The 57,671-nt window shown below is 42.1% G+C and carries 50 protein-coding genes (1 of these 50 only partly in view); 20 read left to right on the forward strand and 30 right to left on the reverse strand.

The annotated features are described in order from the left end of the window. Positions 1-64: 64 nt before the first annotated feature. A complete protein-coding gene (rluF, locus tag H9649_RS05720) occupies positions 65-769 on the forward strand; it encodes a 23S rRNA pseudouridine(2604) synthase RluF (protein ID WP_191693761.1) in 705 nt (234 codons plus the stop codon). Between the two features lie 115 nt (positions 770-884). After that, a complete protein-coding gene (locus H9649_RS17815; RefSeq protein ID WP_225229699.1) occupies positions 885-974 on the forward strand; it encodes a putative holin-like toxin in 90 nt (29 codons plus the stop codon). A 214-nt stretch (positions 975-1,188) separates the two neighbouring features. On the opposite strand, the gene H9649_RS05725 is transcribed toward H9649_RS17815, so the two are convergent. The 17 genes from H9649_RS05725 to H9649_RS05800 all read right to left on the reverse strand — a co-directional run bounded on the left by H9649_RS05725 (position 1,189) and on the right by H9649_RS05800 (position 21,318). Continuing rightward, entirely contained in the window at positions 1,189-1,740 is a 552-nt protein-coding gene (locus H9649_RS05725; RefSeq protein WP_191693762.1) for a hypothetical protein, read from the reverse strand. A gap of 16 nt (positions 1,741-1,756) precedes the next feature. Beyond that, positions 1,757-4,312, reverse strand: coding sequence for an ABC transporter permease (locus H9649_RS05730; protein WP_191693763.1), 2,556 nt, complete (start codon positions 4,310-4,312; stop codon positions 1,757-1,759). Next, positions 4,293-5,192 carry an ABC transporter ATP-binding protein gene (locus H9649_RS05735; RefSeq protein WP_191693764.1) on the reverse strand — a complete coding sequence of 300 codons (900 nt, stop codon included), beginning with the start codon at positions 5,190-5,192 and terminating at the stop codon, positions 4,293-4,295. Before H9649_RS05735 ends, H9649_RS05730 begins: the two co-directional genes overlap by 20 nt. Before the next feature lie 140 nt (positions 5,193-5,332). Beyond that, positions 5,333-5,767, reverse strand: coding sequence for a YugN family protein (locus tag H9649_RS05740; RefSeq protein WP_191693765.1), 435 nt, complete (start codon positions 5,765-5,767; stop codon positions 5,333-5,335). Positions 5,768-5,861: 94 nt separating this feature from the next. Then, positions 5,862-7,157 carry an ABC transporter permease gene (locus H9649_RS05745; RefSeq protein WP_191693766.1) on the reverse strand — a complete coding sequence of 432 codons (1,296 nt, stop codon included), beginning with the start codon at positions 7,155-7,157 and terminating at the stop codon, positions 5,862-5,864. Next, positions 7,158-8,201 (reverse strand): ABC transporter permease, encoded by a 1,044-nt coding sequence (locus tag H9649_RS05750; protein ID WP_191693767.1) that lies wholly within the window; start codon positions 8,199-8,201, stop codon positions 7,158-7,160. A 52-nt stretch (positions 8,202-8,253) separates the two neighbouring features. Then, a complete protein-coding gene (locus H9649_RS05755) occupies positions 8,254-9,135 on the reverse strand; it encodes an ABC transporter ATP-binding protein (protein ID WP_191693768.1) in 882 nt (293 codons plus the stop codon). A gap of 340 nt (positions 9,136-9,475) precedes the next feature. Next, positions 9,476-12,031, reverse strand: coding sequence for an ABC transporter permease family protein (locus H9649_RS05760; protein WP_191693769.1), 2,556 nt, complete (start codon positions 12,029-12,031; stop codon positions 9,476-9,478). Between the two features lie 217 nt (positions 12,032-12,248). Continuing rightward, positions 12,249-12,581 carry a hypothetical protein gene (locus tag H9649_RS05765; protein WP_191693770.1) on the reverse strand — a complete coding sequence of 111 codons (333 nt, stop codon included), beginning with the start codon at positions 12,579-12,581 and terminating at the stop codon, positions 12,249-12,251. 341 nt (positions 12,582-12,922) lie between these two features. Continuing rightward, on the reverse strand, positions 12,923-13,051 hold the full coding sequence (locus tag H9649_RS17935) for a hypothetical protein (RefSeq protein ID WP_263613747.1): 129 nt from the start codon (positions 13,049-13,051) through the stop codon (positions 12,923-12,925). 14 nt (positions 13,052-13,065) lie between these two features. Next, the gene (locus H9649_RS05770) at positions 13,066-14,307 is read right to left on the reverse strand and encodes a helix-turn-helix domain-containing protein (RefSeq protein WP_191693771.1); all 1,242 of its coding nucleotides are present in this window, start codon (positions 14,305-14,307) and stop codon (positions 13,066-13,068) included. 235 nt (positions 14,308-14,542) lie between these two features. Then, complete coding sequence (locus tag H9649_RS05775; RefSeq protein ID WP_191693772.1) at positions 14,543-15,427, reverse strand: ABC transporter ATP-binding protein; 885 nt, start codon at positions 15,425-15,427, stop codon at positions 14,543-14,545. A 1-nt stretch (position 15,428) separates the two neighbouring features. Continuing rightward, positions 15,429-17,969, reverse strand: a complete 2,541-nt coding sequence (locus tag H9649_RS05780) for a hypothetical protein (protein ID WP_191693773.1) — start codon at positions 17,967-17,969, stop codon at positions 15,429-15,431. A gap of 219 nt (positions 17,970-18,188) precedes the next feature. Further along, positions 18,189-18,503: a hypothetical protein gene (locus H9649_RS05785; RefSeq protein WP_191693774.1), complete on the reverse strand. Its 315-nt coding sequence runs from the start codon at positions 18,501-18,503 to the stop codon at positions 18,189-18,191. A gap of 552 nt (positions 18,504-19,055) precedes the next feature. Continuing rightward, positions 19,056-19,781 carry an amino acid ABC transporter ATP-binding protein gene (locus tag H9649_RS05790; RefSeq protein ID WP_191693775.1) on the reverse strand — a complete coding sequence of 242 codons (726 nt, stop codon included), beginning with the start codon at positions 19,779-19,781 and terminating at the stop codon, positions 19,056-19,058. Positions 19,782-19,796: 15 nt separating this feature from the next. Beyond that, complete coding sequence (locus H9649_RS05795; RefSeq protein ID WP_191693904.1) at positions 19,797-20,429, reverse strand: amino acid ABC transporter permease; 633 nt, start codon at positions 20,427-20,429, stop codon at positions 19,797-19,799. A gap of 70 nt (positions 20,430-20,499) precedes the next feature. Beyond that, positions 20,500-21,318 (reverse strand): transporter substrate-binding domain-containing protein, encoded by an 819-nt coding sequence (locus tag H9649_RS05800; protein ID WP_191693776.1) that lies wholly within the window; start codon positions 21,316-21,318, stop codon positions 20,500-20,502. Positions 21,319-21,528: 210 nt separating this feature from the next. Here H9649_RS05800 and mgtE point away from each other — a divergent pair, with 210 nt between their 5' ends. Continuing rightward, entirely contained in the window at positions 21,529-22,884 is a 1,356-nt protein-coding gene (gene mgtE, locus H9649_RS05805) for a magnesium transporter (protein ID WP_191693777.1), read from the forward strand. A 78-nt stretch (positions 22,885-22,962) separates the two neighbouring features. Here the strand turns inward: mgtE and H9649_RS05810 are convergent, their stop codons facing one another. After that, a complete protein-coding gene (locus H9649_RS05810) occupies positions 22,963-24,480 on the reverse strand; it encodes a succinate CoA transferase (RefSeq protein WP_191693778.1) in 1,518 nt (505 codons plus the stop codon). A gap of 425 nt (positions 24,481-24,905) precedes the next feature. On the opposite strand from H9649_RS05810, the gene H9649_RS05815 reads away from it, so the two are divergent. Beyond that, on the forward strand, positions 24,906-25,535 hold the full coding sequence (locus H9649_RS05815) for a CBS domain-containing protein (RefSeq protein WP_191693779.1): 630 nt from the start codon (positions 24,906-24,908) through the stop codon (positions 25,533-25,535). A 46-nt stretch (positions 25,536-25,581) separates the two neighbouring features. On the opposite strand, the gene H9649_RS05820 is transcribed toward H9649_RS05815, so the two are convergent. Further along, a complete protein-coding gene (locus H9649_RS05820; RefSeq protein ID WP_191693780.1) occupies positions 25,582-26,844 on the reverse strand; it encodes an MFS transporter in 1,263 nt (420 codons plus the stop codon). Positions 26,845-27,041: 197 nt separating this feature from the next. On the opposite strand from H9649_RS05820, the gene H9649_RS05825 reads away from it, so the two are divergent. The 4 genes from H9649_RS05825 (at position 27,042) to H9649_RS05835 (ending at position 33,204) form a co-directional block, all read left to right on the forward strand. Further along, entirely contained in the window at positions 27,042-29,450 is a 2,409-nt protein-coding gene (locus tag H9649_RS05825; RefSeq protein ID WP_191693781.1) for a sensor domain-containing protein, read from the forward strand. Positions 29,451-29,932: 482 nt separating this feature from the next. Further along, on the forward strand, positions 29,933-30,679 hold the full coding sequence (locus H9649_RS17940) for a purine/pyrimidine permease (protein WP_263613753.1): 747 nt from the start codon (positions 29,933-29,935) through the stop codon (positions 30,677-30,679). A gap of 8 nt (positions 30,680-30,687) precedes the next feature. Then, on the forward strand, positions 30,688-31,257 hold the full coding sequence (locus tag H9649_RS17945; RefSeq protein WP_263613755.1) for a purine/pyrimidine permease: 570 nt from the start codon (positions 30,688-30,690) through the stop codon (positions 31,255-31,257). Between the two features lie 9 nt (positions 31,258-31,266). Continuing rightward, complete coding sequence (locus tag H9649_RS05835; RefSeq protein ID WP_191693782.1) at positions 31,267-33,204, forward strand: GTP-binding protein; 1,938 nt, start codon at positions 31,267-31,269, stop codon at positions 33,202-33,204. A gap of 57 nt (positions 33,205-33,261) precedes the next feature. Here the strand turns inward: H9649_RS05835 and H9649_RS05840 are convergent, their stop codons facing one another. The 3 genes from H9649_RS05840 to H9649_RS05850 form a co-directional block, all read right to left on the reverse strand. Next, the gene (locus H9649_RS05840; protein ID WP_191693783.1) at positions 33,262-33,873 is read right to left on the reverse strand and encodes an SAM-dependent methyltransferase; all 612 of its coding nucleotides are present in this window, start codon (positions 33,871-33,873) and stop codon (positions 33,262-33,264) included. A gap of 111 nt (positions 33,874-33,984) precedes the next feature. After that, entirely contained in the window at positions 33,985-34,326 is a 342-nt protein-coding gene (locus tag H9649_RS05845; RefSeq protein ID WP_191693784.1) for a thioredoxin family protein, read from the reverse strand. Positions 34,327-34,450: 124 nt separating this feature from the next. Then, complete coding sequence (locus tag H9649_RS05850) at positions 34,451-37,510, reverse strand: efflux RND transporter permease subunit (RefSeq protein WP_191693785.1); 3,060 nt, start codon at positions 37,508-37,510, stop codon at positions 34,451-34,453. Between the two features lie 163 nt (positions 37,511-37,673). Here H9649_RS05850 and H9649_RS05855 point away from each other — a divergent pair, with 163 nt between their 5' ends. From H9649_RS05855 to H9649_RS05895, 9 genes are all read left to right on the forward strand, one after another. Continuing rightward, the gene (locus H9649_RS05855) at positions 37,674-38,540 is read left to right on the forward strand and encodes a helix-turn-helix domain-containing protein (RefSeq protein ID WP_191693786.1); all 867 of its coding nucleotides are present in this window, start codon (positions 37,674-37,676) and stop codon (positions 38,538-38,540) included. A 48-nt stretch (positions 38,541-38,588) separates the two neighbouring features. Beyond that, positions 38,589-38,963 (forward strand): VOC family protein, encoded by a 375-nt coding sequence (locus H9649_RS05860; protein ID WP_191693787.1) that lies wholly within the window; start codon positions 38,589-38,591, stop codon positions 38,961-38,963. Between the two features lie 24 nt (positions 38,964-38,987). Next, positions 38,988-39,215: a group-specific protein gene (locus tag H9649_RS05865; protein ID WP_191693788.1), complete on the forward strand. Its 228-nt coding sequence runs from the start codon at positions 38,988-38,990 to the stop codon at positions 39,213-39,215. 67 nt (positions 39,216-39,282) lie between these two features. After that, positions 39,283-39,855 (forward strand): 2-phosphoglycerate kinase, encoded by a 573-nt coding sequence (locus H9649_RS05870; RefSeq protein ID WP_191693789.1) that lies wholly within the window; start codon positions 39,283-39,285, stop codon positions 39,853-39,855. Positions 39,856-39,978: 123 nt separating this feature from the next. Then, entirely contained in the window at positions 39,979-40,695 is a 717-nt protein-coding gene (locus tag H9649_RS05875) for a sulfite exporter TauE/SafE family protein (RefSeq protein WP_191693790.1), read from the forward strand. A gap of 625 nt (positions 40,696-41,320) precedes the next feature. Further along, entirely contained in the window at positions 41,321-41,767 is a 447-nt protein-coding gene (locus H9649_RS05880; RefSeq protein WP_191693791.1) for a hypothetical protein, read from the forward strand. 189 nt (positions 41,768-41,956) lie between these two features. After that, entirely contained in the window at positions 41,957-42,427 is a 471-nt protein-coding gene (locus tag H9649_RS05885) for a hypothetical protein (RefSeq protein WP_191693792.1), read from the forward strand. A 541-nt stretch (positions 42,428-42,968) separates the two neighbouring features. Then, the gene (locus H9649_RS05890; protein ID WP_191693793.1) at positions 42,969-43,517 is read left to right on the forward strand and encodes a GNAT family N-acetyltransferase; all 549 of its coding nucleotides are present in this window, start codon (positions 42,969-42,971) and stop codon (positions 43,515-43,517) included. 68 nt (positions 43,518-43,585) lie between these two features. Further along, entirely contained in the window at positions 43,586-44,029 is a 444-nt protein-coding gene (locus H9649_RS05895; protein ID WP_318241655.1) for a GNAT family N-acetyltransferase, read from the forward strand. Between the two features lie 322 nt (positions 44,030-44,351). Here the strand turns inward: H9649_RS05895 and H9649_RS05900 are convergent, their stop codons facing one another. Beyond that, a complete protein-coding gene (locus tag H9649_RS05900) occupies positions 44,352-45,545 on the reverse strand; it encodes an MFS transporter (protein WP_191693795.1) in 1,194 nt (397 codons plus the stop codon). Between the two features lie 11 nt (positions 45,546-45,556). Further along, positions 45,557-45,979 carry a MarR family winged helix-turn-helix transcriptional regulator gene (locus H9649_RS05905; RefSeq protein WP_191693796.1) on the reverse strand — a complete coding sequence of 141 codons (423 nt, stop codon included), beginning with the start codon at positions 45,977-45,979 and terminating at the stop codon, positions 45,557-45,559. A 188-nt stretch (positions 45,980-46,167) separates the two neighbouring features. Between H9649_RS05905 and H9649_RS05910 the strand changes: the two genes are divergently transcribed. After that, positions 46,168-47,388 (forward strand): hypothetical protein, encoded by a 1,221-nt coding sequence (locus tag H9649_RS05910; RefSeq protein ID WP_191693797.1) that lies wholly within the window; start codon positions 46,168-46,170, stop codon positions 47,386-47,388. 185 nt (positions 47,389-47,573) lie between these two features. Here the strand turns inward: H9649_RS05910 and H9649_RS05915 are convergent, their stop codons facing one another. From H9649_RS05915 to H9649_RS05930, 4 genes are all read right to left on the reverse strand, one after another. Beyond that, on the reverse strand, positions 47,574-47,999 hold the full coding sequence (locus tag H9649_RS05915) for a hypothetical protein (RefSeq protein ID WP_191693798.1): 426 nt from the start codon (positions 47,997-47,999) through the stop codon (positions 47,574-47,576). A 63-nt stretch (positions 48,000-48,062) separates the two neighbouring features. After that, the gene (locus H9649_RS05920) at positions 48,063-51,191 is read right to left on the reverse strand and encodes a DEAD/DEAH box helicase (protein WP_191693799.1); all 3,129 of its coding nucleotides are present in this window, start codon (positions 51,189-51,191) and stop codon (positions 48,063-48,065) included. Positions 51,192-51,302: 111 nt separating this feature from the next. Next, positions 51,303-52,937 carry a hypothetical protein gene (locus H9649_RS05925; RefSeq protein ID WP_191693800.1) on the reverse strand — a complete coding sequence of 545 codons (1,635 nt, stop codon included), beginning with the start codon at positions 52,935-52,937 and terminating at the stop codon, positions 51,303-51,305. After that, a complete protein-coding gene (locus tag H9649_RS05930; RefSeq protein ID WP_191693801.1) occupies positions 52,930-53,727 on the reverse strand; it encodes an ABC transporter ATP-binding protein in 798 nt (265 codons plus the stop codon). The genes H9649_RS05925 and H9649_RS05930 overlap by 8 nt, the downstream gene beginning before the upstream one ends. A 707-nt stretch (positions 53,728-54,434) precedes the next feature. On the opposite strand from H9649_RS05930, the gene H9649_RS05935 reads away from it, so the two are divergent. Next, a complete protein-coding gene (locus tag H9649_RS05935) occupies positions 54,435-55,100 on the forward strand; it encodes a hypothetical protein (protein WP_191693802.1) in 666 nt (221 codons plus the stop codon). A 50-nt stretch (positions 55,101-55,150) separates the two neighbouring features. Here H9649_RS05935 and H9649_RS05940 read toward each other — a convergent pair whose 3' ends face one another. Together H9649_RS05940 and H9649_RS05945 are read right to left on the reverse strand one after the other, a co-directional pair. Continuing rightward, a complete protein-coding gene (locus tag H9649_RS05940) occupies positions 55,151-55,720 on the reverse strand; it encodes a GNAT family N-acetyltransferase (RefSeq protein ID WP_191693803.1) in 570 nt (189 codons plus the stop codon). A gap of 26 nt (positions 55,721-55,746) precedes the next feature. Then, positions 55,747-56,592, reverse strand: a complete 846-nt coding sequence (locus H9649_RS05945) for a class I SAM-dependent methyltransferase (protein WP_191693804.1) — start codon at positions 56,590-56,592, stop codon at positions 55,747-55,749. A gap of 216 nt (positions 56,593-56,808) precedes the next feature. On the opposite strand from H9649_RS05945, the gene H9649_RS05950 reads away from it, so the two are divergent. Next, positions 56,809-57,671 carry the 5' portion of a hypothetical protein gene (locus H9649_RS05950; protein ID WP_191693805.1) on the forward strand. The gene runs 109 nt beyond the window's last position, so only the first 863 of its 972 coding nucleotides appear in the window; its start codon is at positions 56,809-56,811; the stop codon falls past the right edge of the window.

A 57,671-nucleotide genomic window follows, 5' to 3' on the forward strand; every position in this document is an offset into this window, starting at 1 on the left:
TTTGTATAACCCCTCCCTTAGCGGTACAATAAGGGGAAATAAAACCCGAAAAAGGTGACATTCTATGCGAATCAATAAATATCTAAGCGAAGCCGGCATCGTCTCCAGACGCGGCGCAGATAAATGGATCGAAGACGGACGCGTGACAATCAACGGTCAACTAGCTGAACTAGGAAGCAGAGTTGAACCGGAAGATGAAGTCCATGTCGACGGCAAACCCGTTAAAACCGAAGATCAGCTCGTCTACCTCGTACTCAACAAACCCGTCGGCATCACAAGCACAACCGAACGTCATATCGAAGGCAACGTCGTTGATTTTGTCAACTATCCTCTCCGTATCTTCCATATCGGGCGGCTCGACAAAGACTCCGTCGGCTTGTTGCTTCTCACAAATGACGGCGACATCGTCAATGAAATCCTGCGCGAAGAACATGGCCATGAAAAAGAATACATCGTCACCGTCGACCGCCCTATCACAAAAGAATTCATCCGTGATATGGAATCAGGCGTCGAAATCCTTGATACAAAAACTAAGCCTTGCAAAGTAAAACAACTAGGCCCGCGCAAATTCAATATCACATTGACACAAGGTTTGAATCGTCAAATCCGCCGCATGTGCTCAGCACTCGGCTACACGGTCAGAAGCCTGCAGCGCACACGAATCATGAACATTCACCTCGGCAAACTACCGATTGGGCAATGGCGCGATTTGACGGATAAAGAACTGCAGGAAATGTTTAAGCTGCTTGATTATGAGCCGAAAAGGTAGGTTTGTAAAGAATATTGAAAATACTAACCAACACAAACATACGTATGGTATAATCGAAGGGTAATAGAATAGGTGAACTCAAGGATTGGTCGGCTCACTCCCACGAAAGGGGGTGATGCCTGTGTCAGTATTCGAAGCATTAATGCTTGCAGTAGCATTCGGAGCATTGATTGTAGCGATATTGTCTAATAACCATAAAAAATAACCCATCCTTGAGTTAGCAGGCTCAGATGGGTTACTCTTCCCTATTACGCCGACCCCTGAAAGGGACCTGACTATTACAATTGATCGTTCAATGTTAGCGCATTGGACGATCTTTTTTAGTTTATTTAAGTTCTACTCACATTATACATTATCTTTAGAGCTTCTACAATCGATTGCTTTTTAATATCTCCAATCCTACCTAGCACTCCTTCCTATTAATACTTCACATCAATATCTATCCCTTCCATCTTTAATCTATGTTTCACACTATCTCTCATCGCAGATAACTGTCGATTTTCAATTAGATTCAACGAATGGCCATCTGTAAAATGAAACACATAATTAGGGAACTCATTTTCCGCAGGATATTTATTGTATTGGACACTTTCAACGTCACTCCACTGATAGGAATAACCCTTAGAAAACATGTCACGATACTTGATTGAGTCATCAGCCAAGGCGATGTACTGTCGACCTGCCACATAAAAAGACGAGCCAGCAAGAACCACGCAAAGGATCGCAATATAAATGGCCTTACGGCTGCAATCCAACATAGCCAAAATGGCAGATCCTATAACAAGCAACAAAAACCCCACTCCGTACATTCCATAAGTGGCACCTTTGACAAAAACGTACCAATTATTAGGTGTATGATACACATTATTCGCATTCCAGTTCGGTAAAAGTAACACTAAAAATGGTGTTGTAACAAGCATAAGTATCGAAATCAGCATAAATACATGCCTTTTCCCAAACCGATTTGACATCATTGCACCTCTCTTTTCAAATTGGCAACGTAACCGAGTTGCGTTTTTTCAAAAACACCAGTTTAAAGCTCAGTCCAACGTATGTTACGACTAATAGGAATGCCGTCACTCCAAGCAACACTGCACAGCCCATATACACAGTAATCGCCGGATTGTCCATCAGCGTCAAAATCTCCCCATTGACGATTTTCGGTATGTTCAAATAAAAAAATGGTGAGTATTGCGCAAAATCATCCAATTTCCAACTCACCAAATAACCCGCACCACTAATCAGTCCAGCAAGTGCATACACAACTAACGGCTGTCGGATAAAAATCCCCAATACATTCGTCAACACAACAAGGAACAATGCGGCACAAATATACAGCAGCAGCGCCTTCACTAAATACTCGCCAAGCGGCATGAAATGATAGCCGCCCTCGAATGCCCGCAGTCCCGTGAAATCAAATGATTGAAACTCTTTCTTGCTATGATAATAGAGCACTGGATACATCCAGTCACCAAGCCGGTTCAACACCGTCCCGATTACGACTGCAATCAGGAAAACACCAATTGCACTACCAATCGCAACCAATGAACTGAATAGCACCTTCCCCAGGAAAAGGGATCGCTTCGTAAGTGGAAATGTCCTTAATAGATGCAATGTCGGTCTCTTCCCGCGCTCACCCGAAAACCCGGCGCCTACAAGAATCAGGAATAAAAGCAACGGAATGAAATAGAGATAGTCACGGAAATACATATACAATGAAAACAATCCGCTGTTATCCACTTTCCGGTTATGCAGGTCAGTCGCTTTCTTTTCTTTGCGATGCTCCTCCTTCCACTGATCATGAATGCTCGGAATGAAGGTGCCCGCAAAGACCGGTTGGATACGATGCTCTTTCATCCACTCTTTTTGCGCAATCGCTGTTTCATAGCCAAAAATGGATTGTGGGCTATAATTTTGCTCTTTAACCTCCTTGGCACTTTCAAGGCTTCGACGGTCAATGGACAGCTGGTATTCGTATAACGGAATCCAATCTTGATTTTCATAAGCCTTCAATGCGCGGCCAGCAAGCGCGGCTTCTTCACGGGTAACGTCTATAATCTCTTGAGTGTACTCAATACTATGTCCATAGATGGAATCCCCGTCTTCCCCTCTTGCATTCGCGTCTGCAATCAGCTTCTTCATTTCCTCGATCGATTCGTTAAGGTATCCGATGAATCCCGTCCCATTCTCCGAATCTTCTACAAGCGTTGCCAATCCTTCGAGAGTCTCGGCCTCTTTCTCCTTCACTTGCTCCGCGAAATAGAAATAACCGACAAGAGCAGCGATGGATAGAACAATCATGGACTGCTTGACAATTCCCCTCCGCTTCGACTTCCGCCATTCAAACAGACTAGTATTCCAAACGGAGCGGAGATGTGTCATCTTCCCTTTATGGTATGGCTTCAGTTCCTCTGCAGCTTTGGATGAACCCCGTTCGCCTTCACGCAAGAAAATGGCTACAGCCATCAATATCACATTCCATATAATTGCAGAAACTGCATATACCCACATCGGATGTGTCGGTATTTCGGACAAAAACCGATGTGCTCGGAAAAACTGGAAAGGGTTCCAAGGTGTCTGTGTGATCGGCAGCGCCTCCGTCAGGACAACACCAATCATTGTAAGGAAGCCTGTCAGCATAATCGTTGTAAATGAGCTTCTTAATTGTGTACCGAAAAGGAGCGTCAAGGAAAAAAGGAATGTCCCCGCTGCCAGAAATAGAATGGCTGCATTCAATAAATGTTGCCAAATGGGAATGAGTGCGAACGACTCACCTGTTTCCAGAAACGTTGGATACAACAAGTCGTTGAACGTTTCTCCGAAAACAACCGGAATCACCCACCCGCCAATCGCGACGAACACTAAGTACAAAAGCATTACGGTCAGCAACCCCGCGTACTTCGCAAGCAGCAACTCCCGTCTACGAATTGGCTGCGTCCTTAACATCAATAACGTCTGTTGCTCCTTCTCTGAAGTGTAAGCATTCCCGAATAGGAGTAATAACAGTAAGAGTCCGGCCGGGCCCAGCAAAATGGGCGTAATTTCACTCATGTGCAGGGCCGGGGACACTGGATCGGTTTCATTGGCATACGGCAAATCATTCTTTACCAAATAAGCATTCTTATCGATCGCCTTTTCCCTTTCCACACCTTCTAAGGCAGTAAATACGCCACCAGTGTTCTCATACTCTTCCAGTAATGAGTAAAATTCATTCTCGACGAGCGGAACTTCATCCCAGCGCTTTCCGTAAATGGCACTTTTCCATTTAAACGTAGTCGTCGCCATCGTGTTCAAAATATCGAATTGCTTGGCCTGCACCTCCGTCAGCCGATCCTCCCGTTTCAAAGGTGAAAGTTGGGTAAATAATTGATCAACCTTCAAAGCGATGGGACGAATCTTTTCCTCCGCCTCTTTCGACATTAAATCCTGTTCACTATTATTTTGATAAAAAAACCATCCGACGGTGAGCAGCACCATAACCAACAGCCAGACAAACTTCTTTTGACGGAGAATCTTCTTCAGCTCAAACTTGAACAAGCTCATCCGTTTTTGCCTCTTCCGTAAAGATTTTACGATAGCGCTCTTCTGAACCAAACACTTTCTTCTCAATATCGTCGATGACTACATTCTCGCGCTCCAATATGTGCAAAACTCTATCCAACGCGACATCTCGACGATAAACATGCAATCGCTCGTCTACCAATTCCACAGGTATACCGACTGCAGTAAGCGCTTTCTCGGCCTTCGCCGTCTGATCGACTTTAATCTGGTAGCGGACTTGTTCGAATTCAGCCATATTTTCTTGAATCAGATTCCCCTTTTTCAAGAACAAAATTGAAGATGTCACTCTATCAATCTCCGCCAAGTTATGAGAGGACAATAGAATTGTCGTCCCTTCATCGCGCAACGCAAGCAACAGTTCACGCACTCGTATGGCGCTCGTCGGGTCAAGTCCGTTCAGCGGCTCATCCAAAATCGCCAGTTTTGGCTTGTTCAGAACAGCCATCGCTAGCAACAGATGCTGCTTCATCCCAAGCGAATAATTCTTTACTTTTTTATTCAAATAACTCGTAATTCCAATCCGTTCCGCTGTTGCGAGCAGCTGCTTTTTTGGCAACCCCTGGACATCACAGATGAATTGCAAATGATCGTATCCAGTTAGATAATCGTACAGCACCGTATTGTCCTGCATGAACGAAATTTCCCGGAAAATATTCGGATCACGGTTGTTTTTTCCTAAAACAGTCACTTCGCCTTTATCCGCAGGCAGCAAGTTCGTAATAATATTGAGCAATGTCGACTTCCCCGATCCATTCGGTCCAACGAGTGCAATGATCTGCGGTTCCTCAATCTCAAACGTAATCCCCTTCAACACCTGTTCCTTACCATATGATTTGTACACGTCTTTCACTGATAAAATCATGACTTCAATTCCCCCTTTTTTTTGGATAACCAATTATATCCACTATACTATAAGTTATAGAAAATTAACAGAAAAATATAGTTAATTCAGATAAAAATCCACCTTAGTCACTTGCTCTAAGGTGGATTGCTTACTATGTGTCAACTCGTCTTCAACAAATCCTGTGCATGCATACAATCCATCAGACTTTTTACAGCCTCTTCACCCGCATGCATCCACCTGTTTTTGTCTTCAATCTTACCGTCTTTGTCAATCGGCGGCTGAAATTGATTGAATCCGCCGAGATTCAACAATGACGTTTCATCATTATCCAGACCGACATGAACAACATGCTTGATAATATAAGGCGTTTTGAATTTAATGTACGCTTCGTAATCGTCGAGCTCCCCTTGTGTTACGGAAAAGGGAATTCGGATGTAGATCGTTTCGCCGCCTTCCTGGCACAAAATATGATCGAAACATCCTTGATGATAGTCCCAATTTCCGCCCATATGATAACCGAGCTCCCGGATACAATCGCTCACCAGACCGAAAGACGCTGTCTGCCCTTCAAGCCCTGTCTGTAATTTCAACATACGTTCTCCTCCTTCTGCATGATTCGCTATATAGCATTCACAAAAGAAGAGAGGGACATACGTATGAATGGAAACCGATTTGCGACTTCAATGCTTACGCTGCAACATTCCTGCTTTTTACATGGAAACCGATAAAAGCAGCAAGAAGTACAGCCGTTCCTACCACAAACAAAGCGAGCATCCCATGTTGGAACCCAATGGCAGGGTTGAAAGCAATTGTTGCGATTTCTCCATTAAGTGCGCGGTGTATATCCACATACGTGAAGGGATTATAGGCGGACACCGGCAATATCGTCATCCCACCGAACAGGATGCCACCCGTCACAAGGATCGTGATACTCTGATTTCGTATGCCAAGCGCAAGCAGGAAGTAAAGGGAATACGTAAAGAATAATAGACCTGATCCCATCATCAGGACGTCTTTCAAATACTCGCCCAGCGGTATGAAATGAAACTGGTCATTCTCGGGAATAAGTGCATTGAACTCACTACCGTATGGATTTGGTTCTGCCCCTTCATAGACGAGTACAGGATATTCTAGACTGCCGATGCCGTTCCCAAATTCGCCGCTCATAATAATTGCACTCACGAGTAAGCCGACAAAGATGAGCGTAGCCGTCAAGCCGCTTACATATTTCGAAAGGAATAGCGCAGTTTTGCTTACTGGTTGGACAAAGTGTAACTGCAGCCCCTTCTTTTTCTTGCCGCTTTCACCAGAGATACTGTTGCCGAATAGGAAGCAGCCGATCAATATGAAAATCTGCATGAGGAAATTCGGCATCATTCCATAAAAGTACGTGAGACCCGTATCTCCATAACGTGCTGTAACTTGTTTCCAGTAATCCAGTGCCCTGCCTGTGAAATCTTCATAAATCGTCGGGACAAACAAGTTATAGCTAGTATTTTGTACGACAGGATCGATTCCATTTTTCAAAAACCAGCGTTTTTCTTCAAGTGCTGCCCGCAATGTAAATGATTTCACCCGTTGCCCTTCAATGGCCATGCTCCCATCTTCCGATGAATACAACTCGAAATCCGCGATATCCTCTTCCAAGATCGTCTTCCACTCTCTTTGTGTATAATCACTAATCCATTTTTCCTGATTGACAATGGACTGCGTGTATTTTTCAATTACAGCTGCCATTGCGTCCCCAGTCTCTGCATCACTGTTCTTTTCAGCAATTTGCAGCTCTGTTTCTGCATCTTCTATCCATATTTTATATTGTGCCAATACATTCTCCTGCTTTACGATATTTCCATTACGTATACGATCCGCTGCAGAAAAATGGAAATAGGAGAGAACAAGCAGCGAAAGCAACGTAATAAAAACAGCTGCCCACACAGACTTTTTCTTCATCATTTTCTTATTTTCAAATAGAAATTGTCTCATTCAGCTTACCCCCCGTTTCCGGCTTCCCCACATAGCGATGGCAAGAAGTACAGCCGCAACTCCGAACAGAACAATGAGTCCTGTTGGGAAATAATCAGCGTGGTTGATAATTGCCTCATTCACATTTACGTATGTAAATGGATTCCATAACAGATCCATGCCGTTGCGAATACTCATCCAGCCGCCTGCAAAAACCGCAAGTATAACAACACTGGAAATAATCGTCTGTCTGGCCATAAAGCCAACCAGCGTTAAGACCCCAATGGCAAACAATAGGACACCCACGCTATATATACATGCTTCGTTTATATAAGTGCCTGCATCTAAAAAGCTGCCGTTCGCAAGTGAAAGCGGATAGTCAAAAATAAGCTCTTTTGATTCGACGGTAAGCGCCGGAAGCAGATAGGATGCTGAAAATAAAACGGAAAGCCAAATAAGACCTGTCAGCAGTAATCCTGTAAATTTCACAAACACATACTTCCACTTAGGAATCGGGAAAGTGTACACCATTTGCATATTGCGATCTTCGAACTCCCGCGTAATAACCGTTCCAAGCAGAACAAGGAGGACAGTTAGTCCAAACGGGTTCAGGACCAACGAAACGATTTGTTTGATGAATAAAGGCGGTTGAACGGAGCGACCGATATCTTCTTTCGGCAAGCCCAATAACAGCAATTGTTCGTTCAGCCTGATCGTTTCATCCATATCGCCATTGCTGAATGAATAATTCCCCTTCACTTCCTTATAATCGATCGCGGTCAGGTAGACATCTATTTCCTGTTGCAGTTCATCCTCCCATGCGCCGTTTTCAATCGAGAGGATCAATCCATTCAACTGATTTTGCAAAGCAACTCCTACATCCAGTTTCTGTTCGAGTTCTTCAAGAGGAGTTTCCTGCAGCATTTGCCGGTCCGTTCTGTTTTGAGTTGCCACTTCTTGCATATAACCTGAAAACCATTCAATTTTTTCAGCTCTCACGACATCCTGCTGCATAACATTGCGGATGAACAGCGTGCCAATTAATAAAAGAGTACCTGCCAACAAAACAAAAACAGCCTTGTCCTTACCATCTTTTTGAATTCAAATAAAAGCAACTTCATACCATTCCAACCTCGAATAATTCTTCGTAACGCTTCTCCGATCCTGTAATTTCTTTCTGAAGATCTTTCACATATGCCCCGGATTGGTGAAGTAGGTCAAGAAGGGATTGGAAATCCTGTGAACCAAGAAGAACCTTGAACCCTTTATCCGTTTCCATAAAATCAAACGCTTTGGCTGTGAGCAGCGATGCAACAGAGGGCTTGTCCTGTACCGCAATGTGGTAATACACTTTCTCATAGCTATCCATATGCTCCTCAAGGAGTTTGCCGTCTTTTAAAAACAGAATCTGCTTCGTTACACGGTCGACTTCCGCCAGGTTATGGGAAGATAGGATAATGGTCGTCCCTTTATCTGCTAACTGACCAAGGATTTTCCTCATCAGAATCGCACTTGTCGGATCAAGCCCATTCAAGGGTTCATCGAGCAACAGCAACTTCGGTTCGTTTATTATGGCCATGGCGAGCAACAGATGCTGTTTCATGCCAAGCGAATAATCGCCAACCGTCTTTTTCGTATATCGTTCCATCCCGACATACTGCACAACTTCCTGAATCCTTTTCGAAGGAAGCTTATGTACATCACAAACGTATTTCAAATGATCATAGCCCGTGAGATAGTCGAACAGTACAGTATTGTCTTGAAGAAAAGAAACATCCTTGAACACTTTGTAATCCTTATTCGATTTTCCCACCAATTTAACGCTTCCCGAATCGGCAGGGCTGAGGTTGGTCAAGATATTTAGAAATGTCGTCTTTCCAACCCCATTCGGTCCAACCAAAGCCCAAATGCCAGGGGAATCGATCGTCAAAGTGATACCGTCCAAGACTCGGTGATTCTTAAAGCTTTTTGAGAGATTGTTAATGGCTAAAACAGCCATGAAAACACCTTCCTTCTATTGTATAGGAGTTATACCAAACATCCGATAAACACCTTCTAGTTAATACATCGTATGAATAGAGGATGATTCTCATATTAACCTGAAAAATTTTACATCTTTTTATTAAACCAAGTTCTCACTTGTGCTGATTAGTCAAAATGAAAAGCAACTAAAGTAAGAATTAAATAGAGCCGTCGTAACTTATCATCATTTCATGACCTTTTTTCCCAGTCGGCATTAGGTTTACCTCTATAATTGCACCCTCAAAAAGCAGCGCAACAGCAAAATTAGCTGTCCGCTGCTTTCCTCGCTTTGCTGTTCCGAATTACGCTTTGAACGTTCAGTTTGTCGCCAATACTTCTTTCTTTCTTTCCGCTCCAACCCCTGATCGCAAACGCAACACGACATATGCAACACCAACCAATAATACCGCCACACCCAGAAGCACCAAGCACCCATTCAACACCGACACACCCGGATTATTCAGTACCGTCGCCACTTCCCCATTGACAATCCGGCCGATATCCAAATAGGTAAACGGGGAAAACTGCGCATAATCACCCAGCTTGTCGCTTAGAAAATACCCAAATCCGCAAATTAATCCCACAAAGCTATATACAACGAACGCCCGTGGAATGAAAATCCCCAAAAGATGCACGAGGGCTATCAAAAACAGGAAAATGCAGACGGATAGCGCCACCCCACTCAGCATATATTCACCTAACGGCATGAAATCGAAGCCGCCTTCAAGCGCCCTCATCCCCGTGTATCCTTCAGCCTCCACTACCTTTGGGCTGTTGTAGTAAAAGATCGGATAATACCAGTCACCGAAGCGATTGAACAGTGTGCCGACGAGTAGGACAAACGCAAAGATGCCCACTAAACCGGAAATCCCCACCAATACCGTCGTCGTGACTTTCCCTAAGAAAACCGACCGCATCGCAACCGGCAGTGTCTGCAACGTTTGAATCGTAGGACGCTTCCCTTTCTCGCCTGCAAATCCTGCGCCAAACACAAACAGCAATAACAGCATTGGAATGAAATAAACAAAGTTGTCAAAGTAGAGATAAAGTGAAAACAATCCGTTGTTATCGACCTTTCGATTCCGTTCCGCATGCCGTTTTTTCCTTTCTTTGTCTCCCCAGCTTTCGTAAATCGTTGGAATCTCTACGCCTGAGATGATCGGTTGGATGTCATGCTTCATCAGCCATTCCTTCTCCGCCTTGCTTGCTTCCAGCATGACGTAGCTGCTTTCTCCAAGTATCCAGTTATGGTACTCGCTAGCAATTTCTCCGCTATTTCTTTTGTTTAAATAAAGCTGGTACTGGTAAAAAGCTTGCCAGTCCTCCTGTTCATACGCTCTTTTGCCCATTTCTTCATTAGCAAGCTCTTCTTTAGAAAAAGCCAACAACGCCTCGTAAAAGGCCAAATTCACGTCAATGTACTCATTATCTATTGATTCATCGCCGGACATTTCCGCCTCGGCTTTTTCCTCTTCAAGTGCTTTTAATTGACTTTCATATTCAGGCATCACAGTGTCTTTGAAAAACGTAATGGATCCGTCTATCCCCGCAATAGCCTCCTCCTCTTTCTTCTGTGAAATCTGACCAAGCAAAAAACAACCGATTACAGCAAATAGACCAAGAATAATAACGGATTGCCTCAAAGACCCCTGCCGCTTCAGCTTTCTCCATTCAAACAGTATGCTGTTCCTTACCGCTCGTACGTGACGGGTCCTCCCATCGTCAAAAGGTTTCTTAACGTCCGACACGCCAAACAAGCCTTTTTCCCCCTCAGGCAATGCGAAGGCCGCTGCTAGAATGAGCAAACTCCAAACAATCGTACTGACAGGAAAGAGCCAAAACGAGCCCGCCACCGTTTCAGAGACAATCTTTGAGATGTTTAATAAATGAAACGGATTCCAAAACCCTTGCAAACCTTCGATCATCAAAGTGAGCGAATATCCGACTGCTCCGACGAAACCTGTCATTACCAAAACTGAAAAAGAGCTTTTCATTTGCGAGCTAAGTAGCATGATGAAACTGAACACCAACGTCCCTGCGGCAAAAAACAGCACGAAGCTCCGAGCCAAATAAGCCGATGTTGAAATGAATGAGAACACCTCTTCAGATTGGACAAGCTGTGGATACTCAAAGCGCCAAGCTTGCTCTCCGAACAGATAAGGAATGAGCAAACCGATACAAGCGACCAAGAGAAGAAACACGAGCATGACGAAGAGCATCCCCGCATACTTCATTAAAATCCGCTGCCTTCTCGTGATTGGCTGCGTCTTCAATGTTAGCCAAGTCTGCTGCTCCTTTTCGGCTGTCAACGCATTGCCGAACAACAGCACAAGAAACAAAATTGCTCCGGCACTTAAGAGAAAATCCACACTCTGCTTCAGAACAAGCGCAGGCGCAAGCGGAAATTCGTCGTCCACATAAGGGAGGTCATGTTTAAGTAGCCACTCATTCTTTTGTATTGCCTTCTCCCTGTCCAGTCCATATAACGCGCTGAACCCGCCTTCCGCTTCCTCCAACGACGCCACGGTCTTCAAAAAGTCCTGTTCAACGGCAGGAATTTTGTTCCATTCCTTGTTATAGATTGCACCTTTCCAATGAAAAAAGATTGTCCCAAATTCATTGACATGCACTTGCTGCTTTATCATCGCTTCGTTTAGGTTACCTTTTAACTCGACATCCTTATAGAAACGATAAAGCCCATCTGCCTCCTCAGAATATGGTCGGATCACCTCCGAATACCTTTCTTTCATGGTCTCCTTTTTAGAGAAGTTCTGATTAAAGATAAAACCTACCCCTAACAGGACAACGACCAGCAACCACATCAGCTTCTTCTGCCGAAAGATTTTCTTTAGTTCAAATTTCAATAAAGCCATATAGCCACCTCCCCTGAAACTTACTCCGTTGATGTAACCTATCCTACCTTGAAAAATCTTTTCTCCAAACTTAACCCGATATAAATCATAGCCAAATCAAGAACTTTGTTACCTGTTAGCAAATAGGATATTCCAGTTTAAACAAAAGTAAGTTAAAATCGCTCAGCTTGTTATAAAAAGAGAAAAGAGAGCTGGGAAAAAGCTCTCTCTTTATTTATTAGTATTCATCTTCTATATTGATTGAAAAAGGTGCCGGGTATGGAGGACCGTCGTAAAGCGTACCTGTGTAGATTGCTCTATAGATTTCATCTTTTGCATGGTAGATATAACTTACCAATCTCAAGTAACCTGCATACCCGCCGCTGCTATAGAAGTAATGTACAGGTGGCACATATTCCAAATCAATAGTTTCGGTGACTTGTTTGCTTTTTTGTTGCAATTCGTTTACCGTTTCTACCTCACTAGCCGAAACAAACTGACCCTGAACACCGACAGTTACTGAAAACACTGCAATGAGACTCAAAATGAACATGAACGCTTTTCTTTTCATTTTTACACTCCTTGTAGTATATTTAAGAATATCGGCCGACAATTCTCATAATATAATCATTCCATATTCCACCATACTTGTCCATAACTATTTTTTGCACAAATCAAACAACTAAACTATTGATTAATGAGTGTTTTCAGCAATGAGTTGCGCAATTTTGAGCTAATAACAGTCGAAAACTCAAATTAGTGGTACAAACCATCAATTAAGCAAAAAATAAATTGCTAATCCTTCATCATTTTATCCAACCGTATCGGACAAATAAGTATCTATTAATCATAATTTGCATAAGCTATAAGCCCAATATAAGGATTAAATTAGCAAAAATAAGAAAAGAACGCTTATACAGAACCATCAATTTCCTCTGACATTCCCGGTAACTTTTCTTCATCATCAGTATTTTCTTTAATACCAATTTGACTTGATAAGATGAATACAATTACTAGTATTCCAATAAACCATTTCTTCATCACTTCGCCCCCTCTCACTCAACTATCTGCCGGTAATACTCAACTGCTTTTTTGTACTTGCGCTTAGATACATAGAATTCCGCCAATCTCTTAGAGTAGTGCTTCGTCTGATTTTTATCCATCTTCTTCCGAAAATAGCGAACTGCCGTTAGAAGAGATGATTCAATTTGTTCATCATTTTCTTCAAGTAAAGCCCGGTGGACATCAAAATGTGTTTTGAATCGTTGGCGTATCGGCACCCTCAATTGTGGGAGGATACATGCTCCTCCTTCAAGCCAATGACGAACCTTTTCCCCATCTCCGAATTTTGCATATTCTCTTAGAAGAGAGAGTATGGTATAAACTTGATCCTCTGGCTGTTCATTGTACTCAACTGCCTGTTGAAAGTACGATATAGCCAAGTCCGACTGGCCCATAACAGAATATACAGTTCCTAAATTTTGATAAATCATGCCTAAGAAAGATTGCAAATCAAATTGACGGCATACTTTTTCTGCTTGGTGAAACGTTTCAATCGCCCGGTCCATTTGTCCAATCTGTTTATACGCAACTCCACAAACAAGATGACATTCCAATACTCTTCGGCTCGCCATGATTGACTGAAAATAAGTCAATGCATCCTTTGCTTTTTCTAACGCCTCAAATTTTTGTCCATCCGCCATAAATGCAATCGACTGAACATAAGAAAAATCAGCTCGTTCATAATGGGAGAGCGGAAGAAGCTCCGCCAATTCTACGCCTTCCGAAAAACAGTCCAGACACACTTTCAACTCACCGACTCCATAACTAGCAATTCCTTTAATTTGTTGAACGCGGAACGCTTGAATTGGCGTTAAATTAAAATCAGTTTCAGTGAACTTGGCTAACGCTTGTAGTATATTTTCTTCTTTCTTATGCAGGACAGATTGCGCCCTTAAGAGCATCAATTCCAAGTCAATTCGTATCGCCGCTTCAATGGGCATTTTATGCAACAACACATTTAACTCTTCCATTAGTTGGGCCGCGCCTTCTTGATCCCGTGCATTAATGACTGATTCAAGTTGTTCTTGCAACTGATCCATTTCTACATTTTCACTTTCATCTGCTATCAGCACACCGAGCCTATCCGATAGCTTCTGTAACAGTTCTTTGCTTGGCTCGGTTTTCCCGCTTTCAATTCTACTCAAGTGAGAAATGGAACATATGTCTTTCGCCAATGTTTCTTGTTTCATATCATTCCGAAGTCGCTCTGTTTTAATAATCATTCCGATTGCCATCTGAATCACCTACCAGATACATTTGTTTCCATTCTAACACTTAAACCGCTTAATTTCATGATATTTCTAATAATTGTAAGTCTTATATATAAAAATGACTTCGGAACATTACCGAAGTCATTTTACATAGCAGACTAAAAACATCGCTTCTTTAAACAGCCCATTACATGCAGCTCATTTCAAAAGCGGCTGTCCGCCTCTTTTCCTATATCGCGGCACACAACCACCAACACTTTCACCGTACATTCACCTCATAAAAACTCTTATACATTTCTTCCAAGTTCCGTTTACTACGATTCACTGATTGAATGAGTACTCCATTCTTTATCAACCATTCAAGATATTTCTCCAACTCATATGCCGGATCCGTAAATATGCGATTATCCAGTATACGATAGGGCAACTGACTGTCCGTCATCAACATTTCAAGTGAATTTTCATTTGGCACCCTAACTTCAATTTGAAACGGATCATTCCCGTCAAGCAGCATATCATTTTTAACCAACTCGCCATCTTTGATGAACCAGATCGTGCTCGTCAAATCTTCCAATATATCAAGGTTATGTGTGGAAATGAGTAGGCTAATCCCCTTGGCATGTAATGCGCGGATCAATTCCTTCAGTTCAATTACACTTGTCGGATCTAACCCATTAAAAGGTTCATCCATCAAGATGATGAGCGGTTTTGTCAGGATACTTAACGCAATCAGCAGATGCTGTCGCATGCCGTATGAGTAGGACTTAACTGGATCATTGACATACGTCCGGATTCCTATCAATTGTATAACTTCATCGATTTCCTTCTTGTCCAGATTATAAATGTTCGCGACAAATGCCAAATGATCGTATCCCGTCAGTTGCATATAGAGGTAGTTATCACTCGGTAGGAATGTGACATACCTGAAGAATTCAGGATTCTGGTTAGAAATGTCTTGAATCCGCACTGAGCCGCTTTCCACATCTTCCAATGCTAAAATAGAACGCATCAAAGTGGATTTCCCCGCCCCATTCGGCCCCACAAGACCGATGATATCGCCTTCATTCATTTCAAACGTAATTTCTTTCAGGATACTTCGTTTACCATAGTTCTTCGTAAGCTGATCGACTTTTAGAATCGACATATTACGCCTTCCTCCTTCCTGATAGTAAGCCGATGATGAACAACAGGATTCCACTGACAAATAGAATGATACTTCCATTGATGAAGTTCACAGCAGCTGAATTCGCGACAATCGATTTCCAACCATCCACGACATTCCATGTATCAAAATACGTGAAAGGATTCAAAAAAATATATCTTGCCGACACATACTGACTAGCCAAGAAATAGCCAGCAAATACCAGCAGCAACGTGATGATAATCGTCACATAATGATTCTTCACCCATCTGCCCACCAAGCTAAACAAACTGTTCAAGAAGAAGATTTGGGCTATAATCAGCATGCCGCTCTTCAAGATAAGGATGAGCAAACTTTCAAAATAGAAATTGACATTATCTCCATAAGAATAAAATACGCCATCGTCGGCACTTTCATTAGAAGTAGTATCAGGCGACAATTCTAAGGTGAAAGCATCCTCATAACTCCCCGTCGCATATACTAAAATCGGATATTGCGATTCACCTATACCACCTATAAGTGAACTGAGTAGGAATACAATGCCCCCACATAGAACAAGCAATCCGTAAGCAATCATTAGATTGTAAGCCCACTTGCTTACGTAGATTGAGCGGAAAGGAATCGTTTTGGTTTTCAGGAAATTGATGGACGGATTCAGCTGTCGCTCATCGGACAAGCTTGTCCATAATAAAAGGATGAAAACGCCCATTACAAACAACATCATATTCCAATTCAAGTATTTGTAGACAGAAAACAGACCACTATTTCCATACTTCGTATTCCGCTCTTGATTCGCTTTGAGTAATGTGTAATGAACGTCATCAAGAGCCATGCTTGGATTCTGAAAATGTGAAATCCACAGATGCCCAATAGGCCATGGCGTAATTTGCTCTTCCGCCAGAATACGTTGTTGCTCTTCAGAAGCCATTACCGTGACATCCCATAGATTACGATCTAATTCTTTATAAGATCCTTCCATTTGTATTGTATTCATTGTTTCCCGAAACTTTTCAGGAAAGTTCTTTTCTCCAATTTCGTTCTTTAAATCATCTAACAAGTGATAGGAGAAATCCATATCTTCAATCATAATTTTATATGGATTTTCGACGGAAACGAACTCCGTCTCTTCACCGGATTCCTCGTGATCAGCACGCAGCATTTCAATTTCCATATCAAACTCTTCTTCAAGCACTTTCCAATGCATTTGTTGTTCAACGAAGATTTTTTGCTGTTCTTCGATTACTAGCAAATATGTTTTGGGGAGATTTTGATATTGTTGATTAACAAAGATGTACGTCCCACCGATAATTCCAACTAACAGAATCAGCGAAAAGAGCACATGACCTTTGCGCTTCTTTTTTAGATGTTCAAATTGAATCAGCTTCCATCTGCTTTTTGGCTCATACTGTTTTCGGGTAGAATTGAGCGCAAGGGTTTTAATGGACAATCCTTTCGATTTAAAAACCGGATAGGAAGCGATTAAAAAAATAATAAGCAGAACAGACATACCAACCAAATAGGACACAAAACGATGCATAGGCAGTAGATGCATTTCGTATGAAACAATTAAATGGATTGGATTAACGATGTAAAAACCGAATTGAACTGAGATAATATAAGCCATTATGAGAGGCAAAGCAATTATGGTTAGCAACATACCCATACTAAATCGTTGTTTGAATAAACAAATTGCCGATACGAGCAGCAATGAAACAAAAATTCCCCAGCCTATCGGAATATAGAGAAGCCATTTCCATACAGGTACCATCAATGTATCTGCACCCACTACAACTTCAATTGGATAGTGGATTGTATTCAAATTTCCAGTGACCAAAGGAGGTAGAAATGATAAGAAGCTTGCCAGAATTATGTATCCGACTACGATTAGTAAAAATGGTATCAAATAGCCGTAATAGATAGCAGGATTCGATAACGATTTCACTTTTAAAAAATCAAATATTCGATTCTGTTCATCCGATTTATATTTATAGATGAAAATAAGTAAAAATAGAAACGCGGTAATTGGGCTGAATAATAATTGAAGTAATTTCTTAGTAAACAAAGCAGTGTTATAAGGAGTCTCTTGTTCAGTGTAGGATAAATTATACTTCTTTAAGATTTCGGCTTTCCGTTGTTCGATATGCAAAACATCTTTATTTTGATAAGGAATGGAAATATAACTTTCATACACTCTGTATTCTTTAATATAATCTAGATTTTCGGATGAAATATCTAAATCTCCATCATTTAACTTACTTTCTATTGTTTTTAAATATTCTTCTTGGATTAATAAACTATCTAATCCACGTTCCGCCTCTTCTGATAAACCAATATTCCTCTTCTTGTTTAAAGCTCTTCCAATTAAAAAATCAATATTCTCTAACCGTTTTTCAAAAGTAGCCTGTAACTCTTTTTTAGTTGCCCCTGATTGTGTAGTGTTGATTCCGTAAAGTAATAGTATAAAAACAATCAATACAAGCGATACCCACAAGACGTATTTGCTTTTGATAATCCCTTTAACCATAAAGGCATTTATTTTTTTCATCAACTCACACCCCCATATCATTGAACATTATTCAGTGATTCCTCTTCGTATTTTACAAACCTTACCTACTCTGATTCAATATTACTTTTTATAAATGTTCATTTTCCGATTGCCAATATAAAAAATCCCCTTTAAGCAGTAGTATAAACATTAGTGCATTTACACAATATCAACTTAAAGGGGTACATTAAAAAATGTTCTGTACGACTTTTCTATATATTAATTATCTTCCAGCAGAAATGGATCTACGTAAGGAGCAGCATCGAGCCAACCATTAAATATCGAGTATCCATTCGTAGGATGAAAACCTCTATTGTACAGATACCCAGAGTACGTTTTTCCGTTTCGGACTTCTGTAACCCAAATAGCTGATGTATATGTTGGAGCTTTAAGTTGTTCCACAAATATCCTATCTGCCATGGGAGTAATTTGCGCGTTAACGTTATCAGAAGCTTGGACACTTGAGAATGGTGCTGATAATCCTAAACATAAAGCGGCGATTAAACTTAAAGATAATACTTTAATCTTCTTCATAAATTTATTCCTCCATCTCTATTTTTTAGTATAAAAAAGAAACTCTTACGAAGAATATCGGCCGATAGTTCTTACAATTCAATCATTCCATATTCCACCAATATTGTCCATAACTATTTATTGCGCAAATGAGCTGTGAAAAGTAGCGTTTTTAGAGCATTTTCAGACGGCATTTGCGCAAATGACAGGGATTTCACAATTCATTTGCATATTCTTCTGAAATTCCTGGCAGTTCTTCGTCTTCTCCACTCACTTGGAAAGCAGCCGCACTTCCAAATACAATAAGAAATCCAAACATCCATCTCTTCATCTCAGCCACCCTTTCAGCCAACTATCATTTTATAAAAATCCACCGCTTTTTTATATTTGCCATTTCCAGCATAGAGGTCTGCAAGTTTTTTTGCGTAATTCATCCATTGTTTATGGCTGCCTCTCTTTTGATGAGAGTTCTTTACTCACGAAGGAATTATAGCGATTTTTTATAAATGAAAAGCAGCCTCCCATTACAATAGGAAGCTGCATTTCATTTATATACATATATAATAGAAGCTTTTACACATTCACCATCTCTAAAAACTGTTTCGTCCGCTCGTTTGTTGAGTGGTTGAAGAATGTATCAGGGTCTGCGTCTTCGATGATGCGCCCTTCATCGAGCATGATAATCCGGTCTGCCACTTCTTTGGCGAATTTCATCTCATGTGTGACGACGACCATTGTCATCCCTTCATCGGCTAGTTCTTTCATGACTTGAAGCACTTCGCCGACAAGCTCCGGATCGAGCGCTGATGTCGGCTCGTCGAATAGCAAGGCTTTCGGTTCCATCGCAAGAGCTCGCGCGATGGCGACACGCTGTTTTTGTCCGCCTGATAATTTACTTGGGTAGACGTCCGCTTTATCGGAAAGCCCGACTTTCTCCAGTAAATCCAGCGCTAACTGCTTCGCTTTCGCTTTGTTTTCATTCTTCACGATCAACGGTGCTTCCATAATATTCTCAAGCACCGATTTATGCGGAAACAGGTTGAAATGCTGAAAAACCATCCCGACTTCCGCACGTACTTTCGATAGATCGTCTTTCTTTCTATCAATCGGACGGCCATCTATTGTGATCGTCCCCGTTTCCGCCACTTCCAAGAAATTCAGGCAGCGGAGCAACGTACTTTTCCCTGATCCACTGACGCCGACAAGAACGACGACTTCACCCGGATGGATGTCGAGGTCGATTCCTTTCAGCACTTCCAATTTATCATAAGACTTATGAAGATCTATCGTTTTAATCATCTGTATTCCTCCTCATTACGATCCATCCACATTCAGTTTGTTTTCATACAGCTTCAATAGCCAAGTGAAAATGAGAACGAGGACGAGGTAATACATACCAACAACGAGGAACGTCTCAAACTGCATGAAGTTTGAAGCCGCTGCACGGTTCGCCCGCCCGAACAGTTCGGAAACCCCGATCAGATACACTAAAGAAGAGTCTTTCAGCGTGATGATGAACTGGTTGCCGAGTGGCGGAATCGCACGGCGTAATGCTTGCGGGAATACAATTCTGCGCATCGTTTGTGTGCGGTTCATGCCCAGAGCGAGACTCGCTTCCCGCTGCCCCCGGTCGATGCCTTGGATCGCTCCTCTGAATATCTCCGCAATATAGGCTCCATTATGAATGCCTAATGCAATCGCGCCTGCCCAGAAGTTAGACAGGACAACAATTGACGTGATTCCAAAGTATAAAAACATGATTTGTACGATTAGTGGTGTACCGCGGATAATCGTAATATATAAATTGGCGATCGTCTGCAGGATCTTAGATCTTGAAATCTTCATCAAAGCGAAGATGATCCCGAAAACGGTTCCCAACACGACAGCAATTGCCGTAATTTCAAGTGTGATCAGTACAGCTTTCAAGAATCCTTCATACGTACTCATGAACACATCGTATAATCTTATGAATATTTCAGGCAATGGCCACTCCCTCTTCCCATTCCAAAATCAGTTATTATTCCAGTAGCTCTGCATCTTCCAGATCGATATCCAACAGATTGCGGTCGAACCACTTCATTGAAATTTCCTCATATGTGCCGTCATCGATAATTTCCTGGAGCGCTTTGTCAATCGCGTCACGAAGCTCTTCATTATCCTTGTGCACCGCAATCGATGGCTGCTCGACCCAAAGCGGGTTTCCTACTTCTTTAATCTCAAATCCATTATCGATCGCTTCAAAACCAACGATGTCTGCTGTAATAACTGCATCCAGACGGTTCTCGATCGTCAAATCCTGCAATGCGACAACATCACTAGCGTAATACTGAATGTCATCAGATAGCGTTTTTGCAGGTTCTTCATACGTAGATTGGGATACGACACCGATCTTTTTGCCTTTCAGGTCTTCAGGAGACTTGATCTCGTCGTTGCCTTTAGCAACCCAGATCATCCCGCCCGAATAATAATACGGTTCCGTAAATGCTGCTTGTTCCGCACGTTTTTTCGTATACGCCATTGAACCGATGATTGCATCGTATTTATTGGCAACGAGTCCTTGCAGAATTGTTTCAAACGGGTTCGTCACTGGATTAGGTTCTAGTCCCATCTTCTCAGCGATGGCCGCTCCGATTTCCATATCAAAACCTGTCAGTTCACCGTCTTCTTCAAAGTTGAACGGCTTATAAACACCACTTGCCGCGTACGTCAATTTTCCTTTTTTCACGAGACCGAATTCATTGTCTGCGCTTTTAGAAGACTTTTTGTCGCCTCCACATGCTGCAAGTACAAGCATTGTTGCCATCATGACAAATAATAGCGATTTCCAATTTCTCATTTATAATTTCTCCCTTTTTTAAGCCGTAAAACCCTCCGGCCTTTTTTGCTTGCTCTCTAACCCATTTCCCTGCTTTTCTGCCATTAAACATATTTTTAATAGATTCTAATTTTTGTTTGCAATAAGAAAACTCGGGAATAGGGTGATAGCTAGAGTAATCGTGGCTCTTATATTAGTTAATTTTATTAAATAAGAGGTGAATAGAATCCTATGAATAAAGTTCAAGACAAAGAACAGATTTCCCGCGCAATTCTTCATACGTTGAAAGAAGGGCAAAAAGATACGTTCAAAAAAATCATGGATGAATTGAGTCCCTATGATCTTTCTACGCATTACCGGACATTGCCGCGCAAACGGAGGACATTGTTCCTGGAATGGCTGAATATGGATGAAATTGCCACCCTTCTAAGGTATTTAACAAAAAATGAACAGTTACGTCTGTTGAAGAAGATTGGTCCGATGCGATCTACAGAATTGCTTGACCGTATGAAGAGTGATGATTTAGCACTATTATTGACGGACTTGCCTGAGAAGGAAGTGGAGAAACTCATTGCAGAAATGCGTGCTGAAGGGAAAAGGGATATTCGTCTGAAGATGAAATACCCAAAGAAAAGTGCAGGACGCGCAATGATCAGCCAATATGTTTGGGTGCACGAGTCGTATAACGTCCAAAAAGCGATTGACAAATTGAAGCATTTTAAAGAGTACGCGGATTACTTGAATTATGTATACATTATCGATGATCAGAAAAGGCTTGTCGGGGTCGCGTCCTATCGCGATTTATTATTATGTGATCAGAGCAGTCCGATCACTTCCGTCATGGCAACGGATTTGTACAAAGTACGTGAAACGACGAAACAGAGTGATGTTGCGAAAATGATTGGCACGCATGACTTCCTTTCCGTTCCAGTCGTCAATGATGAAGATATCCTCGTTGGTATCATTACTGCCGATGATGTCCTCGACATTGTCATACGGGAAGCGAACGAAGATATTGAAATGCTCTTCGCTTCGGGTAAAGAGATCGACTTCCATACAAAACCGATTGTCGCCACTTATAGACGATTGCCTTGGCTCATTCTGTTGTTGTTCATCGGGCTCGTTTCAGGCAGCATCATTTCCAAATTCGAAGCGACATTAGAAGCAGTCGTCGCTCTCGCTTTTTTCATGCCGATGATTGCTGGAATGACCGGTAATACAGGTACACAGTCACTTGCTGTTGTCGTCCGTGGCCTAGTAACAGAGGAATTATCGCTTAAGAAGTCGATCCAACTCATTTTCCGGGAATTGCTTGTCGGAATCATGCTCGGTATCGTCTGTGGCGCGGTTATATCTGTCATTGCCTATGTATGGCAAGGCAGTTTCGTACTGGGACTCGTCGTTGGCGTATCTCTCATTGCGACACTCATTATCGGTACGTTTGCCGGTACGATTATTCCTTTGATCCTTCATAAGTTCAAAGTGGATCCTGCTGTTGCTTCCGGACCACTCATTACGACGATCAATGACATTTTATCGCTGCTCATTTATTTTGGTATCGCAACGATGTTCATCGACAAGATGTAGAAATGAAAAAAGATGACAGACGTTCTCCCATTTCCGATATATGGAAAGAAGAAAGTGTCTGTCATCTTTATTGTTCATTCAAATACGTTGCTTTTCACTTCGCACAAGCATTGACCCGTGTTGTTGCAAGTTCACGTGCCAAGAAAGAGCCTTTTCTAATACGTGTGGCGTGTGGCCGCCGCGTTCTAATGCTTCATAATAATAGGCCCATAACTGTTCACGATACATGGGGTGTGCACAGTTTGCGATGATGAGACCTACCCGCTGCCTTGGTGCAAGTCCACGTAAATCCGCATAACCGTATTCTGTCACCAGGACATCGACATCATGTTCCGTATGATCGACGTGTGAAACGAACGGGACGACACTCGAAATGTCGCCGCCTTTCCCGACTGATTTCGTCACGAATATGGAAAGCCGCGCATTACGGGCAAAATCACCGGAACCGCCAATCCCGTTCATCATTTTCGTTCCTGTCACATGTGTGGAATTGACGTTGCCATAAATATCGAATTCCAAAGCCGTGTTGATGGAAATGAGACCAAGTCTCCGAATGATTTCAGGATAGTTTGAAATTTCCTGTGGACGCATGATTAATTTATCACGATAGGCATCAAGATTATTAAATACCTTCTCCATCTTCTCTTTCGATAACGTGATGGACGCACTCGACGCAAAGCGCACTTTTCCTGCATCTATCAAATCAAAAACAGCGTCCTGCAACACTTCCGAATACACTTCAAGATCTTCAAATTCCGAATCCAGCAATCCATGTAATACAGCATTCGCTTGAGAACCGATACCGGACTGTAGCGGAGCGAGACGGTTCGTCAATCGGCCCGCTTTCACTTCAGAGCGCAAAAAAGCAATCAGATTAGCTGCCATGACTTCTGTTTCGTGATCTGGTGGAGTAATGGTCGATTCAGAATCCATCTGATGCGTCAAGACGATTCCTTTCACTTTTTCAAGATCAAGAGGAATGCCGACGGATCCGATCCTGTCATCCGTCTTCGTCAAAGGAATGGGAATACGCTCTCCTTGGAATGCAGGATAATACAGGTCATGGATGCCTTCCCATTTCGCTGTATGAGCGGTATTAATTTCGATGATGATCGATTTTGCATGCTTGGCGAAAGACAAGGAGTTCCCTACGGAAGTTGACGGGATAAGCATACCGTCTTCTGTTATCGCCACCGCTTCCAGGATTGCATAATCGATTGGTTCGATTACACCACTGCGGATCCATTCCGGTGTCTGGGATAGATGATGATCGTCAAATAGCAAGGCGCCTTCATTGATGGCTTTGCGCATTGTCTTATCCGCTTGGAATGGTACACGTTTTTTGACGATGCCTGCTTCCGCGAAAAGTCTGTCCGTATCCGAGCCGAGTGAGGCGCCCGTATATACGTTCACTTTAAATTGTTCGTTTTCTGCCCGCTTCACCAGTGCCAGTGGAACTGCTTTTGCATCTCCAGCCCTTGTGAATCCACTAAGTCCCAATGTCATACCCTCTTTGATCCATGAAGCCGCTTCTTCAGGCGAAACGATCAAGTTCCGCAGTTCTTCAATTCTGATACGTTCCATATGAGCATCCATTGACAACTACCTCTTTTCATAACTGTTAATGTGTTTCATGACATGCATTATCGGTTAAGGAGATAAAAGTTGCTTAGATGAATTCCAATAATCAGAAAGGTTGGCATCCGCACCAATTGCGGTTTACACGACGATTGAAGTTCACCGATTAAAGGTTCTCCTCTTACATGAAGAAGGCGCAAACAACATTCACTCTATACAGCAATACCCCGTCTAAGCCCGAAAATGCTAAAGGCCGGCATCCGGAGTGTCACTTATGTCCGGTCGCTATCCTAATTACCTTCATTATACAATAAATTTACTGGCTGGTCTTTCGCATTCGTGAAGTTTTCATGTACATTAACCACTTTTTGAATTATAATGAAAGGCAACTGTAAACGAAAGATTATGACTACACAGAAATTCAGAAAACAGGGGGCAATACTATGCATATTCGAGATTTAATAGTGGAAAGATTGGCAGTCGCTACAGTGAAAGCGGACGCCACTGCAAAAGAGACACTTGCGAAGTTGAACGAAGCAGGCTTTCGCTCTATTCCTGCAGTCGATGAACACGACGCGTATAAAGGAATGATCTACAAAGTAGACTTACTATCGTACTTGTATGAAGAAAAAGGCGATGAAAATGCTTCTATTACAGATCTTTTAAAACACGAAGATACGTATTTGCAGGAAGATGCTTCATTCATGAACGCTTTGTTGCATATTAAAGCATTGCCATTCATTAGCGTTATTAAAGATGACAAGTTGTTAGGGATTGTCACACATAACAAGATTGAAAGTGTACTTGAGGATGCATTCGGACTAAAGACAGGCGGTATCAATATTACACTAGCTTCGACTGAAGCACGTGGAATGATCCGGAAATTGACGACGACATTGAAAGACGAAAATATCGAAGGAATGCTAACGCTTGATAACGGATCTGCCCTCGCTAGACGAGTTGTCATTACATTAGAGAACGGTAAATCTGAAGATGAGCTGAACAAATTGCGTGAAAGATTGGAGAAGAACGGTTTCCGTATTCTTCAAATGCAACGTATGGAACCAAAATGAGAAGAAGGCTGCTCCCACTATCGGGTGCAGCCTTCTTTATAATTCTTTAAACTAATTCACTCTGTGGTTTTGGCACCATTCTCAACAAGATGCCACCGATGATAAACAGGATAACAAGACTGAAAACGCCGTATGCCGAGCTGCCTGTCATTTGTGCAGTAACACCGACTAGCAATGGCCCCATCACAGCTGCAAACTTGCCGAATATGTTATAGAATCCGAAAAACTCATTGGATTTTTCTTTCGGCACCAGTTGCGCAAAGTACGAGCGGCTCAATGCTTGAATTCCGCCTTGCGAAGTGGCAACAAGCATAGCAAGAATCCAGAAGTCTAGCGTCGTCGAAAGGAAAAACGCATAAATACATATGATGATGTACACACATATCCCTACATACAACATCGTTTTCACTGAGAACTTATGTGCAAGTTTACCGTAAATAATGGCAAAAGGCGCAGCAACTATTTGCGTAACTAATAAGATGATCAGCAAGTCCGTAGCACCAATACCCAAATCCGAACCGTAAGCGGTCGACATGCTTATAATCGTACCGACACCGTCAATGTAGAAGAAATATGCCAATAGGAAAATGAACACAGTTCGATACTTCTTTATTTCTTTGAACGTATTGCCGAGACGTCTGAAGCTCCCTGCCAGCAACTTTGGTTCACGTTCAATGGAGTGAATCTGTATGACATTTTTCAACATCGGTATCGTAAAGGCAAACCACCAGATTCCTGTAATGACAAATGCTAGTTTAGTAGCAATCGCCATTTCAATCGGTATGATACCCTTTTCTGCCAATAGAATAATTGCAATACTGATGATGAAAGGAATTGCCCCTCCAATATACCCAAGTCCAAAACCTCTGGACGATACTTCATCCATTTTTTCTTCAGGGGTCACGTCAACAAGGAACGCATCGTAAAATATATTTGCACCATGAAAACCGACTGCCGTAATTGCATAAATGATTAACAGCGGCAACCACGAACCGTCTGGAACAAACGCCAGTGATACAGTCGATACGGATCCAATAAGGAAAAATGCGAAAAAGAATTTCTTTTTCAATCCTTTATAATCAGCGATTGTTCCCAGAATCGGCCCAAGCATAGCCAAAATGAATGTCGCGATCGCTACGGTATACCCCAGATAAGCCGTAGAATCATTCATTTCAATGCCAGCGTCCGTTGCAACAGATTTAAAGAATAACGGAAAAACAGCAGTTGTGATGACAATGGAATAAGCGGAATTCGCCCAATCATATAGCACCCAACTATTTTCTGTTTTTGTATACTTTCCATTTTTCATTTACACACCCCTTTCTTCTATTATTAAGTGTACAATTATTATGAGAAATATAGTAGTTTAAATTGTACATTTTTCAAAATATATAGATACGATAGGTCAAAAGTGATATAATAGTAGCATTATCGAGTACAATTTGGTCTGTTTATAGATAAAAACACCTTCTTTGCTATTTTGTATTTTCAGAAAGGATCGTATATATGGTTTTTTTAAAATCCAACACGTCCACTCTCCTAGCATTATTAGATAATACATTTTGCCTATCTATTACTGACGCTGATGGGTTATTAGTTTATGTTAATCAGAATTTCTGTGACTTATCGGGTTATTCTGAAGAGGAATTGATTGGGCATACATATGAAATTACCAATCCGCGTTATAGGGATATAAACTTCACGAAAGAAATGAAAGCGTATTTCAAAACGAATACCGTCTGGCATGAAAAAATTAGCGCTATAAATAAAAGTGGTAATAAGTATTGGGTAAACGCGACTGTTATCCCTTTAAAAGATGGCAATAATAAAATCATTCAGTTTCTATCTGTAGATGTGGATATTACCGGTCGTGAATTAATTGACGAAAAATATAATAAAACGTTGCATAACTTAAAGAATATTGAAAACGCTCTCGACTATTCCTCTGTTGTAGCAATTACCGATCCAAATGGCGTCATTACTTATGTAAATGAGAAATTCTGTACACTATCACAGTACTCAAGCGAAGAACTTATCGGCAAAACTCACCGTGTTATCAATTCAAATTATCATCCTAAACGTTTTTTTGCTGACATGTGGAAAACTATCCGATCAGGGGAAATTTGGCAAGGCGATGTTTGTAATAAAGCGAAGGATGGCTCGATTTATTGGGTAAGTACGACAATTGTTCCTTTCTTCGACGCGAACGGCAAACCAAAACATTACATAGCTATCCGGCATGATATTACAGATCGGAAAAGCGCCGAGAAATCACTTGAATTGGCACTTCAAAATGACTTTACGACGACTGTAAAGAATTTACAAAACGCGATTTTTAAATATAGGTGTAACGATGATGGATTTATAGAATTCACGCTGTTTGAAGGGCAGATTAAAGAGCAGTTGGGCTTATCTGCGCAACGATTGAACGAACGTGAGTTTAAAGATGTTTTTACTCCTGAAGAACTTCAGATGTTCAATAGTCAGCTACTAGCAGGGTTATCGGGGGAAAAAGTGCAATTTGAACTTACCTATCAAAATATAACTTTACTTGTTCACCTATCCCCTATTATTAACGAGGGCAAAGTCATAGAGGTTGTTGGTACAGCGATTGATATTACAGAACGCATTGAAGCGGAGCGTGTCATCGAACATATGGCATACTTTGACTATTTGACGGGCTTGCCGAATCGGCGCAACTTGCAAGAGTTCATAAAACGATTAATCTCCGAGGGAAGCGAACCTTTTTCTGTCTTCTTCTTAGATCTCGATCGATTTAAAAATGTCAATGATTCGCTAGGTCACCAAGTTGGTGATCAACTTCTTGTAGCCGTTGGGGCTCGGTTAAGAAGTTACACGACAGAAGACGATTTTATTGCGCGCTTAAGCGGTGACGAATTCATACTCGTTATACGTTCGTCTGATGTGGACCGGCTGACTGCAATTGCTACAACACTAGTATATGAATTATCCCAACCTTATAAAATTGGCATCCATGAAGTGTTCATTACACCAAGTATCGGCATTTGTCTTTATCCGGAAGACGGAAATGACTATAATACTTTGATGAGAAACGCTGATTCAGCGATGTATACGACTAAGGAAGAAGGTAAAAGCAGTTTTCGCTTTTTCACTTCACATTTGCAAAGGGAAATGGTGGAGAAAAGTTTTTTAGAGATGGAAATTCGGCATGGCCTCGATAAAGGGCAATTTTCACTTCATTATCAACCACAGTATGATTTGGAGACTGGTTTGATTAATGGACTTGAAGCGTTGTTACGATGGGAGCATCCTGAGCGCGGATTTGTGCCACCGAACAACTTTATACCGATTGCTGAAGAAAATGGTTTCATCCTTCCGCTTGGCGCGTGGGTGCTTGAACAGGCATGCAAACAAGCAAAAGGGTGGCAGGAAAAGGGCTTCAGACCACTTCGTATAAGCGTCAATGTATCAATGCGACAGTTCGTCCAACCGACGTTCGTTGAGGATGTGAAGCGAATATTGCAGGAAACCGATCTCGACCCAGCTTTTTTGAATTTGGAGATTACCGAAAGTATGATGTCGGATGTACAACAATGCCAACCGAAACTGCTAGAACTGCAACAAGCCGGTATTTCTGTCAGCATTGATGACTTTGGTACAGGCTACTCGTCATTTCTCTATTTGAGCAAATTCCCAATATCTCACTTGAAGATTGATCAGGCGTTCATACGTGAACTAAGTAATGAAAACTTGATGATTGTTAAAGCCATTATTGATCTGGCGAAGAACCTGAATCTCAACGTCATTGCGGAAGGTGTCGAAACGAGCGAGCAAGAGCTGTTTCTAAAACAGCTTCATTGTGATGAAGTGCAAGGGTACTATTATGCAAAGCCGATGCCTGGTGATGAGGTTGAGAAGTTGCTACTAATTTAGTGAGTGTTGCGCACCCAGGAATTGGGTGCGTTTTCTGTTGCGCGTGGCGTTGATTGTGTTGCGATGGGCTTTGATTGTGTAGCGCACCCGATTGATTGCGTTACGATGTGCGTTGATTGTGTTACGCCGCGTGTTAATTGTGTTACGACCCGTTGATTGTGTTGCGCATCCGAATGATTGTGTTACGACCCGTTGATTGTGTTGCGACGCGTGTTGATTGTGTTACGACCCGTTGATTGTGTTGCGCACCCGATTGATTGTGTTACGAGCTGCGTTGATTGTGTTGCGACGCGTGTTAATTGTGTTACGACCCGTTGATTGTGTTGCGCATCCGATTGATTGCGTTACGAGCTGCGTTGATTGTGTTGCGCGCCATTGATTGCGTTGCGATGGGCGTTGATTGTGTTGCAAAGCCACCTTCCTTTCGCGATCAAATTATGATATAGTTGCGCGTAAAATAAGCGTGGTGAGGAGGTGTTTGAATGGATGAGAAAAAGTTGGGCTTATCCGTTACAATGTTAGCGGGGTTCCAGTGGCTGTTTTTCCTGTTTGCGAATACGGTTGTTATTCCAATCTCAGTTGGGGCGGCGTTTGAAATGGATCAGGTTGAAATTGTTTCCGCCATTCAGCGCTCTTTCATCTTGACGGGAATGGCGTGCATTTTGCAAGGAGTCGCTGGGCATCGACTTGCGTTAATGGAAGGCCAATCAGGATTATGGTGGGGCGTCATTTTGAGCTTGGCGGGAACGGCAAGCGCGATGGGGCTTGATTTGGCTACTGTCGGCGGTAGTATCGCGGTTGGCGCGATGATTTCCGGTGCGCTTGTCGCGGTCTTCGGTTTAATAGGCATTGGTGAAATTCTTAAAAGGTGGTTCACACCTGCTGTCATGTTTGTCTTTCTTTTGCTTCTGGCGAATCAGCTGATCTCCATCTTCCTGAAAGGGATGGTCGGTCTGAACGCAGGCTCTGTCATCGATATTCGGGTTACGGTGTTTTCCTTCCTACTTGCCGGGTTCACGATTCTTGTTCATGTGAAAGGGAAAGGAATTTTGAGTAGCATGAACTTGTTGGTCGGAATGGTTGTGGGTTGGTCCGCCGCTGTGCTGCTATTTCCAGCGGACACTACCGAGGCGATTCATACAAAGCCTTTCATCACTTGGTTTCCTTGGGGGGAGCCGACTGTTGAGTGGGGCATTGTCATTACGGTTGTTGTAACGGGGTTGTTGTAACGGGGTTGTTGAATACGACGAATACGATTGCGACGTTGAAAGGGGCGGAGGATATTTTCGGCAAGGAGACGACGCGGTTTCAGTACCGTTCTTCGTTTTTCATCACGGGTGTTTTCACGTCAATCGCCGGGATGCTGGGGCTTGTGCCTTATGCGCCTTATGCTTCGTCGCTCGGTTTTTTGCAATCGACGGGTATCCGTGAACGAGCACCGTTTTTCCTTGGTTCGGCGTTGTTCATATTCCTTGGACTCATGCCAGAATTGACAGCGTTTTTCTCGACGATTCCGCACAGTGTTGGCAATACGGTTTTATTTGTAGCGTATTTGCAGTTGTTTCGTTCGGCATTGCGCAATATTGAAGGGTTGACATTCGATCCGAAGACGATTTACCGGGTAGCGCTGCCAAGTCTTGTCGGGTTATCGATTATGACAATGCCGCGAAATGTATTCTCGACGGTGCCTGAACTATTGCAGCCGTTGCTTTCAAACGGCTTGCTTGTCGGTATTATGGCGGCGCTCGTCATGGAGCTGTTTTATTGGTTCGGTCCGAGAATTCCGCGTTTACCAATGAAGAAATAGAGGTGTATTATGCATAAGACAATTGGAATTGTTGCTCACGTTGATGCGGGCAAGACGACATTTTCGGAGCAATTGCTCTTTCATACAGCAAGTATTCGCAAGCGTGGCCGTGTCGATCATCAGGATGCTTTCCTCGATAGTCATGCCATTGAGCGAGATCGTGGAATTACGGTATTCGCGGATCAGGCGAACTTTACATATGGCGGCTCTCATTACACACTTATCGATACGCCCGGTCACGTCGACTTTTCGCCTGAAATGGAGCGTGCCATTCAAGTGATGGATTACGCAATTGTCATCATCAGCGCGGCGGATGGTGTGGAAGGTCATACGGAAACGGTATGGCAGTTATTGTGCAAACATCGTGTTCCTACCTTCCTTTTTCTGAATAAAACCGATCGTGAAGGCGTCGATATGGACGCGGTCATTGATGAAATCAAGTCGGATTTATCCGGCGAACTCTTTGATATTGCAACGTTGGCAGGAGAAAGCATGACGGATGAACTCATCGAATTCATTGCGGAGCGCGACGAGGATTTGCTAGAGCGTTATATGGATACGGGTTATGACGAAGACATGTGGCTTACAGCTTTGAGACGGATGATACAAGATGGCGATGTGTTCCCATATGGAGCGGGTTCGGCATTGAAGGATATCGGTGTTGTTGAATTCCTCGAACAAGTAGATCGACTTACAGAGACAACTTATTCAGATGAAGGGCGATTCTCGGGGCGAGTGTATAAGATCCGGCATGATGAAAACGGTCATCGCATCACTTATTTGAAAGTGCTGCAAGGTGTGTTAGACGTTCGGGATGAGGTTCATTACGGGGATCTATCTGAAAAAGTGACACAGCTCCGTACGTATAATGGCACGAAATATAGTCCGGTGGATGTCGCACATGCAGGTGAAATCATTGCGGTGACGGGATTGACGGAAGCGGCTGCGGGTGATGCACTCGGTGCGCTCACTGACAAGGCTACATATGATCTTGTTCCGACATTGAAATCGAAAGTAATTTTTGACGGCACGATGCATGTGAAAGAAGTGTTGCATAGTTTTAAATTGCTCGATGCCGAGGACCCTTCCTTACATGTGATTTGGGATGAGCATGTGCAGGAAATTCACGTTCACGTGATGGGTGTCATCCAACTGGAAGTGTTGAAACAGATTGTTCTGGATCGTTTCGGGTTTGATGTGTCGTTTGGTGATCCTAAAATCTTGTATATGGAAACCATTCGTTCTGCAGTGAACGGCTATGGCCACTTTGGACCGCTGAAACATTACGCCGAAATCCATTTAAAAATGGAGCCTGCACCTCGCGGGAGCGGTATTGCTTTTGAAAACAAGTGCCATGCGAACGACCTATCTGTCGGCAACCAAAACTTAGTGCGTAGCCATTTGTTCGAGCGTGCGCATCATGGTTTATTGACGGGATCAGCATTGACTGATGTGAAGTTCACATTGCTGACAGGCAGAGGCCATAATGAGTATACATCAGGCGGCGACTTCCGTGAAGCGACGTTTAGAGCCATGCGTCAAGGACTGGAGAAAGCGGATAATCTGTTGCTGGAGCCTGTGTATGATTTCAAAATCAAGGTGGAGATGGATCATATCGGCCGTGTACTTTCTGATATCCAACAAGCATCCGGCCGTTTTGGCGCACCTGAGACAATCGGCAACAAAACGGTGGTCACAGGACGCGTTCCAGTGGCAACGTTCATGAATTACAGTACGGCATTCGCTTCATTCACGAACGGCAAAGGCGCGCTGTCGCTGCAGTTCGGCGGCTATGAGGAATGCCATAATACGGCGGATGTAATTGAAATGCTTGGGTACAACAAAGACGCCGATCCGGAATACACATCGACGTCCATCTTCTGCGCGAAAGGCAAAGGCTATGCAGTTCCATGGCATGAAGCGGAAGATGCGATGCATTTATTGTGAGAATTGGAAAAGGAAGACTGCCTTGTCGGGTGGTCTTCCTTTTCTAATAGAAAGATATTACGATCCACATAACCGATAGACCAAAAACCGCTCATTCTCATCATTTTCATTTAACCGTTCGACTTGAACTTCTTTCAACAATTCAAACGGTGTTTGGTTTTCCATGAATTGCACGTAGTCATTCGTCGGGTAATACAATATCACATCTACCGGCCGCGCGTTACACTCCACGGACGACATAATATTACCGATGACAGTCATGAAGATTTCAATGGAAAAAGGATTGAAGAAATAAAAGCGGTTTTCTGATGAAGCAATTTTGTAAGTCTCCGCAAAACAGCGGTCAAAGCTGATCGCTCCACCTTGTCGTTTGTTCTTCCTTCTATATTTCACGAGGTTTTCAATGGCGTCCTGGTAGAGTTGCCCGTTCATCTCAATTCCTGTTACGGATGCCTGGAAACGATGATGCACATAAAATGATACCCGTGCTTTGCCGCAACCGAAATCGACAAATCCATCTGAACGTCCGATCTCGTATTCCTTAAAAAGCGCATCGAGTGCCTCGTAAGGTGTTGCTTCATACCGATTATAATGAGGAGACTGGTTTAACAGTTCCAATGTGCCCGCCGTTTTAATGCGCAGCAGGTTATCGTACTCTTTTTCATTCACCGGAATTCCTCCATTCGATCGTCGCCTTATTGTACGTGTCTTCTGGGCAAAAAGACAAGCGCAAAAACACGGTTTCCATGAATGAACATGAAAACCGTGCTAAATTTATTCTTATAGAACTTCTTCCAAGAAATCAAGGAAGTCTTGGCGGTTCAAATAACCGATATATGTTTTAACGACTTCGCCTTTATTGAACAAGTAGAGGGATGGAAAAGCTGAGATGTCATATTTGATTTGAACCGGGTTCGATTTCGCTTCGAAGTCTTCAAATGTTACCCAGTGCTTCACAAACTTGATTTTGCCTTCCAATTCTTCAGCAACGTCTTCAAGTACAGGTTCGAATGCTTGGCAAGGGCCGCACTCATCTGTATAAAAATCAACGAAAACCGGTAGTTCACATTCTAGCACTTCTTTGTTGAAATCTTCTTTTGCAACTTCTAATACGTGGGACATTATAATTCCTCCTTAAGAGTAGAAAGTTTGGTTGAAAGCGTATTCATGACTAGTCTGAATACTCTATCCTTACTTTACCCCGATTTGGTATGGACTACAATACCGTTCGTCAAAGGTATCCCTTTTATTGTTCATTCGGGACAGTTTTTGTAATAGCTGATTCGTTGAATACTCTTTTTCTAACTTTGACTTTCACCACTTTTTCCGTTCTCGAAAATAATCGATAGACAGAAGGGATCAGCAATAGCGTGATGACCGTTGCGAACAACAAGCCGGAAATCAGCACAGTAGCCAGAGGTGCTTGGTAATTCCCTGAGACGCCTGATGCAAGTGCTAATGGCAACATTCCCCCTACCGTCGTTAACGTCGTCATAAAGATCGGGCGAATCCGGTGTCTTCCTGCTTCCACGAGAGCTTCTTCAACAGACATACCTTCTTTGCGGAGTTGGTTCGTCCGGTCGATTAAGAGAATTGCGTTATTCAACACGATGCCGATCAGCATGATAATGCCTATTCCTGATAAAAGATTCAGCTCCATTTGCGTCACGGACAAGCCGATAATGACACCGATTATGGCCATTGGAATGACAGACATGACAAGCAATGGGTGCCCTAAATGGTTGAATTGGACTGCCATAACAAAATAGACGAGGAATAGGGCAATCGCAAGTACAAACAGCATTTCGATCATTAATTGCTGTTGCTGCTCTATATCACCTGCCACGTCAATGGCATACCCCGTTGGCACACTAAATTTATCCATAATTTTTTGCACGTCCCGGTTAATAGAACCTAAGTCTCGACCTTCAATACCTGCTGAAATGGCAACGTATCTTTCTCCGCCAATATGTGTGATTTCATTAGGCGTATAGACGGTTTCTAAAGTAATCAATGAGGATAGCTTCTTGTCGCCATCAACAGTCGGTATCATTAGATTTAGCAACGATTCAGTCGAACCTGTTTTCGAATCCCAACTGACTCTTAGAGGTACGGCTTCATTATTGATTAATACAGTCCCAAATGGCATATTAATGAATGCCTCTTCAATGAACTGTTTCACTTGCTGCTGTGTGAGTCCAGCTTTTTCGATTGCCTGTTGATTGGCGATTATCTGTTTTTGTTCCGACATTCGTTCCATCGAATTCGTTATGCCTACAATTCCTTCGACAGTCTCCAATTGGGCAGTGAAATCCTTAGTTAGCGTTTGTAACCGATCAAACTCTTCCCCTTTGACCAACACTTGCACAGGAGAACCGCCAGCTCCATCCATCGTACTTTGCACCGATTTAATGGGTGCCGTTTCTTGGAGTTCCCGTAATGATTTCATAATGTCTTCATTCACGCTCTTTTGTTCACGGTGAATGGCGTCACCTTTTGTCATGTTAATGATGGCGAATAAATAACCACCACTATCCAATACATAATTGGACTCGACATCTTCTATTGCTGCCAACTTATTATTCATCGCTTTTGCAAGTTGTGCTTTCTCATTCGCATCGACACCCGTTTCAAGTTCCACAGCGACCTCATTATAACGGTTGAATATATCCGGCATGACGGACATTGGTATTTGATTCACCAAAAATAACGAGCCCACAAATAATGCGAAAAATAAAGTTATAACTAGAGCACTGCGTCGTTTTTTTTGAACAATCCATGTCACAATTGACATGTATTTTGAAATAATCTTTCCCTCTTTCTTAACGCCAGCTCTTTTTCGATACCTCAAAAATTTCTCGGATAATGCAGGAATCAATGTGAATCCTACAAGAACAGAGCTCATCAAAGTTATGGCAACGACAATTGATAAAATGATCATAAATTGCCCCATATCCCCACCGATAAAACCGATTGGCAAGAACACAACAATTGTTGTCAGCATGGATGCTATGACTGCACCTGCGACTTCTTTTGTTCCAACAAGCGCGGCTTTCAAAGGTTCAAGCCCTAATTCCCTCTGTCGATAAATGGATTCCAAAATGACGATCGATGAATCCACCATCATCCCAACACCGAGCCCTAGCCCGATAAGTGTCAACATATTTAAGCTATACCCTAATCCATAAACCGTTAAAAATGTCAGTAACACAGACGTTGGAATCGCTATCCCAATGATCAACGTCGCCCGAACATTTCGAAGGAATAAAAGTAGAATGAGGATCGCCACCACACTACCGATAAGAATATTACCTGTCACTCCACTTATCGATTCTTCAACAAAGTCCGCTTGTGCAACCATTTCATTCACCATAAACCCATCAACCAAGCCTTCATCCCTGATTTTCTGGACTTCCGCTCGTACAGCTTTCGCCATATCGATCTGGTTTACATTCGTTGCACGTCCGACCTGAACAAACACTAACTCTTTCGTTCCATTTTTCCACACAAATGAAGAGCTTTCCAAAGGGGCTAGCGTGACGTTTGCCAACTCCCCAAGTTTAATAAAACCTTCTCCAGTCGGTATTTCCATTTTCTTAATGGCTTCGATATCACCTAATTTTGTATTCCAGCGGAGCAATGCGGACTCTTGACCATCTTGCAACTCACCAATCGTCGCTTCCGTATTTGCTTGCGAAATGAAGCCCGACACTTGTGTAATATCTAAACCGTGCTTATTCATTTCATCTCGTTTAAACTGAACAGTCACTTCTTGTTCTAAGACGCCTGACAACTGAACATCTTGAACTTCCTTCAAACTTTCTAGCCTTGGTTCAAGGACATTCTTTGCGAAGTCGGTCATCTTTTGCATATCACCACCAGTGATATCCATATAGAATTCGTAGCCTTGTCGCACGCCGTATTGACCCGCAGCGACGTCCCGTATGTCAGGATGTTCTGCTTGAATTGCATTTGCTACTAACTCAATTTCCTTAGATAACTCTTCCCCACGTCCTCGCGCGACGGTCACATCCACGGAACTGCTCCCGACAGATGTTGTTGACCGGACCTCTTCAACGCCATCAATAGCAAGAAGCTTCTGTTCTAGCGGCGTGGTAATTAATTGTTCCACGTCAATGGCAGCCATATCTCCAGCGTCAATGGACACATAGGCACCATCCATACCAACTGACGGCATAATTTCTTTGTCCAATTTAATAATGGCAAAGCACCCCAACGCAACAATCAACACCGTTAATAAACCAATCAACACTTTTTTCTTAATGATAAATTCGATTACCTTCACCTCTACACCCCTTTCAAGCTACTTATAGCTTAGCAACCATTTCCAATTTGAATAACAATCTCCAGACTCAACTTTCCTCAGCCTTTGGATGTAGATAGGTTTTTTCATAGGGGGATGGTATACTTTTGATTAATCTGATAAATGAATCACAAGGGGCGAAATGATGAGAGCAGAAGAGGCTACTAATTTTGTGTTGCATGCAAAAAGCAATGAATTCTATTGGGAAGGCAACGGTCAGCTTTCCATCAAAACATTTTCAAAAGGCCGGGCTCTTTATAAAACAAATAGAGGTTTCTTTGCCGTTGAAGAAAATCGCTACCTTCTTTTGAATGAAGGTCCCTATACAATAGCGATTGAGGAGAAAGAGGAAGTCGAGTCATTTTGCCTATTCTTCGGTACTAGTTTTGCAGATGATGTCTATCGGTCTTATATTGAACCCACGAATAAACTTCTGACCGACCCTTTCACCAATGCAGACTCACTAAACTTTTTTGAAAAAACTTATATCGCTACACCTTCTTTAACCAGGCAACTCACCCTATTCAAAAGAAATCATATGCAGTTTATTAAAGACTCTTGTTGGCAGGAAGAACAATTCCACACAATTATGCAAACCCTTATCAAAGAGCAGACGACCACCCTACATGAAGTGGAATCCTTTCATGCCATTCGTAAATCGACTCGGGATGAATTATTTCAAAGAATCACAGTTGCGCATGAGTACGTCAGAGCGTTCTTCGATCAACCTATTCAATTAAACGATATTGCGGAAGCAGCCTGCTTATCGACGAATCATTTATTAAGATCGTACGCACAGCTTTATGGAAAAACACCCCACCAACACATTACCGCGTTGCGAATGCAGAAAGCTAAAAATCTATTGAGAAACTTGGATCTTACGATGACCGACATCTCGTTTGAAGTAGGTTTCTTGAATCCTGTTTCATTTAGTAAAATGTTCAAACAACATACTGGTCTGTCACCGCTTCATTTTCGTAAAAAGGTGATATTGGATAAGAAATCGTATTGAAATTTATGTATGATGAAGAAAGTACACAGATAAGGGAGAGAGTCACATATGAGTAATATTACAAAAATCGGACAAGTCGCAGTGCCGGTAAAACATCTTGAACGAGCGGTTACATTTTATAAAGAGCAACTAGGATTGCAACTATTATTCCAAACACACAATATGGCATTTTTCGAGTGTAATGGGTTGCGTCTACTACTAAGCTTGCCTGAAAAAGAAGATTTCGCTCACGCAAGCTCCGTTTTTTATTTTCACGTGGAACATATTCAAGAAGCCTTTAAGGATTTTAAGGCAAAAGAAATCGTCTTTACGGATGAACCACATCTTGTCGCGAAGATGGGACAAACCGAAACATGGATGGTGTTCTTTGAAGATACAGAGGGCAATACGCATGCTTTGATGAGTGAAGTAAATATAGGTTGAAATACTAATATCGGAGGTGTCGAAGTGAGCAGATGTACTATTGATCATTCGTTGGAGGACGTGCTATTGAAATTAAAAGAGCAACAGGCTTTCTTTCCAGGAGAGTTATACGATAGCGGTTTGCAGTTTTTAGATGAAACGCGAGATCAGGAGACGCTGAACGAAGTGTTCCATTTGTTGAAAAAGTATGATTTGGCAGAGGATGAAGAACGCGGTCGTAGAAATGAAGAGATGCGGGAGTTATTTGATTAAATCTTTTAAAAACATATAAATGATCCAGATAGAATTATAGTTTAAGCAAAGCAGAACGGAGGAATCAATGATTATTTTAATAAGTGGTGTAGGGAGTACTGGTAAAACGTTGATGGCTCAAAACTTGCTAGAAAGATACCATATTCCTTATCTCTCAATAGATCATTTGAAAATGGGATTGTACAGAGGCGATAAAAATTGTGGATTCACACCTCTAGATAATACCAAAGTCATTGGAAATAATCTTTGGCCAATACTGAAAGGGATTATTAAGACAAATATCGAGAATGAACAACATATCATTATTGAAGGATGCTATATATTACCTCGTTATCTGAAGGATTTCGATAGCAAGTATTCGGAGAAAATCATTTCAGTATTTCTAGGTTTTTCTGCAAATTATATACAAGAAAACTTCGAGGCGAGAATAGTGAGATATAGGAATGCTGTTGAACTCCGTAGTTATCCAGAAGAGAGAACGATAAAAGAACTAATCACGGAACATAAAGAATTTAAAGAACACTGCTTACAATCACGTGTTAAATATTTTGAAATCAAGGACGACTATGACAAAGAAATATTGGAAGTCTATGACTATATAGATACAGAAAAACAAAGAAGAGATTTAACGAAAAATTAAGTTCACAGTTTAAAACTATTTAGCTAATCGGGGCGTTAATGTAACACGGCCGTTTAGCAATAGGGCGCGATTGCTAAACAAAATAAATGCTAAATTCGACATTTAAATCGGTGGGATTTTCTGATGGAAGATTTAATTATACTTGTTTTAATTGTATTAGTAGCATCATTTCTACAAACGAGTACCGGTTATGGTTTCTCCATTATCGGCACTCCATTTTTACTGCTAATTTATCCTGCCCACACAGCAATTCAAGTTAATATTATACTTTCTATTTGTTTGTCTGCCTTCATGATTTTTAAGGTAAGAAATGAAGTAGATAAGTCATTGTTATTCAAACTGATTAAAGGTAGTATTGCGGGACTACTTTTTGGTATTTTTCTGTATCTCTTTTTAGATATCCGATTATTAAAAATGACTGTTGGTGCACTTATCCTTATTTTAACTATACTTCTTATTTTAAAATTGACGATAAAACGAACGAGTAATAGAGATTTTCTAACTGGAGGAATATCCGGTTTGTTAACTACAAGTATTGGTGTGCCAGGTCCCCCTTTATTATTATATTTTTCTGGGGCAAAGATAGATAAAACAACCCTTCGTAGTACAACATTGGCTTATTATCTTTTTGTGTATTTTGCTAGTTTAGTTATGCAAATATCGTTTGGAGGTACTACTAAGGAGACGTGGATTTCCTCTCTTTTGGCTATCCCCCCGTTATTTGCAGGAATTATGTTGGGACAGTTATTTTTTAAATGGATTAGTCAAATTACATTTAGAATTATAACGTATATGATTTTGATATTTACAGGGATATATCTACTGGCAACTAGCTTTTGAGACTAAAGAAAAGATTATTAAGCAAGTACTCCAGAAACGGGCCATTATGCAGTATATAAAATGTTGCTTTGCGCGCCCTGCGGAGTCTCAAGGCACAAGCTAATCCCTCCGGAGTCGGCCGTCTTCCGCTCCAAACAACAGAGCGTACTTATTAGAAAGCCTGTATTCAAGAAATGGGCCAGATTATTGTTGAATAATCACGAAAAAATATCCACGCACTAATCTTTTTAGATTTAGTTAGGGGGAAATCATGAAAACCAAAAAATTACCGTTTTTAATAATCCTTATTGCTCTAGCCGTTGGTGCACTAGGCTACTTTTTGTTTATGAAAGTATTTATTCCTAATATGATGTGATAATTATCTTAAGAAGTAATATGTATTTTTCCGTTGCGGATGTCTACTCAAGAAATCTCTTGTTGAAGAATCGGGCGCGATTAATGAATAATTCTGGAGCAGACACTTAATTGATCGGAGCGGAAGCCGGCGACTCTGGGAGGATCACCGCCCGCCCTCCAGAAAGCGTCCGGCTGCAGCTCAGATCAACGGTTACAAACCATTATCTAGCTATCGGGCGCATTTCTTGCATAGGTGTGTGCTTACAACGAGCGAGGTTAGGGTGATATTATGGATCGAATTAAGGTAGGTCGCTATTTAATTGAGATAGATGTTAACCAAACAAAAGGTTTTTATGAAGAGCACCATTTTATTACTGAGGATTGCAACTGTTCTTATTGCACTAATTATACTTTAGCTTGCGACCTATTCTCACCAGAAATTAAAAATCTATTTAATTTACTGGGTATTGACCCCCGTAAAGAAGGTGAGATTTCCGAGTATATGAAGAATGAAGATGGCACCCATTTATACGGCGCGTTTTATCATATTGTTGGAAAAGTTATTGATGAACCCCAATTATGGACACCTCTTAATAATGAAAATGAAGTTCAGTTATCTAATTCGGAGGGGGTAGAAATAGGCTTTAGCGAAAATTTAGATTTAGTTCCAGAAGGTTTTCCCAAGCCGATTGTTCAATTTGAGATACAACTAAATATTCCATGGCTATTACGTTAATGGGCGCGATTATGGGAAAGTGATTTGCGTCCGTTCTGCAATTGAGCCATATTGCAGATTAAGTCATACTGAAATAATTGTGATTGAATTTGATATTTATTAGACGATATCTTATGTGATGGATAAAATTGGAACGCGTAATATTTATTCTAATTTAGATAAGAATTTTTGTAGAAAGTAGCTGGTAATATGAATGTCCATGCATTTTCTTCTCAACAACTAACATCGCTTTATTCGAAAAGTCGTTTCGTCAAAGCAAAAGAAGTAGAGGAGTTTATATTTACAGGTAAAACAGTAGAACAAAAGGATTCTTCTGCAATTTATAAAGGGCTTTCTGATAAATATGATGTTAGAAATGCTAAGTTTGGAGAAATTGTTGAAATATCCAATGCGTTATATGATGCAGGCGAAATATCTTTGAAAGAACATGCCGTTTTAACATTTGATTATGACAGAGCTACTAATAATTTAAAACGACATGCACCAGGGGACATTCCAAAAGACTTTGATATGTACGAAACGTCTGCTAATAGTAATGGACAAAGGGATTGGATTTCTGAGTTCGGTGCAAGAGCAGCGAAAGATTTTAAGTTTGGTAATTTAATTGGTTATCAAAGTAATACAAAGGTGCTTGATATTTTAGAACGGTTGTCGCGTTGAGAAAAACTGTTGGTATAGCTGAATTTAATTGATAAACGGGCCACTATCTAGCATGTAGATTGTTGTTTTACACTCCAGACGGAACGCTTTCCGAGGGATGTGGCTTGATCCAAGCGAACAACGAAGAGTTCGCTTTGTCTAACAAAAGCCGTTCTACGTTACGGCTTTCGTTAATCCCTCCGGAGTCGGCAGTCTTACGCTTCAAGAAACGGAAAGTAGTTATTATAAAGCAAGTTGTCCAGAAACGGGCCAAATTCAGGAGGCTAAACTTGGGTGACTATGTATTAATTATATAACTTGTGTTACTTATGACACGTTCATTTATAAAAAATAGAAAGACTTTGATAGAGTATAAGAAACTTAGTAAAACTCAACTTATAGCTGTTATTATAACTTTTATTTCCCTTGTCATATTCCTCTTTTTCTCTATTATTGTTGGAACTATATCGGATAAAGTGATAAAGAAAATCACAAAAGGAGTTCTATAAGATTAAAGGTTTGCTCTAAAAATGGGTTTTATTCCAAAATAAGGAGGTTAATTATGTTTTACTTTAAACTAGATGAAGATACTGAATTACGATTGTTAGAACCTAGACATGCCGGAGATCTATTCCATTTAACCGATAAATCAAGGATTCATCTAAGAGAATGGTTGCCCTGGATTGATTTCACAAAGGGTGTTAGCGATTCAAGGCGATTTATTGAAAGTACATTAAAGCAATTTGGTGATAATAACGGTTTTCAAACAGGTCTTTGGTACAAAGGAGAATTAGTAGGTGTTATCGGCTTGCATGGGATAAATTGGTCTAATAAAGCTACATCTATTGGTTATTGGTTGGGTGAAGGTTTCCAAGGTAAGGGATTAATGACCACTGCTTGTAGAGCTGTTATAGATTACTGTTTTAATGAGCTGGGATTAAAAAGAATTGAAATCCGTGTTGCAACAGAAAACCGTAAAAGCCAAGCTATCCCCGAAAGACTTGGTTTTCAAAAAGAAGGTTGTACTAGGGCTTCCGAGTTTTTATATGACAAATACGTTGACCATTATGTATTTGGGTTAATCAAAGAGGATGTTAACTGGCATATTTAATAATTGGATGGAATAACAAAACAAAAATTGTGGTTCAGATTGGCGAAATAGAAAGGTGATATTTTTTGGTGGAGTTAAGAACAATTAATGAGGATAATTATGAAGAATGCTTAAATTTGCATGCAACTGCGATCGATGAGGACTTTGTAGACGCTGTAGCGTGGTCTTTAGCCGAAGCTTGGGTGCTTTATGATGGTGCACGCCCCTTTGCCATTTATGCTGATAACATGATGGTGGGCTATGTTTCAATGTACATTGGCAATAACAACCCCCAAATCATAAATTTTATGATAGATAGCCGTTTTCAAAGAAGAGGCTTTGGTTCAGTAGCTGCTAAACTTTGTATTGATTATTTGTGTAAAGAATATAATGCAAGAAGGATTTCCTTACCTGTTAAACCAGAAAATAAAACTGCACAAAAATTTTGGAGCAACATAGGCTTTGAAATAACAGACAATATGGAGGATGGTTATCTTTATATGCGGTTGTACATACCAGAAAAATATGTCTGAGTATATGGAAATGGAACCCATTCCCATATGCGAGTGCGAGTTTTAAGTACTACTCACTAAGTTGATTGAATCGGAAGATGGGCGACTCCTGTGAGAGATAGCGGGATAGGCAAGACCGCGCATCGTCGCGTCTTTTGCGACCGAGGAGGCTTCCTCCCGCCCCACGGAAAGCGCCCATCTGCAGCGGAAAACAACGTTATTGGTTATTCCATTAAGAGGTGCAATTTTGTCGCAAAAACATTAAAAGACCACTAATTCACATATGAAAATTAGTGGTTTTTCTTAGATATTTAATTGAAATTCACATCACTGAATTGCCCTCTTATACTACTTCAGCTACTGCTTTCTTCCTTCCAAATAATAATAAGAATGCGATAAGTGCAACGACAACAACACCCATCAGCAACAAGTACATATGACTATATCCCATTGCAGTAGCGATATTCCCTAAGAAGTACGGTCCAAAGCCGAACCCGAAGTCTAGGAAAATATAGAAAGTTGAGGTAGCAACACCCATTCTTTCAACAGGAATCCCTTTTAAAGCAATCGCTTGTGCGCATGATTGGAAGTTCCCGAACCCAAGGCCGATCAATGCGCCTGCTGCCAACAACATGAATCCGTTTTGAACTTGGCTCAATACGAGCAAACCAGTTGCAAATAATATGAGGGCAGGATAGACGATGATCTTTGCACCTTTTACATCCAACAGACGACCTGAGAACGGCCTTGATAGCAGCACGACGAACGCATAAACAAGAAAAAAGAAACTTGCCGTTTTAACAAGGTTCACTTCAATTGCGTAAAACGACAGGAATGAAAGAACACCTGAATAGGCAACCCCTGCAAGCAACGTGATGACAGCGATTGGTAGAGCTTTCACTTCGATATAATTTGCGATGTTGAAACGCTTTTTCAAGGTTTCCTGTGCTGCAGGTTGAGCCACAGGTGAAGCCCCTTTCAGAAATAAGAACATTATCAAACCGATGACAGCGAACACAAAACAAAGAATGAATATGATATTGAATTCAAAATGCTGGCTCATATAAATGCCGAGGAACGGTCCGACTGCAGTTGATAAAACGGAACTCATACTGAAGTATCCAATTCCTTCCCCGCGTCGGGACGGAGGAATGATTTGTGCCACCATCGTACCCGTTGCAGTGGAAGCAATACCAAGTCCGACACCGTGGAATAGACGGTTAACTAACAATAAAGGCATCGTGTGAGCTCCAAAATAAAAAGCCGTCGCGATCAATGACACGACAAGGCCGATGAATAAAATCTTCTTACTGCCGACTTTCCCGATAATGCTTCCTGTTGCAATACGTGCGATCAACGTCCCGATAATGAAAATACCCGATACGAGTCCCGCCATACTTGTAGAAGCTCCGTACTCTTTAACTGCGAAAGGCGCGATTGTTACGATCAGCAAGTACATAACGAGCATTAGAAAGAAATTGATAACTGATATAAAAATGAAGTCCTTCGTCCATAAGTTTTGTTGTTGTTCATCCATATGTTCACCCTCTATTTTGATAGATTTTCATGCACGTGCATAAGTAGGTTGATCGCATTTTCCAAATCCGCTTCCTTAATACCTTCTAACAAGTTTTCATACAATAGTTTCAAGCGTTCCATGATTTCTATACAAACTGCCTCACCAGAGTCCGTCAGACGGATCCATTTTTCACGCTTGTCCTCGCCTGGCGTTACTTCGATAAAGCCCATTTCATTCAGCCGCTGAAGTATTTTCGTAATGCTAGGCTTCTCTACTTGTTGCCGATGTGCAATTTCTGCTGGCGTCATCACTTGCTCAATTTTGAGAAGCTTCATAATGGTCCATTGCGAGTTGGACAAGCTGTATTGTTCAAGTTCAGCATTTAATTTATTTAATAGTGGCCGATATACTTTGGCATACTGGCTGAAGAATTCTTGATGGAGTGTCAGCATATATAAGTCACCTTCTTCTTTTTAGTTAGTTAGGTTAATTAACTAATTTAAGTATATAACTTGCCCTATTTTATGTCAATAAAAGAGTGTGGACTTATATCGAGAAGTCCTTTCTTTCATTCAATAAAGGAAAATTTCATTCCAACGCAGAATTACATACTAACAAGAATGTTAATGGGGGTTTATGCATGCATCCTAGAATTGAAGAAATGGCTGAGGAAATGGCTGAGGAAATGGCTGCCGTCGACTTCACGACGTATTGGACTGGTTTTGAGCCGGTCGCTTACGCGCTGTATGATGATGAGAATGTGTATCTTTTTCATCACCCGAATTACCCGACAGCAAATGGAGGCTATGCAATTCTGCCTTGGACAGAACAATTCATGGCGGATACGCTGATATTATTTGAAGATACGCCTACTGCAATTGTCAAAATCGAACGGTATGAAAATTTTGAAGATCTGTATTCCATCCTCATTCACGAGTTGTTCCATGGCTATCAATACGTGAAAGGTGAGAAACGGTTTCCTGACGAAACGATGGGTGTCACTTATCCCCTTTCACCGGAAAACATTGAACTACGGGATGCAGAGAGAGCGAGTCTTTACGCGGCAGTGATTTCAACCGATTCTGCGGAACGGATGGAGCATGTAAGGCGGTTTATTGCCCAACGTGAAAAAAGGTCGTCGCTCATCGGGGATTTCATGGAGTATGAACATCGGATTGAAACGATAGAAGGACCTGCATGGTATGTCGAATTAAAAGCATTAGCCGACAAATCTACATTGCCCTATAATGCAATTGTCTTGAAATACGGTGAGTATTTGCTTGACCGCAAAGATGCTGCTCTTCATATACGAAAAAGTTGTTATAGTGCTGGATTGTTCATGTGTTTGCTATTGGATAAACTGTCTCCAGAGTGGCAAAACCGTTTCATGGAATCTGAGCTGACACTTTTCCCGTTCTTCAAGGAGTCTATCGGCATGGAATCAATCACATTGCCTGAAACCCCAATCAGTGATGAAACGCTTGAGATCCTTGCGTTTGTTCAAAACGAGAAAGACATGATTATTGAACGAGTGGTGAATTCGCTTGGCTATCCCCTTACAATAAAAGGTACGATGAAAGCTAAACGTATAGACCCGATGAACATGATCGCAAACGGCCAAACAGTATTGCATAACAACTTTGTCACCTTGATGATGAATGATCAGGAATATCTATTCCAACAGCCCGTTATTGCCCATTTTGAAGGAAATATCCGCTCGATTAATACGATCCGAATCGTGTTGCCTCATAAAACGATTATCCAGAGTAGCAAGTTGAACATTGAAGGTGTCGGTGAAATTGAAGGTACTTTTGACGAAGAGAATTCTACTTTTCATTTGAAGAGATCGGTTTCTCACTAGTGGGATAGTCGCGATTTGGTGATATAATTGGCTATTCAATCGATATACACAATTATCCGATCGATATAAACTGCTATTCAATCGATATATCCATCTATTCAATAGATAAACCCCCGCTGCAGTCTTTTCCTGACTGTAGCGGGGGTATCAATTTATATTCAACAACCTAGAAAGCTATATCACATTCACTTAAACAATTCCTTATACGCAATCGCCTTCAACGCAAGCATCTCTTCCTCCGTCAGTTTGCTCTCGATTTTCGCAAACAGCGCCACCTGTTCTTCTGATGTCATGCCTTGCCGCACTTGGATTTGAATATCGTTCAATTCACTTAGATCAAATTTTTTCAGCAAGACGCGGGTCGCTTGCTCTTTCGTCTGAAAAGGAAGTTTCGCCGTGTCTGCATGTTTCCCTTCTTCCAGGAATGCCTTCAACTCGGGATTCTTTTCAACTTCCTGCCTCACATTGTCCAGCTCACCACTTGCATCGAGCTCTGCCGCCACTTTGCCCATCACTTCATCTGCGATGAACCCCGTGCCGAAATGATAGACGGCATAACCGATCCCGACAACAATCACGCCAACAGCAATCAATACTTTTAACGCTTTCAAAACTTCCACCCCTTTTCCCTACAGCTTCTGCCATTCCACTACCGCTTATTCAATAAGACCCCATTAGATCCGCAATAGTTCCCGGATATCTTCTTCCGTCAGTGCACTCATTGCTGAATCGTCCGCATCAATCACTTCACCGATCAGATTTCTCTTTTTTTCCTGCAACTCATTCATCTTATCCTCAATTGTTCCACGTGCAACAAGTTTGATTACTTGAACGACGTGCTGCTGACCAATTCGGTGGGCACGATCTGCCGCTTGTTCTTCGACTGCCGGATTCCACCATAGATCATATAAAATGACCGTATCGGCTCCAGTTAAATTGAGACCCGTCCCGCCCGCTTTCAAAGAAATCAAGAACAGGTCCCGCTCCCCCGCATTGAACCGATTACAATATTCCAACCGTTCCTGCGCAGGTGTCTCACCATCCAAATAGAAAAACGGCGTACCTTGCATCGCCAACTCATTACTAATGATTGCAAGCATCTTCGTGAACTGCGAGAAAATCAGCACTCTTCTCCCCGATCGTTTCGCTTCTTCAATCAGTTGCTTCAACTGTTCAAATTTCGCCGAACTGCCTTCATAGCCATCGACGAACAATGCCGGGTGGCAACAGATTTGACGCAACCTCGTCAGCCCTGCCAAAATCCGTATCTTGTTTTTCCGGAGAGTATCTTTATCGAGATGCCGCAACGTATCGTGCCGTAACTTCGCAAGATAAGCCGCATACAACTCTTTCTGCTGGGGCAACAATTCCGTCGACTCGATCATTTCGATTTTGGCTGGCAGTTCACCGAGGACATCTTCTTTCATCCGTCGCAGCAAAAACGGACGGATACGCCGCGCAATCGTCTTCCGCGACAGTTCACTATATTCCTGCAGCCCCATGAACAATTCCGGGAACACAACGTGAAAGATCGCCCATAACTCTTCCAGTGAATTCTCAACAGGTGTACCCGTCAATGCAAAGCGGTAGTCGGCTTCAATCCTTTTCACAGCCCGCGCCGTTTGCGTATATGGATTTTTGAACGCCTGCGCTTCGTCAAAGAACACGACATGAAATTGCTGTTTCTCAAACCATTGGATATCCCGTCGGATCAACGGATAAGACGTGATCAGCACATCTTTTTCTGCATCATCATTCTGCAATTTCGTCCGCTCTTTCCGGTTCCCATCCATGACGACAGCCGTAATTTCCGGGGCGAATTTTGCAAACTCACTGAGCCAGTTATACGTCACTGATGATGGACAGACAATGAGCACAGGATGCTTCCTTTCTCGGATTACAGGCAACTCAGACACGATGAACGCTATGCTTTGCAATGTTTTGCCTAGCCCCATATCATCCGCAAGCACGCCGCCCAGTCCATGGTGTGCAAGTGTCTTCATCCATTTAAACCCTTCTTTTTGATAATCGCGTAATGTCGAGTCCAACTGTTTTGGCACTTCTATTGCGAGGCTTGCCGGGTTCCTGAGACTCTCAAAGAATCGGCGCGCCGATTCTTCCATGGAAAACATGCCATCGTCCTCTTCCGCATTCAAAATTCGTATACCTTGAACCATCGGAACGTTTAAGCCGCTTTCCAACTGATCAAGATCACCGGGTACTTCATTCAAAAAGCGTTGAATCTCTTCAAATTCCTTCGTTTCCAGTGACAGCAATGCGCCGTCCCGCAAGCGGTAATACTTCCGTTTTTCTTCTAACGCTTCGAGGATGCCTCGGATTTGCTTATCCGGTATGCCGTCAATCGTAAATTTGAATTCCAGCCAATTCGTCCGGTCTTCGTGTGTTTTCACACGGATTCTTGGGCGCGCACTTCCTCTGAATACACGGTTACGGATAGCTGTTGTTGCATATACACGTGTAAGTTTCTGTAATTTCGGCAGGATGCGATGTAAAAATTCATATTCCAATTCTTCATTATGCAAAATATAACCTTCGTCTGTATGGGCAAAGGAGCTTTCCTTCATTAACTCCAAAATTGTGCTTTCTTTTTCCAGATCACGGACAAGCATGGAGCCGACAGGCAATTCCTGTTCAGTCAATGGATTGATAATAAGGTGATCATATTGGAAATCGAGACTTGCGAGCAGTCGGTTATTCACTCGGTCGACGTAAAGATTCGCTTGGAGCGGGGATTTTACCAGTTTGTCCTTCATCGTTTCATCCAGTTGCACGTCACCGATTTTACGTAATCCCGGAACGACTTTCTCGAGGAAGAAACCGATCTGCTCGTTGGCGATCGGGATATTGTTCGTACCTGATGCATATACCATCTGCTGAACATCCGCGAGCCGCTTGCAGTCCTCTTCATCCATTGTGTACATAAGACCTTGGCACATAATGAGTTGATAGGGCTGTAAAACGAGCACATCATGCAAACCTGAAATCTTAAGGAAATGGTCATTCCTCTCTCTTTTTTCAAAGCTGAATTGAACAGGAAGCTTACCTATTCCTAGCTGTATGCCGGTTACACAAGATGCATCTTTCAGTAGTGGTAAAATGGACCTCCAAGAAGATGGCGTGATTGTATACGTTCCAGGATTAGTCGGGCGGCTATGCATCAGATGGTCGCTATTCGTCCGGATGAGCTGTTGAATAATAGTGTCCGCTTCCTGCGTGAAGCAATGGAATTGTGGATTATACAGGAGTGTCGGTGTTAGTTGTACTTTACTCCCTTTTTGCACAACGTTCAGGAATTGCTGGATGTCTTCGATGTCATGTCCGTCTATTTGCATATCGATGCCAAGCAGACTTTTCCCTTTGCCTGCACGCACGGGTTTCACTGTGAACGACAAATGCAGCACTTCCCGGTCTTCGAAGTGAAGTTGGTGCCCGCTAGATCTTGGTCGTTCATTGAAGAGGGAAAGCAGTTCTTCAGACAATGCCTGATCGTCTGGCTGTCGTTTAGATCGTTCGATAATCGAGAGTAAAACAGCTGCGATATGCTGGCATTTGGTCGGGTAAAAAGGCAGCACAGGACAGCTACACGTCGTTTGTAGCTCTTTTTCATTCTCATACGTGACCGTGACATGGAAGGGTTCGGTACCTGTCACAACCGCTTCGCAATGCATGTCGTCGTATTGTTTAATCGTCACTTTACGCGACCGGTTGAACGCTTCGCCACGCTTGAACGAAACCGTCCCGCATAGATCCATCACTTGCTTCCGCGATATGGCTGTCAACATGACACTTCCCCCTTCCTTGTATGTTACTCTCATTATATCGAATATGCGTTCTTTTCCCAACTGTAAATGGATAAAAAATTCCCGCTACACGATTTGTGAGCGGGACTTCTGTCAATGCATCGTCTTCGGTTTCATTGCAAATACCTTCCTCCATCCAACTAGCAGAGTGATAAGGAGAATGGCGATATATCCATAAATTCCACCTGTAATCGCATTTGCGATTAAATGTGCGACAACAAATAAACCAGTCAGAAGGCTTAGTAAAAATAGCTTCATGGAGCCATCACTTTGCACCGTCTCAAATGAGTTCATGAACGGGAATGGCTCAGCGTTAATCATCTTATACGTGAGTAACGTTTGGACAATAGCTCCTAACAGCACTGCTACTAGATGTGGTGCAATCCGGAATCCAAATATCCAAATGAAAATGATGGATAGTAATAGGAAAACCGGAATGTATAGCTTTGCGAGAAAAGCTTTTAATGTGCCGCTGTATGCCGCATTCGGATTCTCAAGCGGAGCCGCTTTGAAAATCCAACTTCCTTTATAGTTTGCAGAAAAACGAAGCATATGAATAATCGTAGGAATCATGATGCTGCCGAAGTAGATAAACAGAAACGTATTCCCTTTTGAAATATCAGCAAGAGATCGCGACTGTAATTCTGTAAAAATGAAGATGAACGGAAAGATAATAGCAAATCCGAAAGCAGGATACACTTTAAGTTTGAACTGTCGCTCCTGTTTCATCATTAAAGCAGTAAAACGGAAGAATACCTTCTCCTCTTTACTTCTACATATTAGCTTCACCCAAAGTTCATCGAGCATATGCGGCTTTCTTTTCTTGTTCTTGGACTCACTCATCAATTTATCCAGATTACGTTCAAAGGATGGCGTCAACTTTATATAGACGAAGATTGCGATGAGTGGAACAAGTATTGCCAGCAACGTAAATAGAATCGTGAAAGTCGCATAGTTTTGATTCAACAACAGTTCAAACGGCGCGCCAAACCACATCGGCGGTAAAAAGGCATGCCACCAGCTGAATGTATACGTGACGTCCAAGTCAACGAATGAAAACGACCGGATTACAATCTGATATCCAACGATGACACCGACAGACAATAGAATTTGCACATAATTGATAATGTCTTTGAGTTTTTCACCGTCGAAGAATTTCAAAACGAAGAAATAGAGCAGTGATGTGAACACGACGATGAACAGCAGCGCGAACGCTAATCCGATAATGAAAATCAGTGTAAAAGCGATGCCCTTTTTGAACAAGCTGACGATGAGTGGCAACGCAATGAACGCCCCTGTGATGAAAAACATGTACAGCATAATATGAATCAATTTTGCTGCGGCTAACGTTCTACCGTCAATCGGCTTCGTCTGCAATACCGTTTTGTCGCGCACATCGAGCAGAACGGACGAGAAGTCGGAAACCATTGTCGTTGTCAGCACGAACATCATTATTCCGAACACGATACTCATCTGGAACATATACTGATCACCGATAAAGAGGAACGGGATGATCATGACACCGTATATGCCGTAAATCCATAGTGATTTCAGGAATTGATTGCCGTCTTTTGTCTTCCGCATATCATTGAAAATAGTCGGCACCCGTCTCCCGTCCATCGTCAGTTTCATACGTAAAATTGTTTCCATTGCGACATAGTCGATACCCAGTTTCGCAAATAGCCCTCTGAATTTTGATAGGATAGCAAGCGTCCGGAATTCACCCATCGGCATTGCCGCCTTCCACAATCGAAATGATACGCTCCGAACGACTCACATGATCTGTGAATCCTGTTAGCTGATTGAAAATACCCGATAGCGATCCTTCTTCACTCAACTCCTGCAATTCCTCGAAGCTACCATCCGCAACGACAGCCCCATTTACAATCAACACAATGCGGTTACTAATTTTCTCGACAATATCCATAATGTGAGAGGAATAAAAGATCGTTTTCCCCTGTGCGGCCAATTGCGCAAGCATTTCACGGATAATCATCATACTGTTGGCATCCAGCCCGCTTAACGGTTCATCAAAAAACAAGAGATCGGGATTATGCAAGAGACTCGAAATGATGAGCACTTTCTGTTTCATGCCTTTAGAGAAGGAAGAAATCCTTGAATGCAATACTTCTCCAAGTTCGAATTCCTCCATAAGTTTCTGTGCCTTTTCCTCTACAAACTTGCGCTCCAGTCCGTACAACTCACCCGTGAACACCAAGTATTCCATCGCCGTCAGCGTATCATACAGCTCCGCCTGCTCGGGCACGTAGCCGATTCGACGCTTATAGGATGAATCCCCTGAAGCAATGTCAGTCCCAAAAATTTCAACCTGGCCTTCATAATCTTGTATGAGACCGAGCATGATTTTAACAGTCGTACTCTTCCCTGCCCCGTTCGGACCAATATACCCGATGATTTGCCCGCGTTCCACTTCAAGATTGATGCCGTTTAGCACACGTTTCACACCGTAGGTCATCGTTACGTTTTTGAGACGAAGCACTTTTTCATTTACGTCCATATCAACACCCCCACATGTCGTTTCTACTCCGAGTCTACCATTAAATTGGTTGAAAACGCACTCATTCTATTGAAAAATTAAGTGATTTAGAGAACCTTCTAAGCGTGAATGTTGCGAGTGCGAAAAATAGGGCAGGAATGAGAGCGTAGGTAAATGTGATGGAGATGATTAGTGAATAAACGTAGGGAGCGTATCGAAATGTAGATGCCCCGCATCGAAACGTAGCAGCTTCGTAACACAACGTAAACCGTTCGCAACGAAAAGTAGCGGGCGTATCGAAATGTAACGTGCCGTATCGAAACGTAGCGGCTTCGTAACACAACGTAAACCGTTCGCAACGAAAAGTAGCGGGCGTATCGAAATGTAGGCGCCCCGTATCGAAACGTAGCGGCTTCGTAACACAACGTAAACCGTTCGTAACGAAACGTAGAGAGCGTATCGAAATGTAGACGCCCCGTATCGAAACGTAGCGGCTTCGTAACACAACGTAAACCGTTCGCAACGAAACGTAGAGAGCGTATCGAAATGTAGACGCCCCGTAACGAAACGTAGGAGAAGTGCCTCACTATTCAGATGCCCCCGAATTGGAAATAGTTCCCTGAGAAAATGACGAGGAAATTCTCACCAACTTCTCATTTTATTCACAGGGTTCTCTAAAAAAGCAGGCGTAAACTAAAATTATTCCAAAACGAAGGGGAGAAAAAATCATGAAAAAACTTTTCGCAACTACATTGAGCGCAGTACTATTAACAACAGGTGGTCTTGGAGCAACTAACGTACTTCACCCGGACAAAGTAGAAGCAGCGACAGTGAACTATGAATCTTCTTACCAGAATCACAACGCACACTACCAATTACAAATCGCATCTGAAGAACTTACACAACTTCCTGAATACGCTACAGTTGCTTCAAAAATCGACGTCAACGGCTTAACTGCAAAAGTGGTTGAAGACAATTACAACACACGTACAATCGTATTCAGCAATTCACATGGACAAGGCCAATACAAATCCATTTTCGTAAAAAGAACGGACAGTTTGAAAGTCATCGATTTCCGCGGAGGGCAGATCTTCTACGGTACGATTTCTAATGAAACAGCAGCCCCTGCTCCAGAACAACCAGCAAAACCAGAACAAAAACCAGCAACGGATACAGCAATTAGTGCACTTCCTGAATATGCAACACTTGCTTCTGTTGTTGACGTCACTGGCTTTAACTTGGAAGTGGCAGAAGATAACTTCAACACTCGTACAGTTTTAGTAAAAGATCAAAACAACCGCGTTCAGTATAAATCGATTTTCGTAAAACGTGCACACACGTTGAAAGTCATCAACACTCGCGGAGGACAGATCTTCTACGGTGCAGTAAAATAAAACACTCAAACAGCCGTATCAATCAAATTCGATACGGCTGTTTTTTCCTTTTATTCCACTGGTTTCAAAACTGCGGCATTGTACTCATCTTTCAACAGTGAATACATATGTACATCCTCGAATTTTCCATTCGTCCTTTCATATTTCCGCAACAGGCCTTCTTGCAGGAACCCTAACTTCTCAAACAGCTTTTGGGATGCAATATTCTCAGGATCAATCAATGCTTGAATCCGCATAAGTTCCATATGCGAAAAGCCATATTGAATAACGGCAGTCAATGCTTCCGTCATGATTCCACTTTTCCAATACTCCTTCGACAGCTCCAACCCAACTTCTGTACGCGCATGTTGTGCTGTATATTGAAGAAAACCACAACTTCCAATTACTTCAGATGTGTCCTTCAGCGTAATTCCCCATCGGATTCCCGTTCCTTCGTCAAATATGCGACGATACCAGGCAATTTCCTCTTCTGCTTCACACACATTTTCCATTGGCGCCATGCCGTAATACTTCATCACTTCTTTATCCGAAAGATAATAAAAAACACTTTTTGCATCTTCCATCTTTACTTCACGCAAAAGTAATCTGTCTGTTTCCAATATCGGAAATACCTTATCCATCGTACATCCCCCTTTATAGCGGCCACTTATTCAGCCACAAATGCAAATACAGCTAATGGTTCAACTGCTTCCCTTTCATGAGCCACTTTTAGCAATTCCACTTCAGAATGCAGCAAGGACTTTAACTTATCCGGAATCTGTTCCAAACGATTGATCTCCCCTTCATATTCAGCAAGCGTCATCTCGACTTCCCATTTTCCGTCCTGCAAATCTGGGGAATGGATACGTTGTTCCTTCGTCAAGGTCCAACCGGTTTTCGATGCTAACTGTAGGATGTCTGATGGGGTGAACAACGTCCGCACATTCGCATTGCTACTTTCCTTAAAGCATTCATAATGCGCTTGAATGAGGATAGCCAACAAATGTGGATGCTGTTCAATTCTTTGGATCCGTGTATCCCACTCCGCAAAACATAATCGTTTCCCCCATTTTCGCGCCTTTGTCAAAATAGCGGAAAGCTCTTCTGCTGATCGTAAATAAAAGGCACAATGCGAAAAGACGATAAAGTCAAATGACATCGGTGGAAACTCAACTTCTTCAGCTAGAACATCCACGTCAAAATCGATTTTCATCCGACTTCCCATTTGGGATTCCAATAAATGTTCGCGCGCTTCTCCGAGTGTAATCGGTGCACCATAGTCTGCAGGCGCAATGTCGATACCATGTACAAAACCTTTCTCTCCAACTGTATATGCTAATGCAGCCGTCGTATCCCCCTGGCCACACCCAATTTCGAGGACACGTGCCCCCTCTTTAATCGCCCAGAAATCAACAAGCTTCATTCGATGCTCCGTTTGGATGCGCTGGATTTCTTGAACGTCATCCATTATCTTCATATAACCAAGAATTGTTTCAATAGGTTCTGGATTCATAATTCATCTCCCGGCTCAGTTTTTCTTTATTTTATCAGTAAAATGGCCGAGCATCTAGTTGATCCCTTATACATTTCCTTATTCATTCAATTAACTGGAAATCATTCCCTTAGTAATCAATGAGGAAATTCTCACCAATCTCTCATTTTATTCACAGGGTTCTCTAAAAAAGAGAGAGTAAGATGAAATCATACCAAAACAAAGGAGAGGAACAACATGAACAAATTTATTGCAACTGCATTAAGCACAGTACTATTGACAACAGGTGGTATCGGAGCAGCTAACGTTCTTCACCCAGACAAAGTAGAAGCAGCACAGGCGAAATATGAAGCTTCCTACTCACATCACAACTCAAACTATCAACTACAAATCGCTTCTGAAGATCTTACACAACTACCTGAATACGCAACAATCACTTCAAAAATCGACGTCAATGGTCTAACTGCCAAAGTAGTAGAAGACAATTACAACACACGTACAATCGTATTCAGCAATGCAAATGGACAAGGCAAATACAAATCCATTTTCGTCAAAAAGACTGACAGCTTGAAAGTCATCGATTTCCGTGGGGGGCAGATTTTCTACGGTACGATTTCTAATGAAACAACAGCACCTGCACCAGAGCAAAATCCTTCAACAGATACAGTAATTAGCACACTTCCTGAATTCGCGACACTCGCTTCTGTCGTAAAAGTGAGCAACTACACTCTTCAAGTCGTTGAGGATAATACAAACAAACGCATAATCACTCTAAAAGATCAAAACGGACGTCTGCAATATAAATCGATCTTCGTGAAAAACAACAACAGTTTGAAAGTTATTGACACTAGAGGCGGACAGATTTTCTACGGTACTGTCGGAACTGAAACAGCTGCAACTCCTGCAGTCGTAAAACCGGCACCTGCTAAAGCTGTAGCGAAAGCAGCACCAGTAAAAACTGAAGTGAAAGCACAAGTGCCAGTTGCAAAAAACACAAGCTCACTTCCTGAATACGCAACACTTGCATCTGTAGTTAACGTGAACGACTTTAGCCTCCAAGTTGTAGAAGATAATTCCAACACACGTACGATTTTATTGAA

The organism is Sporosarcina quadrami (assembly GCF_014836615.1).
In the GTDB taxonomy this organism is placed as follows: Bacteria; Bacillota; Bacilli; order Bacillales_A; family Planococcaceae; genus Sporosarcina; species Sporosarcina quadrami.

What these genes read in the sequence shown, in the direction of transcription:
- rluF (WP_191693761.1), top strand. Translation starts at nt 65, where the DNA reads ATGCGAATCAATAAATATCTAAGCGAAGCCGGCATCGTCTCCAGACGC.
- H9649_RS17815 (WP_225229699.1), top strand. Translation starts at nt 885, where the DNA reads ATGCCTGTGTCAGTATTCGAAGCATTAATGCTTGCAGTAGCATTCGGA.
- H9649_RS05725 (WP_191693762.1), bottom strand. Translation starts at nt 1,740, where the DNA reads ATGTCAAATCGGTTTGGGAAAAGGCATGTATTTATGCTGATTTCGATA.
- H9649_RS05730 (WP_191693763.1), bottom strand. Translation starts at nt 4,312, where the DNA reads ATGAGCTTGTTCAAGTTTGAGCTGAAGAAGATTCTCCGTCAAAAGAAG.
- H9649_RS05735 (WP_191693764.1), bottom strand. Translation starts at nt 5,192, where the DNA reads ATGATTTTATCAGTGAAAGACGTGTACAAATCATATGGTAAGGAACAG.
- H9649_RS05740 (WP_191693765.1), bottom strand. Translation starts at nt 5,767, where the DNA reads ATGTTGAAATTACAGACAGGGCTTGAAGGGCAGACAGCGTCTTTCGGT.
- H9649_RS05745 (WP_191693766.1), bottom strand. Translation starts at nt 7,157, where the DNA reads ATGAGACAATTTCTATTTGAAAATAAGAAAATGATGAAGAAAAAGTCT.
- H9649_RS05755 (WP_191693768.1), bottom strand. Translation starts at nt 9,135, where the DNA reads ATGGCTGTTTTAGCCATTAACAATCTCTCAAAAAGCTTTAAGAATCAC.
- H9649_RS05760 (WP_191693769.1), bottom strand. Translation starts at nt 12,031, where the DNA reads ATGGCTTTATTGAAATTTGAACTAAAGAAAATCTTTCGGCAGAAGAAG.
- H9649_RS05765 (WP_191693770.1), bottom strand. Translation starts at nt 12,581, where the DNA reads ATGAAAAGAAAAGCGTTCATGTTCATTTTGAGTCTCATTGCAGTGTTT.
- H9649_RS17935 (WP_263613747.1), bottom strand. Translation starts at nt 13,051, where the DNA reads ATGAAGAAATGGTTTATTGGAATACTAGTAATTGTATTCATCTTATCA.
- H9649_RS05770 (WP_191693771.1), bottom strand. Translation starts at nt 14,307, where the DNA reads ATGGCAATCGGAATGATTATTAAAACAGAGCGACTTCGGAATGATATG.
- H9649_RS05775 (WP_191693772.1), bottom strand. Translation starts at nt 15,427, where the DNA reads ATGTCGATTCTAAAAGTCGATCAGCTTACGAAGAACTATGGTAAACGA.
- H9649_RS05780 (WP_191693773.1), bottom strand. Translation starts at nt 17,969, where the DNA reads ATGAAAAAAATAAATGCCTTTATGGTTAAAGGGATTATCAAAAGCAAA.
- H9649_RS05785 (WP_191693774.1), bottom strand. Translation starts at nt 18,503, where the DNA reads ATGAAGAAGATTAAAGTATTATCTTTAAGTTTAATCGCCGCTTTATGT.
- H9649_RS05790 (WP_191693775.1), bottom strand. Translation starts at nt 19,781, where the DNA reads ATGATTAAAACGATAGATCTTCATAAGTCTTATGATAAATTGGAAGTG.
- H9649_RS05795 (WP_191693904.1), bottom strand. Translation starts at nt 20,429, where the DNA reads ATGAGTACGTATGAAGGATTCTTGAAAGCTGTACTGATCACACTTGAA.
- H9649_RS05800 (WP_191693776.1), bottom strand. Translation starts at nt 21,318, where the DNA reads ATGAGAAATTGGAAATCGCTATTATTTGTCATGATGGCAACAATGCTT.
- mgtE (WP_191693777.1), top strand. Translation starts at nt 21,529, where the DNA reads ATGAATAAAGTTCAAGACAAAGAACAGATTTCCCGCGCAATTCTTCAT.
- H9649_RS05810 (WP_191693778.1), bottom strand. Translation starts at nt 24,480, where the DNA reads ATGGATGCTCATATGGAACGTATCAGAATTGAAGAACTGCGGAACTTG.
- H9649_RS05815 (WP_191693779.1), top strand. Translation starts at nt 24,906, where the DNA reads ATGCATATTCGAGATTTAATAGTGGAAAGATTGGCAGTCGCTACAGTG.
- H9649_RS05820 (WP_191693780.1), bottom strand. Translation starts at nt 26,844, where the DNA reads ATGAAAAATGGAAAGTATACAAAAACAGAAAATAGTTGGGTGCTATAT.
- H9649_RS05825 (WP_191693781.1), top strand. Translation starts at nt 27,042, where the DNA reads ATGGTTTTTTTAAAATCCAACACGTCCACTCTCCTAGCATTATTAGAT.
- H9649_RS17940 (WP_263613753.1), top strand. Translation starts at nt 29,933, where the DNA reads ATGGATGAGAAAAAGTTGGGCTTATCCGTTACAATGTTAGCGGGGTTC.
- H9649_RS05835 (WP_191693782.1), top strand. Translation starts at nt 31,267, where the DNA reads ATGCATAAGACAATTGGAATTGTTGCTCACGTTGATGCGGGCAAGACG.
- H9649_RS05845 (WP_191693784.1), bottom strand. Translation starts at nt 34,326, where the DNA reads ATGTCCCACGTATTAGAAGTTGCAAAAGAAGATTTCAACAAAGAAGTG.
- H9649_RS05855 (WP_191693786.1), top strand. Translation starts at nt 37,674, where the DNA reads ATGAGAGCAGAAGAGGCTACTAATTTTGTGTTGCATGCAAAAAGCAAT.
- H9649_RS05860 (WP_191693787.1), top strand. Translation starts at nt 38,589, where the DNA reads ATGAGTAATATTACAAAAATCGGACAAGTCGCAGTGCCGGTAAAACAT.
- H9649_RS05870 (WP_191693789.1), top strand. Translation starts at nt 39,283, where the DNA reads ATGATTATTTTAATAAGTGGTGTAGGGAGTACTGGTAAAACGTTGATG.
- H9649_RS05875 (WP_191693790.1), top strand. Translation starts at nt 39,979, where the DNA reads ATGGAAGATTTAATTATACTTGTTTTAATTGTATTAGTAGCATCATTT.
- H9649_RS05880 (WP_191693791.1), top strand. Translation starts at nt 41,321, where the DNA reads ATGGATCGAATTAAGGTAGGTCGCTATTTAATTGAGATAGATGTTAAC.
- H9649_RS05885 (WP_191693792.1), top strand. Translation starts at nt 41,957, where the DNA reads ATGAATGTCCATGCATTTTCTTCTCAACAACTAACATCGCTTTATTCG.
- H9649_RS05890 (WP_191693793.1), top strand. Translation starts at nt 42,969, where the DNA reads ATGTTTTACTTTAAACTAGATGAAGATACTGAATTACGATTGTTAGAA.
- H9649_RS05900 (WP_191693795.1), bottom strand. Translation starts at nt 45,545, where the DNA reads ATGGATGAACAACAACAAAACTTATGGACGAAGGACTTCATTTTTATA.
- H9649_RS05905 (WP_191693796.1), bottom strand. Translation starts at nt 45,979, where the DNA reads ATGCTGACACTCCATCAAGAATTCTTCAGCCAGTATGCCAAAGTATAT.
- H9649_RS05910 (WP_191693797.1), top strand. Translation starts at nt 46,168, where the DNA reads ATGCATCCTAGAATTGAAGAAATGGCTGAGGAAATGGCTGAGGAAATG.
- H9649_RS05920 (WP_191693799.1), bottom strand. Translation starts at nt 51,191, where the DNA reads ATGTTGACAGCCATATCGCGGAAGCAAGTGATGGATCTATGCGGGACG.
- H9649_RS05925 (WP_191693800.1), bottom strand. Translation starts at nt 52,937, where the DNA reads ATGGGTGAATTCCGGACGCTTGCTATCCTATCAAAATTCAGAGGGCTA.
- H9649_RS05930 (WP_191693801.1), bottom strand. Translation starts at nt 53,727, where the DNA reads ATGGACGTAAATGAAAAAGTGCTTCGTCTCAAAAACGTAACGATGACC.
- H9649_RS05935 (WP_191693802.1), top strand. Translation starts at nt 54,435, where the DNA reads ATGAAAAAACTTTTCGCAACTACATTGAGCGCAGTACTATTAACAACA.
- H9649_RS05940 (WP_191693803.1), bottom strand. Translation starts at nt 55,720, where the DNA reads ATGGATAAGGTATTTCCGATATTGGAAACAGACAGATTACTTTTGCGT.
- H9649_RS05945 (WP_191693804.1), bottom strand. Translation starts at nt 56,592, where the DNA reads ATGAATCCAGAACCTATTGAAACAATTCTTGGTTATATGAAGATAATG.